Origin of the sequence: Methylosinus sp. Ce-a6, assembly GCF_009811655.1 — a bacterium.
Taxonomy (GTDB): domain Bacteria; phylum Pseudomonadota; class Alphaproteobacteria; order Rhizobiales; family Beijerinckiaceae; genus Methylosinus.
Genome location: NZ_BGJX01000008.1, coordinates 1 through 51699, shown reverse-complemented (window position 1 = coordinate 51699; position 51699 = coordinate 1). Strand labels below are relative to the sequence as shown.

Sequence of the window (51699 nt, the reverse complement as noted above, 5' to 3'; positions counted from 1 at the left end):
GAGACGACCTCCGTCGCGCGCGTGATGGCCCGCTGAAGGGCGTCGCTGTGGCGCTGCGCCGCGGCGTCGTATCGATCCTGTGCTTGGGTCATTGGAGCCTCGGCTTCCTCGAGCTTTCAGCGTTTTCGGATTTTCAAGCCTTCGGCGGCTTCGGCGCGCCGCCCCCGCCGGCATTCTTGGCGGCGTCGAGCGCAGCTTTCGCCGCAGCCTCTTTCAGCGCTTCGGCAGCCGCAGCTTCCTTGGCGCGGCGCTCGGCTTCGGCCTTGGCGCCATCCTCCGCCTCGGCGTCCGCCTTCTTGTCGCCCGTCACCTCGATGGCGGCGAGCGTCTGTTCATCGGTGAGATCGTCGGCGAGCGCGTCGGGGACGTTGCGCTTCACCTCGCCCTTGAGCCACTTTTCGACGTCATAGCCATTGGGGCTGACGGAGAAGTTTTTCAGCATCTTGATCGTCTTCGGCATGGGATAGCCTCGATTTCGGCGATTTGCGTAAAGCGGGATTTCTCCCGCTCAATTTTGCGTGATGCGATCAGACGACCGGAGCGATATTCGGATAGCCGAGCACGGCCCACAATCCGACGAGCGTTCCCGTGGCGTGGGTGCCGCCGAACACGATGGACGCGCGCACATATTGCTTCGAGCCGACATAATCGACGCGGAACGGATCGCTGTCGGCCGATGCGTGAGCGGCGTTGATGAGGCGCACGAGCCCGTTCGCGTCCGGCGCCTGGGCGAAGTTCGTGCCCGCAGGGTTCTCGGCGCCGAAGACGACAGCCGCCGCCGCGGTGACGTTCGCGTAGGTCGATCCATTGTCCGAGTCTTCGAGCTTCAGTGCGAGATAATTCGTGGCGTCGAACGTGATTCCGCCGGCGCCGACATGGAAGGCGAACTGCAGCGCCTCCCAAACGCGGCTGTTGGTCGAGGCGCGATTGATGACGACGGCAGAGGGAGTCGCGGTGAGGGTGGCCTCCGCGATCAAGCGCTTCGGCTTGATGATGGAGGAGAGGTTGCGCATCATGGCGATGAGCCTTTCGAAGAGCGTTGCGGGGCCGTCGGCCGGAGCCGACGGCGTTTCATGCGATAGCCGGTCGCGCGGCGAAGCGATTGGCTCCGCCTGCGCGAAGCGCATCGCCTCCGGCGACGCAGAGCGTATCAGGACGTCGCGAACTTCAGCAGCTTACCGGCCTCGAAATTGTCGACGCCGCCGCCCACGCGTTTCGTGGTGTAAAACATCACGAAGGGCTTGTTGGTAAACGGATCGCGCAGTGTGCGAATGCCGACGCGATCGACGATCCGATAGAACTGCTTGAAGTCCGCGAAGGCGATCGAATAGGACGATGCCGCGATGTCCGGCATGTCTTCGAACTCGACCAGCGGATAGCCGTAGAAGCTCGCCGGCTGGCCGTTCTGCAGGCCGGGCGCCCACAGATAGTTCGCGTAGAGGTCCTTCAGCTTGCGCATCTGCGCCACGGTGCGACGGTTTGCGGCGAAGCGGGCATTCTGCCGATACTGATATTTCAGCGCCGCCACCAGATCGGCGAACACGTCGGCGCCCTGCACGAGAGGCGGGCCGGCGGCGGGGCCGGTGAACGCGCCGGACGTGCCGCTCGGGACATAGCCGACGCTGCCCCAGGACCAGGATGCATCCGCGACTACCGGGTAGGCGAGAAAGCCCTGGGGCTTCTTCACGCCGTTGCCGGAGATGAACGACACGCCCTCGCCCTGCGCGAAGATGACGGCGACCTCGTTGGCGATCCAATTCTCGGCGTCGATATAGGTGTCGTCGAGAAAGGACTGTGTGGCGCCGGGCTGCGCCCACATTTCATGCACGGGGATTTCGGTCTCGGCGATCTGCGAATTGGCCGTCGCCGTGCGCGGGTCGGTCTCGCCGGCCCAACCGAAGCTCGTCCCGCGCTTGTTGATGGGGAACCGCACGCGATCGGTGCTGATCGTCGTGACGTTCGCGACCGAGCGGACCGGAGATACCAGAATGGCGATCTCGGTCATGGTCTGCTCGATCGTCGGCAAGACGGTAAAGCCTGCCGAAGCATCCTCGCCGACCGTCAGCGCCTTAGCTTCGAACGCCTTGGCGCACGCCGCCTTCATCTCGCGGGGGCGGTCGTCGCCGCCGAACTTGCCGCGGAGATAGTCGTCGAACGTCTTTCGATATTCGACGAGCTCGGGCGCTTCCGGCTTCTTCGCGTCCTTCTGGCCTTCGAAGATTGCCTTGCGCTTGATGTCGAGCAGTTCGTCCGTGAGCTTCTTCTCGACCTTGTCGATCGCGTCATTGATGCGGTCGACATGCTCCTTCAGAACGACGTCGCCGGCGTTGAACTTCTTCTGAAGGTCGGCGACGGCCTCGTCGTTCTTCTGGCGAAACGCCGCCACCGTGCTCATGAGCTCGTCGGCGAGCTTCTTGAACTCCGGGTTCGTCGGCGCCTCTTCCTTGCGCTCCAACGGGTTGTAGGGCCCGCTGAGTCGGAAATGCTCCGTCATGTCTTCGATCCTGTGAGATCAGCGGAAGGCGGCTTGCAGCTTCCGCATGGCGTCGACCACATCGGTCGACAAGGCCGCCGCCTCCGCCTCACGCGGATCGATCGCGACATTCTCGCCGGCTTCCCGCAGGCGCTCTCGGAAAAAAGCGACAGCCTTCACGGCGTCGCCGCGCGAGAGGCCGGCGTCACGCAGGCCCCTTTCCCACTCGCGCGGGTTGAACTCTTTGACGGTCGTGACGACCGCTTGATCGTTCATCGCAAATGTTACGAGGGATACCTCGAACAAGCCGACTTCCTTGAGTTGGCGCACGCCGCTCTGGGTGAAATCGGCCTCGAGCGTCTTGTAGCCGATCGACATGGAGTCGATGACGCCGGCCTTCATGAGGGCGTAGGCTTCGGCGCCGCGTTGGACGTCGCGGAGCAGCGCGCCTTTGACGAAAAGCCCCTTGCTGTCCTCGGCCGCCTCGCTCCACACGCCGATCGGCTGGGTCCGGTCATGCTGCCAGAGCATCTTGATGCGCGGCGCCGGACGCGCGACGAGGCTCTTGGCGAAGGCGCCCGGCATGACGACGTCGTAGCCGCTGTCGACGTTGCCGAACGTCGAGGCGTAGCCCTCGAACGTGCCGTCATCCTTCACGGCCTTGGCGTCGAACTCGATCGGCAGGTGTTTGAGGCTATGAGCCTGCTTCAGTTCGCTCATGGGCTATTCTTCCACGTCGGGGAGAGGAACGGCGTCGCTTCGCCCGTGCCAACTGTCCGGCAAGAAGCGGATCATTCCGTTCTCAACGAAGGAGTGACAACGCTTCGGGCCATCCGGCATGCAGAGCATGCTCGGCGAAAACGTCGGACGCTCGAAGTCCCCGTTGAAGGTCCAGTTCGGCCGCGTTTTCGATCCTACGGTGAACGGATGTTCGTAGCCGCAGGCCGGGCACATGACTGCGAAAATATGGTCACCGTATTGGTTCACCTTCATTTCGGAATCCTCGGAACCCAAAGCGTCACACAACGACAGTTTGCGCGCTGCTTTGCGCTCAGTGATGCGTCGCCGGGGAATTTGCAGCGCTCGCCGCCGACGACGAAATCGGCGTCCTTGTCGACGGTCTGTCCGTCCGCGTCGTGATGATCCGGCCTTGTGCGGGCGTCCTCGGTCGCGCCCCACTCCTTGTCGAGCGCGAGGCCTGTGGCGTTCGCTGCGGCCTCAGAGCCGACCTGCGAGGCGGTGTGCGTTTCCGTCCTCGCGATCACCAGCGCCCGCCTCTGTCCGATCTCGCCGCCGGTCTCGTCGCGCATCCGGCGCGCCAGCACGCGGGGCGGCTCGTTGGCCTCTTTGCCACGTTTCAGCGAGCCTCGGATCAGGCGTTTCAGCGATTGCGAGACACGCTGCACCATTTCGGCCGCGTGATGCGACAGCCAGTCGACGACAGCGCGCTCGGCAACGTCGAAGAGCGAGAGCAGCTTCTGTTCAAGCGCCGGCGCGCCGGTTTGCTCGAACACCACGCCGAACGCCTTCTCCCCCGTCAGCTCCTCGAGGACGAGTTGCGCGCTCGCCATTGCCGCAGTGCGCAGGCGGGCGCGAAGCGCTTTGGCGATGGCGGGCTCGAAGCCGGCCACAACCGCGACGGCGAGATGATCTTGTCCGGCCGCGACATGCGCCGCTGCGGCGCGACCCGCTCGAGCGAAAATCTTGCGAAGATCATGCGCAAGAGCGCGTTCATGGGATGCTGCAAGGCGCACATGGCGGGCAATGCGGCGTGCGCGGCGGGTGCGATTCATGGGAGTCGGTCACGCTCTGCGCAGGCGGCGATGGGGGCACAAACGATGTTAGGGCGTGGGGGCCGGCGGCCACCAATCGGCGGACTCTTCCTCAATCACCGGCGCGCCGATGTCCTGCATCACATAGGCGGACATCGTGACGCTCGGCGAGACGATCTGCGCGCCGGACCCGTGCGCTTCCTGGTGCGCCACGATCCATTTGCGGTCCACGCGCTGGCGCGGGATATCCCAGGTCTCGGTCCTGCCGCGAGGGTCGGTTTGGCCGTCTGGCGTCTTGCCGACGACGGCGCCACCCGCGTCGATCGCGTAGCGGCCGCGCGGAACAGCTCGCGCGCCCGCGCGTCGATCGCATCGACGGCCGCTTGCGCCTCGGCCTGCGTGGCGTAGACGAGGTATCTCACGCTGCGATCCTCCACCCGCCATCGGGCACGATCAGACGACGAGGCGGCGTGTAGATGCGCCTGGCGCGCTCGCGATTGGCGGCGAGGTCGATCACGCGCCAGCCTCGTTCGTCGGCCCACCTCTCCATCTCGTCGAGAGAGGCGCGCGGCGGTGCGTTTTTGTAGGGGTGGGCGGCAGGGAGTGACGACGCCGCGCCATACTGCCACGCCATATAGCTCTCGAGCTTTTGGCGTGTGACCGTGTCGAGCACGGCGTTGAGCACGACGATCATGCCGATATTTCCAGTATAGGTTTCTGCTCCGACGTTTCGTGTCCCGATTTCGGAAGTCGTGCTCGTAAATACGACTGAGGCGCTGCCAGAACCGGCCTCAGAACCATTGTGTGCAAAGCCGTAGGCGGCCCCGTCATAGGCTGCGATATCGACACTCACCGCACCGGCCACGCACGGGATTGTAGCGTGCCCTACTTCGACCGTAATACCTTTGACGATCGCAGCGAAGCCATCTGCTGCCCTGACTTGCACTTGATACCCGCCACTCGCCACACCCCCAATAATCGTCTGGTATGTCGCGATGTTGTTGACGACGTGCAACGCCGCGACCGTCCGAGGGACGCTTGAGCAATTCAGCGGGGTGTCCAGCCATCGAGAGCCGAACGTCAGACTTGGGCGGCTGTTTATTCCAGCAGCCGCGTAGATAGGCTGAACCGCTCCCGTCGCCTGCGTCGCCGATATCCCGCCGACTATCGACGCCCATGCGGGGACATTGGCCCCGGCGAGCGTGATGCTGCTCGACTCCAGCGCGCTCCACCACGCGGCGAGCGACGCGCCGAGCAGGAGCGGCGACCAGAGCGGGCGCTGAGACAGGGCGGCAGCCTTCATCATCGGCACGATCATCAGACAAACGCCGTGAGGCCGGAGGCCGTCGTGCCGGTCGCCAGGAACTTCTGCACGGCGAGGAAGACATATTCTCCGGCTGCGAGCGACGGAATCGTGAGCGTCGTTCCATCGGCGGTCTGAACGGCGACGTTGCCCGCCGTGCCGACGCGGAAAAAGTTCGCGTTCTGCGTCGCCGAGTCCGACAGCGTGACGTTGAACGCGTCGCGCGCGACATGCGCGCCGATCAGGACTCCACCGCCCATCTATTCCGCTCCGTCATTTGCTTCAGTGTTCGCGTCGTCGCTGACATCATCGGTCTCGTCATCCTCCGGCGCCGCGCCACCCTGTAGCGTCTCGCCCGCCGCCTCGAGCGGGATCAGCGCCGACGAGACGAGGATCACGTCGCCGCCCTTGACCGGCTTGCGGCCTTGAAGCTCGCGCTTCTCGTTGATCGTCAGCGAGGTCGATTTCTCGATACGATCCCACTGAGCGGCGCGCTCGTCGGCGAACACCTCGAGATCATCGGCGTCCGGCTCGATCCGAATATCTGCGCCGAACGCTGGCCCGAGCCACCACGACATCGCCCGGCACCATTGCGCGAGCAGCGGGAGAATCGTCTCGCGATACCAAGCCTTGTTCGCCTCTGCGTAATTCGCGAAGGTGTTGTCGCCGGGGATCCCGAGGATGAGCGGCGGCACGCCGAAGGCAAGGGCGATCAGGCGCGCGGCGCTGTTCAGGCCCTCGGCGAAATTCATGTCCTTGGGCGAGAAGCCCATCTCCTTCCAGTCGAGGCCGCCGTCGAGCAGGAGCGGCTTGCCGGCGTTCTGCGAGCCGGAGAACGATTCCTCGAGCTCGGCCTTCAGGCGCGCCAACTGCTCGTCCGTGAGCTTGTCGCCGCCATCCTTTGGCGCGTAGACGAGCGCGCCGGACGGTTGGGCCCCATTGCGCAAGAGCGCCACATTCCAGCGCAGCGCGCCGGTGTGCGCGTCGATCGAGAAGGCGGCCGGGTCGATCGAGGGCAGCCCGCGCCAATCATCGGTCGGGTTGTAATCGCGGACATGCAGGATCGGGACATTTCCCTTGGAGAGATCGACGTCGACCGTGCGTTCCTTGTCCCCGACCTTGAAGGTGTAGGCGGCGGCGAATCCGTCGGCTCCCGGCTTTACGGCCGTCTTCGCCGGCGACCAGCGGTAGAGTTCCTTCGGTTGCTTTCCGAGATCGACGCGCTCGGCGAAGAACTCCCCCGCGAGCATGAGATCGGCGAGCGTCGCCTGCACGAAGGCGGGCCCGTCCTGCGAGGGGTTCGGCCGGTTGAGGAGCGCGCGCAACTCCGGGATGTCTACCTCTTTGTCGCCCCGCATGATCGCGAGCGGCACCGCGGCGGCCGCGCGCGTCGTCTTCCAGACGCAGGCGTTGACGACGGGGTTTTGCTGATAGCCTTCCTTGGCGGACTGCTCGAACGAGCGACGCGGCCACTGCGGGAGATTGAGCACGCGCGCCGAGATCAGCGCGCCGACGGCGGAGGCTTTGTGCTCGATAATTTGTTTGCCCACTTTCGTGGCGGCGGAAATTATCGCCGGCCCGATTTTCTCCGTCAGCGGCGCATCCGCCCGACGGCGCGTGAACGGCCAGACCATCAGAGACGGCGAATCCGCGGTTCCGACCGATGCCCGGTCATGAGATCGGTCATGGCCCACACGAGCGCGTCGAGGCGGTCAGGGCTGTAGCCAGCTTTCTTCGCGTCGAAGTCCGGGGTCATGGCGCACATCTGATCCTCGAGCTTCGGGAACGAGCCGACATGATGCACGCGGCCCTGCGCGTAGATCATCGAAATCGGCTCGGCGCGGACGTATTTGCCGCGCGTGGCGTGCACGGCGCGGAATGGAATGTTCGGGTCGACCTGTCGCATGATCTCCTCGACCATCTCGCCGCCTTGGTTGACTTCGGCCACGATGCAGTCGGCGTTGAACATCTGATAGGCCGAGACCGCGCGCCGCGCCCATTCAGCCGGCCGATCGCCCTGGGAGGAATGGTCGGCAAGCACATAGCCCTGTCCGTCGGCGCAGCGGCCCGCGACGACGATTCCGCATTCGTCCGCCTTTTCGCCGGATGTCGCCGGCGGATCGATCGCGACCACGACGCGCGCGAGGTCCGGATAGGAGCGGACCCGCGTGTCGTCGATGAGCTTGCGGCTCCACAGCGCGCCGGGGATGTCCTCGAGCAGCTCGGCGTTCAGTTCCTGCCGGCCGAGGCGCGTGCCCTCATAGCGGCTGATGATCTGCCGGAAGAAGCCTTCCGCGAGATTGGCGCGGTTGTCGTAGGTCGAGCCCCGCGTGACAACGGTCGCGGGGTTGGCGAGCAGGTCCTTCAAGACCTGGATCGGCTTCGGCGTCGTGGTGACGACGCATTGCGGATTGCGGCCGAGGCGCAGGCCGAACTGCAGCATGTCCCATGTGTCCTGCGCGTATTGCCACGCGCAAAGCTCGTCCGCCCACCCCGCGCCGAACTGCGGGCCGCGCAGCGCCTCTGGGTCCTCGCCCGAGTAGAGCGTCGCGATTGCGCCGTTCTTCCAAGTCAGGCGGCGCTTCGAGGGCTCGTAGTGGGGCCGATCCCATGGCGGCGAGCACGCGAGGATCCCCGAGACGCCTTCGACCATGACGTCGCGCGCGTCGCCGGCGGTGGGCGCGACGAGCGCGAGGCGTCCGCAGGTTTCCTTCTTTTCCCGGACCCACTCGGCGCCGGTTTTGGTCTTGCCGAACCCGCGCCCCGCGAGGACCAGCCAAAACGACCAAACGCCGAGTGGGGCGAGTTGCTCGGGCCGCGCCCACGCGCGCCAGTCGAAGAGCAGCGCGCGCGCCTCACTCGGGCTGAGGCTCGCCAGAACCTTCGCGCGCTGCACCGGCGGCAGCGAGACGAGCGATGCGATCAGCGAGCTTGGATCGCGCGTCGTCGACTTCGATCGGACCGCCATCGGCCCCCGTATGTTCGTGCACCTCGCGCTCTTTCCAGCCCATGCGCGCCTTGGCCCAGAAGATGCCGGCGGATACGACAGGCGTCTGCTCGGCGCGGATCAGCTTGCCGCCGGCGTCGTATTGCGCGGGAGCGCCCACGGCCTGGCGGAACAGGGACTCGGCGACCTTCGCATTCGCGCGGACCATCCCGGTGTCGAGCTCGACGCGAAAATGCTTGTGCAGCGTCTTGAGGTCGATCGGCTTCCCCGTCCGCGGATTGAGGAGCAGCTTGCACATGTCCTCTTGCGGGATGCCGTAGGCGGCGAAGGCCTCGACCTGCTTTCGCTGCTCCTCTGTCGGCTCGAACGGCTTTCTTCCGGCCATGGCCCTTGACGCTCTCGGGATTTATTCTAGAATTACGAAGAAATCGGAAACGGAGGTGATTCCTTGGCGAAATCTACTGATTTGACCCTGGTCGAGCAGCAGATGTTGCTCGCGATTATGCGGTTACGTCCGAACGCCTACGGCGTGTCGATCCGTGACGAGATCAAGACGCGGACCGGGAAGGAATATTCGTTTGGTTCCGTTTACGCGGTGCTTGAGCGACTTGAGGATAGTGGACTGATCACGTCCCAAGAGGGCGAGGCGACCGCGGCGCGCGGCGGGCGGAAGAAGCTGTATTTCACGATTACCGGCAACGGCCAGAAGTCTTTGCAGGTGTCACTCTGTGCGATAGATGCGCTGCGCGAGGGATTCCCTTGGAAGGAGGCGTTGGCATGAACGTCTTCGTGGAGCGTCTAGGAATATTCCTTTTTGACAATCTGAAACGAGAGAAAGAGTTGATGGCTCGTGATCTCGCTAAACTCAAGCCAGATTTGGCCGTTGCGGGGACAGAAGATCTGGTCTTTTACAATAATAGAATTAGGCGGCTCGTAAAGGAGCGTCGTCTTCTCAGGAAGCAGTACGCTGATCTGAACGAGCAATTATCACTTTTCGAACAGGAACTTTGCTCGCCGCATAAGATGGACAGGCCAGCAGAAAACCTTGAACCTCCGCGAACAGCCGAGATGCTTGTTGGGGCTCTGACAAAAAAGCGATATCGAGACGCTTTGCTCATGGATCTAGATGAAGCCTTTCGACGTGACGTCACGTCGGGGATGTCGGTGGAGCGCGCCAGGAAGAGGTATTGGGCCGCGGCGCTCAACTCCGTCGGACCTCAGGTATGGGCGGCGGCGCGACGTATTGGCCTACTCGGGCTCCTCGCCGACTACGCTCGCCGCCTCTTTCACTGATTTGGAGCGTGCGGGTCCGCGCTGCCCGGCCGCTGCGCCGAATGGTGTTCGGCCATCGCCTGCTTCACACGCTTGGGATAGGGCTTCGCGAGCGGCACAACTGCCGACCGCATCTTGTCGTCCAACGGCATGAGGTATTTGTGCCGCACGAGGCCCCGTACCGCCTTCGCCGCAGGGTCGACGTTCTCGCGCAGCCATTCAATGTCGTGGCGCCCATACCGTGAGCCGACGCTGCGCCCGTGTCGCCGCTCGCCGCGTACCTCAATGGCGTAGGTCTCCTTCGCGCCCTCGTAAATCCAGCCGCCTGCCTGATACACGCCGCCATGGTGGCCCTGCTCGCCGGCGGCGTAGGAGATCACGAGCCGCATGCCTGGGCAGCGGTTGCGCAGCATGCGGAGCGCGATCGCGACGATCCTGCTTACCGGCGCTTCGTGCTCGCGAAGCGCGATGCGCGTCAACTCGCAGACCTCCAACTGCGTCAGCCCATAGGGCGAGCCGATCCTCGGCGTCGCGCCGCGGCTGAAGATCACGACGCCTTTGAACGCCTCGTTCTCCCATACACCGATGACGATGAGCCGGCCTGCGGGCACGGCGCGCGAATAGTGCCACTGTCGACAGGCGTAGGTGGCCGCGTCATGGCCGGCCCAGTCCAGCCGCAGCGTCATGACGGCTGGAAACGGTGTCCGCAGTTCGGACAGGCGACCGCCTTCTTTTCGTCGAGCGGCTTCACCGCGTCGAAGCTGATCGTCTCGAATTGCGGCGGCTCGCCGGGCAGTTCGACCGGATCGAAGCCGGCGAGCTTGAGATCGAACCCAACGGCGCCGAGCTCGCGCAGCTCGAAATCGAGCGCATCCGGATTCCACCGGCTTTCCTCGTTCGTGCGATTGTCGGCGAGGCGATAGGCGCGCGCCTGCTCGGGCGTCAGGTCCGCCGCGACATGGACGGGCACATGCGCGAGGCCCAGCCGTTTCGCCGCGAGCAGGCGCGCATGGCCGACGACGAGCACGTCCTCATTGTCGACCACGAGCGGCTGGCGCCAGCCGAATTCCTTGATTGCGGCCGCAACCTTCTTGATCGCGGTCTCGGGGATGATTCGCGGATTGCCCTCATACGGGCGCACGCGTTCGATCGGCCAAGCCTCCACGGCCAGCCCGGTAACGGTTTCTTGCATGACGATGAGCCAAGTTTCCCCGCCGTCGCGCACGGTGGCGGGGTGACCGGATGTCCGGCCGGCTTTCGGTCATGCGAGGTCACGACTCGCGGCTTGGGGCGTTGGCGCGCCCCGGCTCCCGCCCTTTTCAGGGCTGGAGAATTGGGATTTTCAGGGATTTCGGATGGAAGAAACGACAACGCCCGGCCGCTGGTGTCCAGCTCCGGGCGCGAATCTTCTCCGTAGCGATTTATGCCTTTCCGACTGTGCGCTGTCAATCGGCAATCGTTGGCCGATAGCCATCCGTCCCCCAATGGCCGAGCGCGCCTCGGTCCTTTCCCTTGGCGACGACGGCGAGGGCTTCGAGCGCCTCTCGGAATTCGGCGGCGATCTTCCGAGTTCCGCGGTCGCGGCCGAGGCCCTCGGACACGGCGATCTGCACGAAGGTCTGCCGATCCCCGAGCACGGCCCGCAGGATCAGGGCGCCGCGCTGGCCGCACTTCGAGCGCACATCGCGACATGCGGCGACGGCGGCGGCCGCGCGGTCGATAGCCCGCGCAATCACTGCTTCATGGTCGCCGGCGCCGGCGCTGGGCTCGATCGACACGGCTCCGCCGCCGATACGCGCCGCCTCGAGGATGCGCTCGAACGTCAGCCCGGCCTGATAGGCCTCCGTCGAGATTCGCCCGCGAGAATACTCCCGCTCGAGCGGATTGCCGGCGATGTTCACCGCAGCTTTCTGGCGCTTCAACCGCTCGCCCTCGATCGGGTTCGGGTCCGGCACCGCCGCGACGACGATCTCGATCTTGCCGCGCATCCGCCGCGGCGCGCGAGGCAGCGTAGGGCCGGGGTGCGTCGCCTCCTCGACCCGGTCATATCGCCCGTAGTTTTTTCGCCGCGCCGCCATCATGCCGCCCTCCGAACCATGTCGATGAACTCCGGACTGTCGATCCGAACCGTCGCCGAAGTTCGACCGCGCCTGACGATCGAGACCGGCCGCTCGAATTTTGGGCCGGCGACTATCCGGCCATCGGCGTCGATCTGCGCTCGCCGCATTCGCATTCGGACCAGCGCGACGCGCCAGAGCCGCGGCGGATATCCGTGATTTGCCCACGTCATGCCGCGTCATCCTCCGCCTCGGCATCGTCGCGCTTTGGCGGCCGACACGGCGCGTTTGGCTTTTCTGCCCGCGTGATCGTGATCCCGAGCTCCGCGGCGATCTCACGCAGCCGGCGCGACTGCGGCGGGATAGGGCCCCAAGCGTCGGCCCAAAACCCAGCTTCCTCCCAGCGCGCCAGATTGGCGCGGGCTGCGCGCTCCGGCCATTCGACGTCCAGCCAGCCGATGCGAAACATGCGCTCCGATGGTCCCGCGCTGTCCGCGGATGCAGTTCTCGACGGCCCCTCAGTCAGCGATTCTGCGACGATCCGCGCCCAGATTTTCCAAGTCCGAATCGGCTTTTCGCGGGGCCTCCGAGCCTCCGATGCGAGGCACAGCGAGACGCGCTCTTGCCCGGATTTCCTGACTATTTCGACCATCGGACCAATGACCTGGTCCTGCGGCGCAGCATCGCCAAGCGCAGCGCGACAGGCCCATTCGACCCGATCAAGCTCGGATTTCGTCAACCTCGCCCCGGGGTCGGGCGGCCGTTCGTCGGCAGGACGATCCGATTCCGCGGGCGCGCGGGGGACAGGACGCTGGGCTGGGGGATCATCAGTCTGTCCCTGTCCCTTACACTGTCCCTGTCCCTTAAGAGCGATTTCCGTAGGATTTCCCTTGCCTGTCTCTATGACAAAGCCGCCTTGTCCATCGGACATCCGTCGTTTGTTCCACGACACCTCCCTGCTTGTCGTCGTGACGTCAGAGTCTTGTCCCACGGACAACGCCGCATTGTCCCTCGGACATTCCGCCATTGTCCTGCTGGTGTCCCTCGGCTGTCCGGCGACGGTCTTCGCCATGTCCGCCGCGCGAGACGGGGACAGTGCCATCGGTTCCCCGGGCAGTTCGAGTGGCGGCAGACCCTTTTCCTTTCGCCTGGAATTCTCTTTCTTGACCCTCTCACACTCCTTCCGCCACCTGTGATGCGCCTTGTCGTTCCATGCGTTCGCCGCCTCTGCGCACACCGTCGGATGATAAAGGCGTCCGTCCGAGCATTTGATCCAGCCGCGAAGGGCGTCATCCCTCACGCTTGGCCAGCGTTCCGGAGAGCACATAGCTGCGTCGGCGAGAACGTCGTCATCGTCTTCCATCGACCCGGCTGGCAGCTCATGCCAGGACGCGGCCCACAAGTTCAGCGAATAGAAGCCGACCTCCGGGCGCCGCTTCGCGATGAGCCATTGTTTCGACCGCCGAAGCTGCTCGATGATGAGCGGCATGAACCGGAAGTCGCGCAGGTCGACGAATGGCGGGAGAAGAGGCTCGGGTAACGCGTTCACCATTTCCTCTCTCCATTGTCCAGGAACGATCGCGCGACGTCGCAGTAGAGATGGACAGTCTTCGTCGGCCCGAGACGGTTCTTCATGAGGATCACCTCGAGATCGTTCGCCCGAGCCGCCGCGCGCTCGCAGGCCTCGGAGTCGCCGTTGAGCACCTTCGGATCGCGCTGGTCGTAGTAGGAGGGTCGATGCAGGCCGATCACGACGTCGGCATCCTGCTCTATGGATCCCGAGTCCCGCAGATCGAACAGCTGCGGCCGCTTGTCGTCGCGCTTCTGATTTTCGCGGCTGAGCTGCGAGAGCAACACGACGGCGACCTCGAGGCGCTTTGCCATCGCCTTCGCGCCCTTCGTCACCTCGCCGATTTCGTCGACCTTGCGGCCGCGATAACGATCGCCGAAACCCATGATCTGTAGGTAGTCGATGAAGACCACGTCGAGCGTCTTCCCGACGCGCTCGAGGCGCTGCTTCGTGCGCTTGGCGCGGGATTCGATCTGCTCGATCGTGAGGCCCGGCGTCGCGTCGATCGTCACCGCGAATTCGTTGAACCGCTCCTCGACCTTGCGAAGCCGGTTGATCGCTTGCTCGTCGAGCGCGCCGGCGAGAATATCGCTGTAGGCGAGCGGCGCCGGGCCCGCGGCCATGGCGTTTGCCGCCATGCGGGCGGCGAGCTCGCGGCGATCGATTTCGAGGGAATAGACGTCGACGCCGAACTGGGGACGATCGTCCCGCACCCGTGCGACGCGGCGCGCGCTGGCGACGAGGAAGATCGTCTTGCCGGCGCCGGGATTGCCCGCGACGACATAGAGGCGGCCCGGGCGATAGCCGCCGCCGATGACCCGATCGAGGTCGACGAAGCCGGTCGAGGGAATGATCCGCGCGTTGCCGGCGGCCCGGTCCTCGGCCTCTCGAATGACGTCCGCGAGGCCCGCGCCGAGGGTCGTGCGTTCAGATTCCGCGCCGATCTGGCCGGAGTTGCGCAGGCCGATGATCTGCGCGTCCAGCTCGTCGAGCGTCGCCTGCAGGCGGCCGACGCCGGGCGCGCGCACCATATCCGCGGCCGCACCGGCGAGCGCGATAAGCTCGCGCCGCGCCCATGTGTCGACGATCATTTCGGCGTAGTCGCGAGCGTTGACGACTGTGGTCGCCTCGGCGGCGAGGCGCGCGAGATAGGCGCGGAGCGGCGGCGCGCCGTCCGGCATTTGCACATCGGTCAGCTGCGCGCCGACGGTGATGAGCGAGACCTTGCGGCTGGCGCCAGCCAGCTCGAGCATGCTCGAGTAGATGCGAGCATGCAGTTCTTCGCCGAAATGCCGGGCTTCGAGGAAGCCGACATTGGCGAGGGCGTGCTCGTTGAGGAGCAGGGCGCCGAGGAGGGCTTGCTCGGCTTCGATGACGACCGGGAGGGCGGCGTCTTGGCCGGGCGCGTGGGCGTTCATGCCGCACCCTCTAAGAGAGGGAGGTCGACCTTCCGACGCGCGCCGACAGGGGACGCGAGTTCGTCCGGCGCGTAATTGGCGGCGACCAGCGCTCTTGCCACAACGGGCGAAACGCTATTGCCGCACATGCGGATTTGTGCGGTCTTGGTGAGCGCGATCGGCCCATCCGCCGTCATGCCCATCTCGATGCGATAGCTATCCGGAAAGCCCTGCGCGCGAAACAGCTCGCGCGGCGTCAGCATGCGCATGCCGATGTCGTCGATCGCGTAAAGCTCGCCGCGCACCTCGACGAGGCCGAAGCGATCTTTCGTCGTCACCGTATGCAGCGGCTCGCCGAGACGAGGATCCTGATCGGAGCCGTAATATTTGACGAGGAAGGCGCGCACCTCGGCGGCGTGCGATCCGCCGGCGGTCACGGTCCGCGCCGGGTCCTGCAGGTCGCCGCCGCTCCCATCATTGGAGCCGTAGAGATTGGACAGGAACCCCGCGACGATGGCCTGCTGCGTCCCGCGATGGACGATCGTCGAGAGCGGCTCGGACGCATCGCGCCCGACATTGCCTGTATTGTGCTGGGCGAGAAAGGCCGCGACGACCGCCTGCTGCCGGCCGCTCGTCGTGAGCGTCGATAGCGGGGCTGCGGCTTCGCGCCCGATATGGCCATCGCCATTATGCTGTGCCAGATAGGCCGCGACGACCGCTGTCTTGCCGCCGCCGCCCGCGGTCACCGTGCCGACCGGCTCGTCGGCGGCGGAGCCGACCGAAGCGCCGAACTGCCGCGACAGATGCACGGCCGCGAGGCTCCCGCCATTCTGCGTCGGCACGACGGTGGCGATCGGCTCCTCGACCGAGCGCGTCCGCGGCTCCTGCCCGGGCCTCTCGCCATAGCGCGGAACGAGGAAAGGCGCGACCAGCGCATGCTCGCCGCGCTGTGCTGTCGTCACCGTGCGCAGCGGCTCGTCGATCCCGTGCACGCGCGCGTCGCCGGCATGGGTCACCGGGACGATGAACGGCTCGGCCACATCGAGCACATAGCGCTTCACGCCCTTGGCGATGCGCGCCATCGTGTTTGGCGCCAGCGGGCGATTGACGCCGATCGCGCGGCCTTCCTCGCGCGAGAGAAAGATCGACGGGCAGGGGATAGACCAATCGATGATCTCCGCCGCCGTGCGCCACGGTGCCCGCGCGCCGGCGAGGACCTCGGGCGACCCCGGCGCGCCATGCGTCGGCTCGGGCCAGACGATCGCGCGCCCGTCGCGCCTGGCGACCAGGAACAGCCGCTTGCGAATCGTTGGCGCGCCAAAGTCGCAGGCGCGCAGCTCGCGCCAGTCGACGCGGTAGCCAAGCCGACGCAGCTCGCCGACGAATGCGTCGAATGTCTGCCCCTTGCGCTCCTTGCACGGACGCCCTTCGAGATCGAGCGGACCCCAATCCCGGAACTCTTCGACGTTTTCGAGCAGGATGAGGCGCGGCCGCACCTGCCGCGCCCAGCGCACGACCACCCAGGCGAGATCGCGGATTTCACGCTTGACCGGCTTGCCGCCTTTCGCTTTCGAGTGGTGCTTGCAATCGGGGCTGGCCCAAAGCAGCCCGACGGGCCGCCCGCGCGTCACGCCGACTGGATCGACCTTCCAGACATTATGCGGCAAGTGCAGCGTCGCCGGATGATTGGCGGCGTGCATCGCAAGCGCCTCGGGGTCATGATTGATGGCGATGTCCGGCGAGCGGCCGAGCGCCATTTCGATCCCGAGCGACGCGCCCCCGCCGCCGGCGAATGAATCGACGATCAGTTCAGATGATGCGGACGAGCCCTTCATGCCGCGCGCCCCCGCTGCTGGCCCGGCACGTCGAACTTGCCGGCCTCGTTTCCAAACGTGTCCCAGCCGGCCCGCGACTCGCGCGAGAAGACTTCCGCATAGGGCCCGGCGCAATATTGCTCGATCCGCCGATAGGACTCGTCCGGCTTGCGGGAATGCTCGCGGCGCGGCGCGATGACGATCTCTCGCACGTCGCGACGAAGCCGCTTCGGCGCGCCGACTTTGAACAGGAGGCAATCCTCGCCGTTCTTACGAGTCGTGAAGCCCTGCCCGACGAAAAAGGAGTCGCGATGCACGAACATCGCCTCGCCGCCATTCGCCCCGACCTGGTGGGTCTTGATCCACAGAAAGGCGCGACCGGAATAGCGGACCCGCTGCTTCCGCCATGCCGGAGCGATGACGCGCCAGAACCGCTCGGCGATCGGAGACGTGATCCACACGAAGAAATGACAACCATCGGGGTGCGCCAGCTCGGCGAGCGGGAGGGCAGAGATCTCCGCGTCCGTCATACGGGGGTAGTGCTGCGGGCGGCCCTTCGTGCCGGCGGAAAACAGCCATGGCGGATCAACGACGGCCGCGCGATAATGATGCGGCGTGAGGTCGCCGAATGGCCAGTTCGTCACCGTGCGCCCCCGTCGTCTCTGAGCAGCGCCGCGACCTCGGCGCGCATCCCCTCCGGCAATTCCGGCAACCAACGCCGGAGCAGCGCGAGCGCCTCTTTCCCTTTCCGAACGCCGTTCTCGTTCTCCTTCAGCCACTCGAGCGTCCGCGCCGCCGCCTCGGCGTGCGGGGCCGCATAGGCGCGCTCTTTCGCGCTCGGCGACTTTAGGCCGGCGAGCACGTCATGACCGAGCCATGCGGCGGCGATCTGCTGTGTGATGCTCGGCTTCGCGGTCATGCGGCCCCTCGCTTCTGCGCGAGCGCCGACCGCTCGGGCGGCGGGTCGCCGCAGATCGCCGCCGTGACATCGCCGCGAGAACTGCGGGGACGGGAGCGCGGCGGCGCGGGAATAGCGTCGACGTCTCGGAGGATCGGCGCCGCCGCCGGCGCGCTCTTCCCCAGTGGGACGTCTTCGGGAAGCGCGCAGGGCGCCAGGGGCGTAACGGCTTCTGACGGGCCGGGTTCGACACCGGCTGGGTTCATCGGCGGTTGTCCGATCTCTCGGCTCAATGGCGTCGCCAATCCGCTTTCGCGTCCGAGGTCATTCCTCGGCCTGACCCGAGTTTGCCTTTCCGCGTGTCCTTCCACGCCGCCGTCAGAACTCTTTGCGGTCTCCTGCGAAGCCGCCGTCACTGCCAAGCGGATCGCCGCGATCTTCGCCTCGTCCCACCAAATCGGCCCTTTGCCGCGCCGATAGGATGCGAGCAGCGCGCGGGAGCCGACCATCGTGCTCTGCGTGAAGATCCCGACGCCTACGGCGATGGCGCGGTAGGCGTTCCCCGGGAAGGCGTCGACAAGCGCCGCGAACGCCAGCCACCGCGCGCGACATCCTGGAACGCCGCGCGCAACAGCCTCCGGATCCTCGCCCTCGAGGCGCGCCGCCGCGACGATGGCTGTGGCGATCTCGTCTGCGGTGCAGAATGCCGTCATGCCGCCCTCGCAGCTTTTCGATGTTTCTCGCGCCACTCGGCGGACGCGCGCTTTGCCTTCTCCGGCGTCGTGTAGCCGATCCGCGCGTGCTGGCCGCAGTAGGGCCGGCCCGCAGCGAGACTGGCTCCGCCCGCTCCGCAGAAATGGAAGTCGTCGGAACCTGGAGTCCCGATCGGCCAGCGGCATGCGCCATCCGTCAAATCGAACAGCTTGACGCGCTTCGATTCCTGGATCGCGACATCCGCGATCGGCGCGATGACAGGCGCCGGCGCCGCGAGCGCCTTCTCAGGCGGCACACGAGGCGCGATCGGGTTCGACATCGCGATCGTCGGCAGGTGCGTTGGCTCGAGGCGGGCCGGTTCTGACGACGCTGTCGGCTGAGGCGCCGGCTCCGTCGCTGCGAGGCTGACGGGCTTTTTGGCTCGGCGAATCTTCCGCGTATTCTGGACGCTGTGAAAATGCAGCCCCAGCCTCGTCGCCTTTCCAACGACGGCGTTTCGCGTGGCGTAGCCGCCAAACTCGCGGCTCAACGCCTCGGCCGCATATCCGGAGCTTTCTCCGTCTTTGACGAGCCGGCGTAACGCTTCGATCGCCGCTGGCGTCCAGTTGAAATCAGCCATTGGCCGTCTCCTCGAAAAACACGAGCTCGCGCGGCTGAACGCGGGCGAAGGTGGCGGCCGCGTAGTCGAAGAGGGCGCAGGCGTCGCTGCGATCGGTGTCTCGGCAATCGCGCGGCACATATCCAAGCGCCTTGGCGCGGTTGAGCACCGCGGCCTTCGTGTCTTTGCGCTCGCCCATGTTCGCGCGCCCCAAGAAATGCTTGCGGATCGTCGCCGGGTGCGGCTTCTCGATCCGCATTCCCCGCGCCATGCCCTCGGCGACTGCGACGCCGAAGCACATGAGCTGCAGGATCACCGCATCGGCGGACTTCTGCGCGGCGGGATTCAAGAAATGCTCGAGCGCGAGAAGGTCGAACCGCTCGAGTGTGAAGCGGTCGCGCAGGAAGGCGCGCATATTGAACGCTGCGACCTCCGGCGGCTCGCCGGGGCGCTTCAGGCGCACGCTCCCGGACTGCGGAATCGCTCCGGCCTCGCCGAAGGCAAAGCCGCATGTCGTCGCAATGTCGAGCGCAGCGATCCGCACGTGACGACCTCACTGATAGCGATAGCTGCCGGGAATTTCCTCAGTGACCGGCTCTGGTTCCTTCTTTGCGCGCCGCCGCGACGGCTTCTCGCTCGTCTCGTCGTCGAATTCCTTATCCTCTTCGGGCAGCGGCCCGATCCCCTCCATGATCGCTTTGCCGTTCGCTTCCGCCTGGGCCGCTTCGGCGTCGTGCTCATCTTGCTCGGCCTTGCGCGCCAGCTCATCGATGTCGCCGACGTGTTGCTCGCCAAACAGGCCGGCCTTCTCGAACTCTTCGTGATAGAGGATCAGGCACCGCCAGAATTCGCGCGCCTTGAGATCGTCCTTTTCGAACATACGCGCGAGTGCGCAGTTGAACTTGAACGCTTTGGCGTGCAGGTTTCCGTTCTCGACGGCTTTCGCGATGCGCTCGCCGATTTCGCCATTTATCGAGGCAACCTTGCTTTTCGATTGGTTGAAGGCCTTCGCCAGCGCGACCATTTGCTTCGTGTTCGCGACCTTCGTCGTGACCTCTTCCGTCATTTTTCAGCCCTTCGATAGAGAAGCGAGCTTCGCGCGCATCGCCATGAGCGCACGCAATTCATCGTCGACTTGTTTCAGCAGATCGCGCGCCTCGCTCGCCGAGACATCCCCGTCGCCCATCGCGACAAAGAGCTGCGTCGTCACGCGGCCGTGCTCATGCGCCTTGTCGGCCGCGATGTGAGGGAGATCGCCGTCGCCGATCTCGATCGGCATGAAGACGCCGCCGGCGAGCGCGGCGAGGTCTTCGGCGGCGGCCGTGGCTCCGCAGAACTCCGTGAGCTTGCGCACGAAATCATAGGACATGTGATCGGGGCTCGCCGGGTCACACAGCTCATAAAGGCGCGACACCGCGCGCTCGAGCAGGAAAGCCGAACGCTTCACGCCGCCGGCCTCGTCGACCAGGCGCGTCACGATGTCCTTCGTCGTTCCGTAGTCGCGCTGTTTCGTCATGCCCCGTATTTCCCGCGCTGCATTCTGGGTAGCCCTCCGCTCGAACGCGTGACCTTTATGCGGGCGGAACGCGGGCGATACACGCTTACGAAAAGGCCCCGACGCCGAAGCGCCGGGAAAGTCGAAGAAAAGAGAGAGTCCGCACATCAACCACGCTGCGGCACGCGCGCTTCCTGGGGAGGAAGATCAGGACCGATCGGCGAGCTCGCGGATCGGCTCGTATTCGGATGCGAACGCCGCGAGCAGCGCGTCGCCGAGGAATGAAAGGATCGTGGTCAGCATGGAGCATCCTTCGCGAATAGTTCCCGCTTCCCCTGTTGCTCGTACCTGCACGCCAGCGGTCGGCGCTGCGTCCCCCCGACAGGGGCATTCTTTGCGGTCGCGGCGGGAGCGCGGAACCGAGAGTCGGGACGCATGGGTAGAAGGGCGTCGAGAGGCCGGGAACCTCTCGACGCATAGTCCGCGGCGCGGCGATGTCGGGGCCGACGACGCGGAAATTGTTTCGGAGAGGCGCGCCGACATGTCACGCGGCCTCATGTGCGACGCCGAACCGGCGTTCGTGTTCGGCACGCAGCGCGCGCTCGAGGTCCTCGCCCGTGAAGCAGCGGATCGCCTCGGCCTCCGTCGCCACGTCGAGCTTCATGCAGATGCAGCCGATCGCCTCGAGCACTTCGTTGACCGTGAGCCCCTCGGCGCTCGCGATGTCGCCGTAGGTTGTGCCGCCGGCGCGCAGTTCGAGCACGCGCCGCTCTTTCGGAGTGAGGGCTCGGAAACGGCTCATGCCGCAGATCCTCTTGCTGCGCGCGCTTTCGCCAGGCGCTCGGCCGCCGCCGCCCGCTGTTCGTCGGACATCTCGCGCTCGGCGCGGAAGGGGTTCGCGCCCATCCGGAAAGGCCACAGAGCGCATTGCACGACCAGGCAGCGGCGCGTTTCGGATGGTGCGCCGCCGCTGCAATCCAAGCACTTCGCACGAATTGCGGAGAGAACTGGCGTCACCTCGTGCCCGCACGACGCAAGCTCTTCGCGCGTCATGTCGCGCGGGTCACGGCCGACGCGGACGTGCTCGGTCGGGTCGAGGATGAACGCGGGTGATTTTTCGATCGACAGCATCACGCTGCCTCCATCGGCTGAGGAGGTGGGTAGATGTCCGGGCGCAGCTGATGGCGCGGGACGCCAGTCTCGCGCTCGATCGGCAAAACATATTCGGCGGCGACGCCGACCTTCGTTTTCTTGAGCCAATTCGAGATAGTCTGCTGTGACACGCCGATGCTTTCCGCGAGAGCGGCCTGCGATCCCTTGATCGCGATGGCTTTGAGGAGTCCGCTTGTGTCCATGGCGCGGTTATAACAAGTATGATTGTTGATTGTCAACAAACAGAATTGTCGAGCAGCGTCACAAGCGCCCTTGTATCTTCGTGGGCCATGGACACGCTCGCGAACCGTTTGAAACAGCGCCGGAAACAGCTTCGCCTCAGTCAGGCCGCTGTCGCGCGCGCTGTCGCCAAGCTGCGCGGTCGCGCTTTTTCTCAGCAAGCCTATGCGGCTCTCGAATCCGGCGACTCGCAAAGCTCAGCGGAGATTGCGACCATTGCCGAAGTGTTGAAAGCGCCACTCGCATGGCTGCGCGACGGGAAAGGGTCGTCCCCGGAAGCGGTCGAACCTCCGTGTTTCGAGTCGGCGGTCGACGCTGATCTCGGCCGGGATAAGGACGAGGGGACGATTCTCGAAGCGGAGGTGCGTGCGGGCGCCGGCGGCGGTGGCGTGCCCGCAGGCGCCTATTATGTCAGCGACGGCGACGGGAACTCGTATCATGCGGAAGGGATCCGAGATCGGTGGGTCATCCCGCAAGCCGTCGTCCGCGAAATGCTTCACGCTTCGCCGACGCATGTCCGGATCTTCGAGGTCATCGGCGATTCGATGATCAACCCGGACAGCCGGGCCTTTTCGCTCTATCCCGGGGACAGGGTATTTGCAGATCTCCGCGACACGATACCGAGCCCCGAGGGAATTTTCGTCCTGTGGGATGGGCTGAGCGTCGTCGTGAAGCGCGTCGAGGTCGTTCGCGGAGCCGATCCGATTCGGCTCCGATTAATTTCGGCGAATCCCCAATATTCGCCCTACGAGGCGACGACTGACGAGGTTCGGATCATCGGCAGATATGTGGGGCGATTCACGGTGTTTTGATGCGTGGTTTTGTGTCGTTTTCTCGCCTGACGATCCGCGTCGGCATCGCTCTGGCGACATCGTTGTTCCTGCAGGCGCACGCAAACGCCTGTAGCGGCTGTGGCTGCCGTGGCGGCCCTGGCTACAGAGGCCCGAGCGGCCGCTGCGTTGGGTGGGCAGACATCGGGCGGGTCTGCGGGAGTCCGCCCACATCGAGATGCGCGGCGGAAGGCCCGAACGCGGGCGCGCAAGACGCCGCGGCGCGCGGCGCCCGAGCATCGAAGGCCAAGAGCAGATAGTCGCCACCAGGGGAGAGCGGGATGTTCGGATGGTGGAGCCGCCGGCGCGAATATCGCGCTCTTGTTCAACGGGACGCCGATGACCTGATGGCCCGTTTCGGCATTCAGGCCTACGCCGAGGCGAGCATGAGGTGGCGTATGGACACTGGCATTCTCGACGGCAATCGGCCAGATGGGCATTGGCAACTCGTGCAGGAGGAAATCGCAGAAAGAACCGGAAGAATCATCGGGTTGTCCGGCTACGAGCAGTATGGCAGGCAAAAATAACAATTATATTTGTTGACTTGTAACAAGCATAATTGTAGGCATGACTCACCAACCGAGGTGAGCCATGCGTGAGATTGAGTTTTCCTTCGAAGAGCTGCCGCTCGGCAGCGTCAGGACCGTCGACGGCCTTGTTTGCCAGTTCGAGGCCTGCGCCTGGGGGCGCGCCACCATTTCCTACGGCTCCGACGACTGGGCCGTCCTCCGCATCGACATCGACGCCTCTGCGAAGGTCGACGGTCGCTGGGTCACGCGCCCCGCGCTGCTCGAACGCCATCATCCGCTGTGGAAACTGATCGCCGACGCTCTGCGCGAGCGCGAGAACGATCGCATCAACGAGCGCATCGTCGACGACATGCGCGAGTGCGGCGGCGTGCCGTGGAATCCCGCTGTTGAGCATTCCACGCTCAATCATTGCCAGCAGGGGATCGCGCGATGACATTCCCCGTCAAAACCTCACCGGCTTTGCGCGCAGCCGACCGCGAGCTGTTCGAAAGCCTGATTCCAGGATTCAACGCCACGGTCGATGGGCTCGCGGGAAAGCTCGAGGAAGCTGGACACAATCTCCTTTCCGACGCGATCTCGTTTCGGCGCCAGATCGCCGGGAGCCCTTACGAGCGCCTCGTGCTCGCCGGCCGGCTGCTCGATATGTGCGACAGCGAAATTTCGGAGATGCTGAACCGCGAGATTGATGATCTGACATTCGACGATGTGCTCGCGTCGATCGAAGGACTCGCAACGAAGGTGCGCGCGCTAAAGGCGCGTGCCGAGATTCCGAAGGCGGCGGAGTGACGCACATGCCGACCTGCATCACCGCGCTCGTCGCCCCTCGCGCCGAACTACGAGTCTTCCGCGACACGGTCTCGACCGGCAACTGGCTGAACATTGGCGCTGCCGATGGACGCGTGCTGCTGCGCCTCAACATCACCGATGCGACGCCGGACGAGCTCGACGAGATCGCTGCAGCGTTCTGTTCGGTCAAAGGCGAGCGGCGTCGGATTGGTGACGAACAGAGAGCGGAGTGACGGCGATGCCGACGTGCGCCGATTGCAGGCACTGGGACAACAGCGAGACGGCGCGCGGAAATGATTTCGGCGCGACCGGACTGTGCCGGCGCGCGGCGCCTTTCGTCGACTTCCGCACGGGCCTCGGCGCGTGGCCGTTCGCCTTCGCCGATGATCGCTGCGGCGAGCATTCGCCGATCGTGCGTTGGCCGCGCGATCTGACGCGCAGGCGCGATCCCGACGACGATCTTCCCTTTTGAGGACTGACGATGATGCAAGAGCCGAAATTCACGCCAGGACCGTGGTGTCTCGACGGATTTTGTCTGACAACGGTTCTCAAGAAGGTCCGCGACAAGAGCGACCCGGAAGCGAAGCATCTTTGCGGCGACTTCGACGAGATCGGTAGGTTCAAGAAGATCGAGGATGCGCGGCTCGCCCACGCCGCACCAGAATTATATGAGGCGCTCGAAGCCGAAAGCGCTCTCATCGTGTCCGCGCAAGAGCTGATCGCGTCGTATTTGCCGCCCGATGGCATATCGAAAGACGCGCTCATCAACGGCCTGATAGAGCTGTTCGACGGCCCTCGCCAGCGTGCGGCGCAATCACAATCCAACGCCGCGTTCGCCAAAGCGCGCGGGGAGGGGTGACGATGTCGGGCCTCACCCCATCCCAACGCACCGCAATCGAGTCCGCCGAAGCGGAGATCGCGCGCATCATCGCCGCGCTCAGCGCCGAACATGAGCTGCTCGTCGAGAGCATCGAAACGAGGGCGGACACGGTCGAAATCGTGGCGTTCAATATGCAGGAGATCGGCGAATGACGATCGCGACGTTCCCGCAAACCTCCTTGGGCGCCGCGGCGGCCGCTGTAGTCGATCGGCTGGCGCCGGGCGGCGTTCAGCGTATCCAGTGCCCTGACGACGCAACGTGGCACGCGCTGCGCCGCCAAGACATCACAGCCAGCGTTGCGGCGGCGCTGCTCGGCGCGGCGGACCCGGAAGATCAGCACGCATATGCGACGCCCTACAAGCTTTACCTGCTCGCGACCGGCGCAATCGAGCCGGAGCCGATCGACGAAGAGGGGCCCGTGCTGCGCGGCTGGCTCATGGAAGAGCCGGCAGTGCGGCTGCTCCGCCGGCGCAATCCGAGCTGGATCGTTCGGCACAACGCCGGCGATGCGCGCGTCTATTACCGCGATCCTGCGGCGCGAATCGGCTGCACGCCCGACGCGATCGTGAACGACCCGCAGCGCGGGATCGGGATCGTCCAGATCAAAAGCGTCGAGGCGTCCATCTTCCGCAGGAAATGGAAGAACGACGACGGTGACTTCGAGCCGCCGCTGTGGATCGCGGTGCAGGCTATCGTCGAGGCGACACTCGTCGGCGCGTCATGGGCGGCTGTGGCGCCGATCGTCGTCGGGCACGGCGTCGAGATGCCGCTGATCGAGGTTCCGATCAAAGCGGGGATCATGGTGCGGCTGCGCGCTGCCGTCGCCGAATTCTGGCGGCGCGTCGCCGAGAAACGGCCTTATGATCCGGATTTCCGCCGCGACGGCGAGCTGATCGCGCAGCTTTACGATGACCCGGACCCCGGCGTGATCGTTGACCTATCCAGCCATCCGCGCATCGTTGAAATCGTCGCACAGCGCGAGGCTTTGAAAGAGCGCGAGGCCGACGGGAAAGCCGCCGAGAAGGAGCGCAAGACGCTCGACGCGCACATCATCTTCACGCTCGGGAATGCGGAGAGCGGCCGGCTCCCGGATGGGAGGATCATCACCACGAAGGCGACCCGGCGCGCCGGCTACGAGGTCGCGCCGACATCGTTCAGAACAGTCCGCATCAAGAGAGCCTGACCATGGAAGCCGAAGTCATTTCCCCGAACGACTACGTCACGATTCCACCAGCGGGCGCGCTCGCGCTCACCGTGCCCGAGGGACGGGCGCTCGCGTTCTTCACGACGGCGGGCGCGGTCGATCCGATCCTCGCAAAAATCCGGGAGGAAATCGATGCGTTCGCCGTGCCGGACGTGAAGACGAAAAAGGGCCGGGACGAGATCAAATCGTTCGCGCACAAGATCACGCGCTCGAAGACGTATCTCGAAGGCGTCGGCAAGGAGCTGGCGGCGGCACAGAAGGAAATCCCTAAGAAGATCGATGCGAGCCGACGCTTAATCAAGGATACGCTCGACAAATGGCATGACGAGGTGCGGGCGCCGCTGACGGCGTGGGAAGATGCGGAGGGCGCGCGGGTCGATCGGCATAAAGAGAAAATCCAATGGCTGGCGGAAATGTGCATCGGTATCCAGGCTGTTTCCGAAGCTGATGTCCTGCGCGCCTATTTGCGTGACGTGGACTCCCTCGAGATCGGCCCTGCCTGCGAAGAGTTCATCGCCGAATATGCATCCGCGAAGGACGCGGCCCGCGCGCGGCTGGCGGCCGCCATCACCGCTGCTGAAAAGCACGAAGCCGAACAGGCCGAACTCGACCGTCTGCGCAAGGAAGCCGCCGAGCGTGCGGCTAAAGAGCGCGAGGAGCGCATCGCCCGCGAGGCGGCCGAGCAGGCGCGGCAGGAAGAACAGCGCAAGGCCGCCGAGGAGATCGCGCGCAAAGAAGTGGCGGCGAGAGCAGAGCGCGACGCTATCGAGGCCAAGGCGCGCGCCGAACGCGAGGAGGCGGAACGCCGCGAGCGAGCGGCCGCGCTCAAAGCCGAAGAGGAGCGCCTGGCGGCCGAGCGCCGGGAGCTGGAATTGCGTCGGCAGGCGGAGGAGGCCGATCGCCGCGCGGCCGAGACGGAAGCTCGGCTCAAGCGCGAGGCCGAAGAGGCGAGGGCCCGCGAGAAACGCGAGGCTGCGGCTCGTGAAGCCGACCGTGAGTATCGGGCGAAGATCAACAGCGCGGCGGCGAAGGCTTTCGTCGAGGCCGGCTTTTCCGATCACGACGCGCGGGCCGTCGTGATCCTGATCGCGAGCCGGTCAATTCCGCATGTCACGATCAATTATTGAAGGGTGAGAAAAGATCATGAGCACGCAAGTCCAGACGCGAGACGCCGTAACCGCTTTCAAGTCCCAAATTGCGAACGGTGAAAATGAGTTCCGTGCAGCGCTTCCCGCTCACATTCCTGTCGAGCGTTTCATGCGCGTCGTCACCACGGCCGTGACGAGTAACCCAGACCTCTTGAAGGCCGATCGCCGCTCGCTGTTCGAAGCGGCGACAAAGGCGGCGCAAGACGGGCTTTTGCCGGATGGCCGCGATGGCGCGCTGGTGATCTTCAAGAACAAGGTCCAATGGATGCCGATGATCGGAGGCATCCTGAAGAAGGTTCGCAATAGTGGCGAGTTGTTGTCGATCAGCGCCTACGTCGCCTACTCGAATGACGAGTTCACTTACGAACTCGGCGACGAAGAGAAGATTTTCCACCGGCCAGCGCTCGACGAGCGCGGCAAGCCACGGCTCGTTTACGCCATCGCGAAGACGAAGGACGGCGGAATTTATCGAGAAGTGATGACGGTCGCCGAGGTCGAGAGGGTCCGTGCTGTTTCGCGCGCTGGGTCTTCCGGCCCTTGGAAAGACTGGTGGGACGAGATGGCTCGCAAGACGGTCCTGCGGCGGCTTTCGAAGCGCCTCCCGATGTCGAGCGATCTCGATGACCTCGTGCGCCGGGACGACGAGCTTTATGAGTTCGACGCGGCGAAGACGGGTGGCAAGAGCGACGACGTTGCACCTCGCACCCTTTCCAGCCGCCTCGACGCCCTCGCCGCCCCGCGCGAGCCCGAGCCTGCCCACGATCCCGAGACGGGCGAAATCACGCAAGACGATTCCGAGACCGGCGCCGAAGGTGACGCGGCGTCGCAGGCCGCGGGGGCGGAGGCTGGCGCACGGGACTCCGCCGGCGCTGCCTCTGCGGCCGACGCGGCCGCCGACGAGGACGAAAAGCTCCTCGACGCGGCACGCGCGAAATCGCTCGAAGGCCGCCGAGCATTCGATGCTTGGTTCAATCGCCTTCGCCCCGAGCAGATCGACGCCCTCAACCCGCATATGCGCGAGCTGATGGCGGCGGCGAAGCAGGCGGACGGGAGGGTGTGAGCCATGGCGACCAATCTGGACGACGACCCGCGTGTCACCGCGGCCGAAGAGGCCATTCAGAAGATCTTGCTCGACCTCGAGGATGAGATCGGCGCGAGCGTCGAGCTCGTCGATGTCGACACCCACAATTTCTGCCAGCTGCGCACGAGCATTTTCCTGACGAGCGAAAAGAGGATGTGATGGCGCTCTCGATTCCTCCCCGCCATGTGGCTGACCCGGGCGCTTTGACGCCAGCGGAGGCCGAATTCGTGCGCGCGCTTCAGAGCGGAGCGCGCGATCTCAATGATGCCGCGGAGCGTCTCGGGATCAGTCTGAGGTCGGCGCAGCGTCGCTCTGGCGTCATCTGCCAAAAGCTCGGCGTCGCGAATTGGCGTGAGGCGATCGCGATGTGGCGAGGACAGGCGGCATGACGAACTTTTCAGCGTCCGAAAAGCTCAAAGAAGTCGAGCGGGAGATCGCGCAGCGCCGGCGCGTCTACCCGCGCCTGATCGGCGCGGGGAAGATGTCTCGCGCTGCCGCTGATCGCCAGATCGCAATCCTCGAGGCCATCCGCGACGACTACCGCAGCAAGGCGGATGAAGAGAGGCTGCCACTTTGACCACGACCGCACTTACGCTCCTCGAGCAAGGGCATGCGCGCCAGTTGCCGCCGATTCTGCAGCGGCCCGACGATCGCGGCGCCATCGCGCATCTGACGCTCTCGATTTCCGAAGAGACGCCCGACGGGCGCGGCGGCCCGCGCTGGTCGCTGAAGGGCTCGCCGACCGCCGTAGTAATGGCGGACAAGCTATTCTCCGGCGCGCGCTGCTCGAAGGCCCGCGATGCAGTTTCGTGGCCCGCCGACTCGGCGTCCTTCGAAGATCTCTTGATGTTGATGCATCGCTTTCCGGTCTCCATCGGCCGCACCGCGGCGGAGCTTTGGGCGGAACAATATTCCGATTTGGTCGCCTCCTATGAGGAGCGGCTCGCGCTCGCGCCGATCGGCGCGCCAAAGGGCGGCGGCCGCTTCAAGGGAACGCTGCGCGACTTCCAGAAAGAAGGCCTCAGCTTCATGGTCGCGCATCGCAAGACGGTGCTCGGCGACGATATGGGTTTGGGCAAGACGATCCAAGCCCTCGCGCTGCTCGACCGCATCGACGATTGGCCCGCGCTCATCGTCTGCCAGCCGCACGTCATGAAACACTGGGAACGCAGCATCGAAAAGTTCCTCGATGCGCGCGACGCTTCAAGGCCGCTCACGGGCGCGGCCGGCGCGATCTCCTGGCTTTCGCTGCGCGGCTACAAGCAGGGCCGCGACACGCCCAAGGCCGATCTCTACCTCGCCCACTATCTCATCATGGGCGCATGGGAGAACTGGCTGCGTGCCCGTGGCGTCCGCACGATCATTTTCGACGAATGCCAGGAGCTTCGCCATCCCGGAACGAAAAAGCACGAGTCCTGCCGAACATTGGCGCGCAGCGCGAAGACTTCGATCGGTCTGTCGGGCACGCCGATCTATAACAAGGGGATCGAGGTCTACAACGTCTGGAACACGATCAACCGAGGATGTCTCGGGACAAAGGTCGATTTTCAGCGGACGTGGTGCTCGGAGTCGGACGTCTACCTCGTTGAAAATCCTCAGGCGCTCGGCCAATATCTGCGTGATCGCGGGCTGTTGCTGCGGCGGACGAAGGCCGAAGTGCTGTCCGAAATGCCGGAGAAGCAGCGTGTCATCGAGCCGATCGACGCGGACAACGCGAAGTTCGCCGAGCTGCTGAAAGAGGCGATCAAGCTCGCCAAGGACGCGGCGCTCGTGCGCGACCCGTTCGATCGCGGCAAGATGGAAGCCGAGGCGCTGGCGAAGACCAGGATGGCGACGGGCGTCGCCAAAGCGCCCGGCGTCATTGCATTCCTGCGCGCGCTCCTCGAAGCCGAACAGCCGACGCTCGTCTTTGCGCATCACCACGCCGTCCACGACCTGATCTCGGACGCGCTCGAGGACTTCGGCCCGGTCAGGATCACTGGGCAAGAGACCATGGGCCAGAAGGACACGGCAGTGAAGCGCTTCGCGGCCGGCGACACGAACCTATGCCAAATAGCGCTCCGTGCGGCGACCGGCATCGACGGGCTGCAGGCGCGAGCTCGCGTCGTCGTCTTCGCCGAGTTCGATTGGTCGCCGGCAATCCACTGGCAAGCCGAGGATCGCGCTCACCGCATGGGCCAGCGGGAGAGCGTGCTCGCCTATTACCTGACGACAGACCTCGGCACCGATCCTGGAATGCTCGAGGTGCTGTCGATCAAGGAGGCGCAGGCGCTCGGCGTCATGCACGACAAGATGTCGGACGAGTCCGACCACGCGCTCGCGCAGGCTGCGGCCGAGCGCCACAAGGCGGACATTCTCACGATGCTCAGGGGGCAGAAATGACGCGCACAACCCTTTCCCTTACGGCTGGCCTCCGCGAAATGATCGCGGGCGGCCGCCTGACTGAGGCGATGATCCCGGACGATTTTCAATGGCTCGAGGCGGCGCTTGAAGTAGCCGAGCGCGATCTCGCCGAGCTCGAAGACAGACGGCGGTCGACTTCATATTTCGGCGCCGAGACGGGCGATCTTCGTGACGCTATCGCCAAAATTATCCGTTCGTGCTCGTCGCCGACCGTTGAGCGCGGCGGATTCCATGCCCGCAACGGCAGTCAGGCCGGCTATATCGTCTATGAGCACGACGGGCTGCCGGGGGTGCAGAGCGGCATCCTCGATCTCTTCGGCCTTGTCGATCACCCGATCGCGACCGTCCCGCTGAACGAGCCCGTGCTCGTCTTCGACGCGGGAACCGGCGACGCCGCCATCATCGAACTCCGCCGGCCCGGCGAGTTCTGTCCTTTCGGAAGCCCGCGCAATCCGCGCCCGGCGACGCACTGGCGCCGGCTTCCGCCGAAGGGGAAGCGCCCGTGAAATCGATGCTTCCACGCTGCGCGCGCTGCGGCGCCTTCCCGATGGCAATCGACCTCGGCGCCGGCCATTGTTTCGATCGTCCGAGGGCGGAATTGTGCCTCTGGCGTCGGGCTCTGCGGAAGTGGCGGATGCCGCGCGCGCGGCAGGTGGTGGCGAGGATCGAGGAGCGGCCCAAGCGGAAAAGGATGCTGCGTCATGGTTGATCTGTCGATCCCCTATGGCCTCAAAGCACTGTCCGTTCGTCAACCCTGGGCGTGGGCCGTTTTCCACGGCAAGGATGTCGAGAACCGCACGCAAGCGAGCATCCGGCACATGAATTTCGCCGGCGTCGACCGCATCGCGATCCATGCAGCAAAAGGCATGACGCAAGACGAATATGACGCGGCGGCGCTCTTCATGTCGTCGATCCGCGTCGAGTGCCCGCCAGCGATCGAACTGGCGCGGGCCGGCATTATCGGATCAGCGCGCGTCGTCGGGATCGTAGGTCGCAATGGTTCTTCGGACCTCGCGCGATCGTTCTCGCTGACCCGGAGCCCTGCGATTTCATTCCCGTGGTCGGGCAGCTCGGGCTTTTCGACTGGACGCCTGCCGGGCCGGCGATCGTCCCGCAGCCGGCGCGATGGATGCTCGCCGGGCGGCCATCGAAGCCTGCCACGGAGCAGGCCGCGAAAGAGCCGGGGCTACCATTATGACGACAACCCCCACCACGAACGAGATGAAGGCGCAGATCGAACGCGGCGCCGAGATCGAACGGCGCGCCAGCACTGGTTGGTTCGCGTTGCTCTACAAGACCTGCGCCGAGGCCAGCAAGGCGAGAGGGTTCAGTCTCTACGACGCCTATGACGCACCTGATTGGAAAGCGACGATAGAGTCGACATTTCCGAATGGATGCGGGCAACTATTTCACAAGACCGCTGACGGCGGAATTACAGGGCTTCCTGGCTTCGTCGAGGCCTCCGCCGACGATATCCGGTTCATGGAATTCGCGCGTGCCTTCGTGCCGATCGCGATCCGGTTTATTGAGGCGCACCTGCCGGAGATCGAGCAGCTCGAAGCGCATGGCAAGCGCGCATTCGGCGCCGACTTGACCGATCCCGGTAATCGATTGTCGCTTTTCTCTTGGGACCAGGGAACGCGCGCATCGCTTCTGATCCACGCCTTTCGCACGGCGGAGATTCGCCGTTTGGAGAACAAGGCGCATTTGATGCGCGCCGGCTGCTTCGATGAGCGCGAGCGCGTTTCGGATGAGTCCTGGCGTCGGCGCAACGAAGAACTTTTCCGCGACGCTGAACAGGGCGCGGCGCTCGCGCAGGAAGCGCAGGAGGCATTGGATCATGGTTGATATTCGCCCTGTTCGCTTTCAGCTCTCGCGCCGCAAAGGCTTCGACCTGCAAGCGCTGTCGCGCGCGACGAATGGCCTGCCGGCGGTGAACTGCGCGCGGCCGGGCAAGTTCGGCAATCCCTTCACGATGGCCGGCTGCCGAGAAGCTGGATTCAAGGGCGATGACGCCGCTATCGCCGCACGTTGCGTCAAAGCGTTCGAGGCGTGGATCGACAGTCCATATTGGCGGACAAACTGGGACGGGCCAGAAGCCGAGCAGGCGCGCGCCGCAATTCTCTCCGGCCTCCCGCAGCTCGGCGGCAAGAACCTCGCGTGTTGGTGCGCGCTCCCGAAGCCGGGCGAGCCGGATATCTGCCATGCGGCGGTTTTGCTCGAGATCGCGAACCGCCAGACCTGCGAAGAGGTGACGCATGGTTGAGCGCTTCAGAACCGAGTGGGGTTCTGTCGTCGAAGTGAGCGGCGAGCATCGCGGCGCCTTCGAGATCACCTTCGACTGGCTCGAAGAAGGCGCCTGTGTCGAAGCGCGTGGCTCGGCGACTGTCGAACTGCTCGACGAGCCGAGGCTCTATTGGCGATGCGATTGCCATGGTGAGCGATCCGCGCGGCTCTTTCCGGTCTGCGAAGAGGTTACGCTGTGAAGCGCTCCGACCTCTTCGACACGCCCGTCATCAAGCGCGCGGTGATCTCGCCGTGCGGGCGCTATCGCTATTCGCTAGAGCGAATTTGGAATGCAACTCCGCCGCTCGTCTTCGTGATGCTCAATCCTTCTACGGCCGACGCCAGTGTCGACGATCGGACTATCGGGCGATGCATAGCGTTCGGCGAACGCGAAGGCTCCGGCGGGATATCCGTCGTCAATCTCTATGCTTTCCGAGCGACCGATCCGGAGCAGCTGTGGACCGTTGACGATCCGATCGGCCCGGAAAACGATGCTTGGCTCGATCGCATAGCGTCTATGCCGCGAACCGGACCGATCGTCTGCGGATGGGGCGTCAACGCCAAGAACTCGCGCTGGGTCGATGTGGTGGGGTTTCTCGATCGCGCCGGGGCGGGGCTCGCGTGCCTTGGCAAGACGCAGGACGGGAGCCCGCGCCACCCGCTCTATGTCCGCGCCGATCAGCCGTTGGAGGAGTTCCCGTGACTGACCACCGCGCCAAAGCGCTTGCTGACAAATATATCGGACGCACGGGTGGCGCGCCCGAACCGGCCGCGCGGATCAAGAGCCCGACCCGCGTTGGCGGCGAGTTTCTTGGGCCCGACAAAATCCGCTACGTCGCGACGCTGTTTGAATTCTCGGAAACGATCATCACCAAGGGGCAGCGGGGCTTCCCGCATCGCGGCGATATGGCCGCCGCCGCTTCGAAGGCGCAAAAGGCGCTCGCCCAGCTTCTCGGTGTCCCGGAGAGTGACCTTCGCAGCGCGGTCGCCCTCTATCTCAAGCAGGCGTGCTCATGACCGCCGATCGCCTCCAATGCGTCGTCCCGTTCTGCCGGCGGACGATGCGTGCCAACAGCAGTTTCTCAGAATGGATTTGCGCCGGCCATTGGCGGCTGATCGATCGGGATTTGCGGCGCCTCCACACGAAGGCGTCACGAGCTTTTCGCCATGCCGAAGCGGAGTGCGAGGCGATCGAACGCGAGGGGCGCGCGATGCGCGAGGTCCCGCCATCCCTGTTCGCGAAGCTCTCGAAAGCCGCCTTCCGGCGAGAGAAGAAGCTGCGACAGGCGCATCGGCTGTGGGAGCGCTGCAAGCGCCAGGCGATCGAGCGGGCGTTTGGGGGAGGGGAGGGGCTGTGAGCCGACGCGCCGCCCACTCGACGTCCACGGATGCGGAACGCATCCGCGCGACGGCCGCGGCCGCCATTCTCGGTTTGACCGTGCGCGGCGTCCAAGCGCTCGCGGCGCGAGGGGAGTTGCCCGGGGCCGCGAAAATCGGCAGCCTATGGACCTTCGATCCAGAGAAGCTCCGCCGGCATGTCGCGGCGAAGGAGGCCGAATGCGCGAGCCGAATCTCTATACCCGAGGCGGAGTCTTCTGGCTGCGAGCCACCATCCGGGGAGTCGAGCATCGAGAAAGCCTACGCACGCGCGATCTCGCGACTGCGCGGCGGCTCCGGGACAAGCGGATCGAAGAGATCTCAGCGGCGCGCTGGCGCGGCGAAAGGCGCCGGACGTGGCTCGAGGCCGTGACGGAATGGGCCGAGCACGAGTCTGGACAAATTGCTCCTTCGACCGCCAAGCGCTACGCCGTCTCGCTCTCGATGGTCAAACCCCACCTCTCCGCCTACGCGATTGAGAAAATTGACGGACAGGCGATAGCATCGATGATTTCGGCGCGCCGGCGGGAAGGGGCGACCTCCGCGACCGTGCGCCGTGACCTCACGGCCATCTCGCGGGTTCTGGACTATGCCGAGGCGATGGGCTGGCGCGAAGGCAATCCGACACTCTCCAAAAGGCGTCTGCTCAAAGAGAGGCGGAATCCCATCGCCCTGCCGATTGCTCGGGACATCGAGGCGGTTATTGCGGCTGCCTCGGCGCGTTTTGGCGCCCTGATCCACGCCGCGCGGCTCACCGGCTGCCGGCAGGACGAACTCGTCCAGGCGACATGGCGGGGCTTCAATCAGCGCGCGAAAACGCTCGAGGTCATCGGGAAGGGGAACAAGCGCCGGACGATTTCGCTGTCCGAGACAGCGGCGGCACACATCTCGGCACAGCCGGTCACGCTCGGCTGTGACCTGATTTTCTGCCGGGAAGGCGGCGAGGCCTTCTCACAGGCAGCGTCGGATTTCACCCATGTGCGCCGAGCCGTCATTGCCAAGGCGAAGAAGGAGAAGCGGGAATTTCAGCGATTCCGGTTCCACGATCTCCGCCATCTGTTCGCCGTCGAGGCGCTTCGCGGCGGCATGAGCATCTATGCGCTCTCGAAGCATCTAGGCCACACGAGCGTCAAGACGACCGAGATCTACCTCGATTTCCTGACACCGGAAGAGGCGGCCCGCGCCAAAGAGGGGGCGGCACAAATGCCGGCACAACCACGGCGGTCTGCCTGACGAAAGGCCGCGGTTTATCCAGCGATTTCAACGCGATTTTTGAATGGCACAGAAAAAAGCTTGTCGGTCTTGAAAACCGCCGTGGGGGAAACCTCACCGTGGGTTCGAATCCCACCCCTTCCGCCAGTCTCGCCAATTTCCCGCCGTGGCCCGATATCGCCGCCGAATGTTGCGCGAACATGCTGGAAGCGCAATTCCAAGAGCCGCTCGCCAGCGTCGCGGATTTGTAACATTGGTTTCCGACAATCCTTCCCGAGCCGCTCGCTGATCTGCCGATCGCGGGAGAGCTTCGGGAGAGTTCACAGATGCCGCATGTTTTTCGTCTCGGTCTCGCGCTCGCCGCTATTTTTCTTCTGGCGGAGCCTTGCGGCGCTCAATCGCTTTCCGACCGCCGGGCGTCCAAGGAGGCCGCGCAGTCGGTCGAGGTGGAAGTGGCCTGCGGCAAGCTCGACAAGGAGAATTGCGCGATCGTCGTGCCGGAGATCAATACGAAAACCTTATCGAACGGCGTGCGCCTCAAGCCGCTCGAGTCGAAAGGCAGCGTCGAATCGGTAAATGGGCTTTGCGATGGCGACGTGCAGGTCGCGGTCGTGCAGGCGGACGTGCTCGCGCAGCGCGCGAGCAAGCCCGACTGCGCCGGAAAAATCGTGGTTCTGGGCTCGCCGCTCTATCCATATCAAGGTTTCATGGTGGTGCGAGAGGAGACGCGCGAAGACAGGTTCGGCGAGATGGTCGGCCATCTGAAGCAAGGCGCGGTGCTTCGTGTGGCGGCGGGCGGCTCGGGTTCGGGGGGCGAAGCGACGCTGCGCACAATTCTCGTCCACGCCCCCGAATGGAAGCAAATCGCGGACATTGCGCCGGACGGCTCGGCGACGGCGCTGAACAAGCTGCGCGACCGCGAGCTCGACGCGTTCTTCGTCATGGACGGCCCCCATTCGCCGCTGCTTCAGGACGTGCGGGAGACAGTCGATCCCAAGTCGAAGAAGCGCGTGTTCAAATTCGTCGATATGCGCCCGAGTCAGAAACTGCTGGACTTGCAGTTCAACGGGCGCGCGCTCTATTCGACCGCCACTCTCGAATCCGGCTGGTTCAGCGCCATCAAATCGATCGCGACGCCAGCGGTGATCGCGATCCGCGACGACTATTACCGCGCGCAGCCGAACCTGTCCGCCAAGATCAGACAGGCTGCGGAAGATGCGCTTCCGTCGATCGCCGCCAAGGCCGGCGCCCTCCCGAACTGGCGTCAGGACTTCGAGCGGCGCTGACCGCGCCATCTCTTCGCAGTCCGATCCGTTATCACGAAGCGGGCCGCGCGGAATCATAGCCGCGGCGCGCCAATCGCCGGAACGCTTGCGGCGGTTGGCCGTAGATGCGCAAAAAGGCGCGGCGCATTCGATCCGGATCGCAAAAGCCGCTCGCTCGCGCGATTGTTTCGATCGAGCCGTCGCCGCTTTCGAGCGCGCTTTTCGCTTTGTCGAGCCGCAGGCGCTCGATCGCCTTCGCCGGCGTGACGCCGGTCGCGCGTGAGAAAGCGCGCGCGAAATTGCGCGGACTCATCCCGGCCTCCACGGCGAGATCCTCGACGGCGAGCCGGTCCTGCAGCCGCTCGCCCGCCCAGCGCAGCAGCGTCACGAATTTGTCCTGCCGGCTCTCCAATTCCAACAGCGCCGAGAATTGCGACTGCCCGCCCGGGCGCCGATGATAGACGACGAGCTGCCGCGCGACGGCGCGCGCGATTTCCTCGCCGAGATCGTCGTAGATCATCGCCAGCGCGAGATCTATGCCGGCCGTGATCCCGGCCGAGCTCCAGACGGCGCCGTCGCGCACGAAGATCAAATCCGGCTCGAGCAGAACCTTGGGAAAACGTCGCTGGAAATCGCGGCTGCGGCTCCAATGCGTCGTCGCTCTACGGCCGTCGAGAAGCCCCGCCGCCGCGAGCACATAGGCGCCCGAGCACACGCTCGCCATGCGCCGCGCGCGGACCGACTTTCGTTTGACGAAAGCGAGCGTCGCCGCATCCGTGGCGGCGGCGCGCGCGCCGAGTCCCCCGGCGACGAGCAGCGTGTCGCAGCGCCGCGCCGAGGCGAAGCCCGCGGCGGCGATGGCGACGCCCGAGGAGGAGCGCACGAGGCCCGGCGCGGCGGCGATCGTCCTCACCGCATAGGCGCCGGGGGCGATGCGCGCGGCGATCTCGAAGGCGGCGATCGGCCCGGCCGCGTCCAGAATCTGAAAGTCGTCGAAGATCAGCAGAGCGATGATGCGCGGGCTCATGCGTTTGTCCGAAAAAGCCGGAAACTTGTCATTTCAGACAGAGCCTAGCGGCGCCATTCTCTCCTCGTCAACAAGGGAGGCTCATGATGCCCGACCAGACATTCCGCATCGTCTTCGCGATTTTTCCGCGGCTCACGCAACTCGATTTCACCGGCCCCTTCGAAGTGCTGGCGCGCCTGCCCCGCGCGGAGGTCGTCGTCGCCTCGCGCGAGGGCGGCGCGGTGACATCCGATACAGGGCTCGAATTCGGCTCGACGCGCGCGCTCGCCTCGGTGGAGCGCTGCGATCTTCTCTGCGTTCCCGGCGGGCCCGGCGTCGAGGCGGCTTCGATCGATCGCGAATTTCTTGGGCAGATCGCGAGGCTCGCGCAAGGCGCGCGCTATGTGACCTCGGTCTGCAACGGCTCGCTGCTGCTCGGCGCCGCGGGCCTGTTGCGCGGCAAGCGCGCCGCCTGCCATTGGGCCTGGCGCGATCTTCTGCCTTTGTTCGGCGCCGAGCCCGACGCTGCGCGCGTCGCGCGCGACGGACGCGTCATCACCGGCGGCGGCGTGACCGCGGGAATCGATTTCGCATTGACGGTCGCCGCCGATATCGCCGGCGAGCAAGTCGCGCGCGCCATTCAATTGGCGATCGAATATGCGCCGGCGCCGCCTTTTGATTGCGGCCGTCCGGAGACGGCGGGCGAGGAGCTCATCGCATTCGTCGCGCCGCGCTTTGCCGAGCGAAAGGCGCGCTTTGCGGCGACGCATGGCTGACGCGCGGCGGCGCTTCCTCGCGGCGCGTTTCTGTGCTCTATCGCGGCGGCTCGCTCGCGCCTTCGATCGATCGCGATGATGCGCGGGCGAGGCTGTTCTCGCCGCAATGGATGCGCCCATGTCCGCCGCCTCGCCTGCGCTTGTCGTGATCGATGGCTTTCTCGGCGAGGCGCGGGCGCGCGAGCTCTTGGAATGGGCGCTCGCCAGGCAGGACGAATTTTGCGCGTCGCGTTTCTATACGAGCAAGCGCGACGCGCGCGTCGACACATCGGTGCGCGATTCTCTGCATCTCCTCGATCTCGGTCCGTTGCGCGCGGCGTTTTCCGCCTCCGTCGACGCGATCCTCGAGCGGCTGACGCGCGAATTGGCGACCGGGCCGCTCCCGCAGGCGAAAAAAGAGATCGAGATGGTCTGCTATGGCGACGGCGGCTTTTTCAAGCGTCACGCCGACGCGCCGCCGCGACCGGATGGGCATGACAGCGTGCGGGCGCTCACGCTCGTCTATTATTTTCATGCGCTGCCGAAGCGTTTCGAGGGCGGCGAGCTGCGGCTCCACGCGCCGCCGCAGGGGGCCGGATGTTCGGACATCGAGCCGCTCTGCGACCGCCTCGTCGCTTTTCCCTCCGCTCTATTTCACGAGGTCTTGCCGACGCGCTGCGCCAGCGCGCGCTTTGCCGATGGCCGGTTCTCGATCAATTGCTGGATCAGGCGGCCGCGCGTGGGGTGAGACGCGGTTCAGGCGGGGGTTCATTCGGCGTGCAGGCTGCGCTCTCTTTGTCGGAGCCCGATTCCGTGCTAGTTCTTCCACTATGCGGAAGCGTTCGAAGCCTTCCGCGACATCCCCGAGGACGAGGCTTTGAAGGCCGCGGCCGGGCTGAGCAAGCGCGACCACGATGTGGCGTCGCTGAAGGGCGAGCTACTCGCCATCAAATGGATGATGGAGTTCGTGCTGGCGTTTCAGGTGGCGATAGCGGTGAAGTTGTTTTTGAACTAGCAATGTGGTCAAGCTGAGATGTTGGTCAGTCGAGTATATGCGCCAAAGCCGGAAGAAGTATTTTACCACTACTGTTCTGTAGAGACATTTTATGCCATTTGCATGAATAAGAAAATCCGTTTCAGCGATATCAATATGATGAATGACTATCAAGAGGAACGGTGGGGCTACCGCGTATTTGAGCTTGCCGTCACCAATATCTTGAATGATGAATTGCTCCAGAAGAAATTTCCCTCGCTGAACGAGGCATTTTTTCAAAAGGTAGATGAAATTATTGCGCCACTACAGCTCTTGTTGTACCCTGTCATCTCGTGCTTTTCGAAGGATCCAGACGTACTAAGCCAGTGGAGAGCCTACGCTGACGACGGTAGAGGGTTTGCTCTGGGTTTCAACGGCGTCGCCCTGAACTCTATGCCTGTGACGTTGCTTGAGGTCGAATATGATCAAAAGATTCAAATTGAAGAGATGAAGACAGCGCTTCTTGCTGCACATATACGGAATTTAGAAAGCGGAAATGATTTCGGCTCCCAGTTCCGAACCGACTGCCAGTTGATAGGTGCATGGAAAGTCGGTTTCAAGAATTCTGCCTTTCGCGAGGAAAAGGAGGTCCGATCTCTTCATATGCTTGATGTATGTGTAGACGGTGATCGACCACGCCTCGTTGACGCAGGAGGCGAAGCCCTTGGAAAAGAAGTTAACGGGGAGCAAGTTGGATATCGCGTGCAAGATGGTGCAATAATCGCTTACGTTGATATTCCGATACCTCACCTAGACAATGCGCCTTTAATTCAAGAGGTGTGGGTAGGCCCAAAAAATATTAATGGAATAGGAAATATTGTTTATTTTATGAGCGAATGTGGCTTGAAAGACTATGCGATCCACCAGTCGAAGGCGTCTTATCGGTAGCCAACAGGGTATTTGGGCGCACTTCACTCCCCCTCGCGCTCGCCCTCCCGAATCGCTAAAATCCCCGTCATGGCCAAATCCGACGATCTCTTCGGCGGCGCCCCGCGCAAGGGCCCCGCCGCCGCTCCTCCCGTGCGGGCGCAAAAGGCGCCGGCCGAGTATGACGCCGCCTCCATCGAGGTGCTCGAGGGGCTGGAGCCGGTCCGGCGGCGGCCGGGCATGTATATCGGCGGCAAGGACGAGGCCGCCATGCACCACCTCTTCGCCGAGGTGCTGGACAACGCCATGGACGAGGCCGTCGCCGGCCACGCCAGCTTCATCGAGGTCACGCTCGAGCCCGACGGCTGGCTAACGGTCGTCGACAATGGCCGCGGCATTCCGGTCGGCCCGCATCCGAAATTCCCCAAGAAGTCGGCGCTGGAAGTGGTCATGACCATGCTGCACGCCGGCGGCAAATTCGATTCGGGCGCCTATCAGACCTCCGGCGGCCTGCATGGCGTCGGCGTGTCCGTGGTCAATGCGCTGGCCGAGCGGCTCGAGGTCGAGGTCGCGACCGGCCAGCAGCTCTACCGCATGGTCTTCTCGCGCGGGCTGCCGCAGGGAAAGCTCGAGCAATTGGGCCGTATCGCCAATCGGCGCGGCACCAAGGTGCGCTTCAAGCCGGACGGCGAGATATTCGGGCCGGCGACGCATTGGCGCCCCGCGCGGCTCTTCCGCATGGCGCGCTCCAAGGCCTATCTCTTCGGCGGCGTCGAAATCCGCTGGCGCTGCGCTCCAGCGCTCATCGAGCCGGGCTCCGACGTTCCGGCCGAGGCCGTGCTGCGCTTTCCCGGCGGATTGCGCGACTATCTCGCCCGCGAGACCGAGGGCAAGGAGCTCGTCGCCGATCAGCCCTTCGTCGGCAAGGTGCAGCGTGACGGCGGCCATGGCTCGCTCGAATGGGCGATCGCCTGGTTCGCCAATGAGGACGGCTTTTCGCACTCCTATTGCAACACCATTCCGACGCCGGACGGCGGCACGCATGAGGCGGGCTTCCGTCTCGCATTGCTGCGCGGCTTGAAGGATCACGCCGAGCGCATCGGCCAGGCCAAGCGCGCCGCGCAAGTGACCGCCGAGGATTTGATGGGCCAGTCGGCGGCGATGATCTCCGTCTTCATCCGCGAGCCGGAGTTCCAGGGCCAGAACAAGACGCGGCTGATGAATGTCGAGGCTTCGCGCCTCGTCGAGGGCGCGGTGCGCGACGCCTTCGACCATTGGCTCGCCGGCGCGCCCTCGCAGGCGGGCAAGCTGCTCGATTTCGCCGTGGAGCGCGCCGAGGAGCGGCTGCGCCGGCGCGCCGAGAAGGAGCAGGCGAGGAAATCGCCGACGCGCAAATTGCGCCTGCCAGGCAAGCTCGCCGATTGCACCAACACGTCGGCGCAAGGCTCGGAGCTGTTCATCGTCGAGGGCGATTCGGCCGGCGGCTCGGCCAAGGCCGCGCGCGACCGCGCCAGCCAGGCCGTCTTGCCGCTCCGCGGCAAGATTCTCAATGTCGCCTCGGCCGGCAGAGAAAAGCTCGCCGCCAATCAGCAGCTCGCCGATCTCGTGCAGGCGCTCGGCTGCGGCGTCGGCGCGCATTATCGCGACGAGGATTTGCGCTACGACAAGATCATCGTGATGACCGACGCCGACGTCGACGGCGCGCATATCGCGTCGCTGCTCATCACCTTCTTCTTCCGGCAGATGCCGAGGCTCATCGATGGCGGCCATCTCTATCTCGCCGTGCCGCCGCTCTACAAGCTGACGCAAGGCGCCAAGACGGTCTATGCGCGCGACGACGCGCATCGCGACGAGCTCGTGAAGAAAGCGCTGACCGGCAAGGGCAAGATCGAGACGAGCCGCTTCAAAGGCCTCGGCGAGATGATGCCGGCTCAGCTCAAGGAAACGACGATGGACGCCAAGAAGCGCACGCTGCTCAAGGTCGTGATCGCCGGCGAGGAGCGCGAGGAGACCGCCGATTGTGTCGAGCGGCTGATGGGCGCAAAGCCCGAGGCGCGTTTCGCCTTCATCCAGGAGCGCGCCGCCTTCGCCACGGAATTGGACGTGTGACGGGCGGAACCGCGACGCCGGTCGACGCGTTTTTTCTGCGCTCCCGCCATTGCATGGAGGGAAGCGACGAAGCGATCCAAGAGCCTTTCGGCTCGCGATTGCTCCACTTCGCGCGCGATGGCGGAAGGCCCTCGCCTGCCCATGAAGGTTCGGCTATGCTCTCCGCAACTCGAAGCGGGCCGAGGGCGTCGAGAGGTCGGTCTTGGCGGAAATCGACAGCAGCATGAGCGAGGCGTCCGCGCCGCAGCGGCCGATCGATCGCGACGAAACGCTCGCGCTCGAGCGAATGCGCATGGCGCTCGACGCCAGCCTCACCGGAATCTGGGATTGGGATCTCGTCACCGGCGAGGTGCATCTCGACGCGCGCGTGCGCGCGCTCTGGGCGCTGCCGGACGACGCGCCCGGCAGCTTCGAGATTTTCCGCAATGCGCTGCATCCGGACGGCAAGGCCCATACGTCCGAGGCGGTTCAGGCCGCGCTCGACCGCGGCCGGCTCGGCGATTACGAGGCGGAATATCGCGTCATCGGCCAGACCGACGGCGTGGAGCGCTGGATCGCGGTGCGCGGCCGCACCTTTTTCGAAGCGGGGCGCGCGGCGCGCATCATCGGCACGGCGCGCGACATCACCGAGCGCAAGCGGCGCGAGCAGCATGTCGATGTGTTGCTGCGCGAGCTCGTGCATCGCTCCAAGAATCTTCTCGCCGTCGTGCAGGCGATGGCGCGGCAGACGGCGGCGGACGCGCCATCGCTCGCCGATTTCCAGCGCAAATTCGCCGCGCGCCTGCAGGCGCTCTCCATGGCGCATGATCTCCTGGTGTCGCAGGACTGGCGCGGCGCTTCCATGGCGGAGCTCGTTCGCGCGCAAATGTCCTATTGTCTCGACGCCGGCTGCGTCGAGGAGCAGACGCGCGCCGGCGGCCCCGATCTGATGCTGAAGCCGGAGGCCGCGCAGAACATCGGCCTCGCTCTGCACGAATTGTCGGTGAATGCGCTGACGCATGGCTCTCTGGCGCATCCAGACGGGCGCATCGAATTGCATTGGCGCGTCGAGGACGGGCGTTTCGTGGTGGAATGGCGCGAGTTCGGCGGCCCGGCGGCGCCGAAGTCGCCCCGCGAAGGCTTCGGCCACAAGGTCATCAAGCGACTCGTCGCGCAGGCGCTCGGCGGGGAGGCGACGATCGGCTTTCCGCCCGACGGTTTCGAGTGGAGGCTCGCCGTGCCGGCGTCGCAGGCCTTGGCGGAGTAAAGGCGCGATCCTTCTCCCACTCGTGGCAGAAGGTGGCCTCGCGAAGCGAGGTCGGATGAGGGCCCTTCCCGCCACGGTATTATTCGCAATTAAAGCGCTGCGAACCGCGGCGGCCCTCATCCGACCCGACTTCGTCGGGCCACCTTCTCCCGCGCTGCGGGAGAAGGGAGCGCGAACCTTTTTTGCTTCGGGGAAGAAGAGGCCTCACCGCGCGAAATATGTCTCGATGATGCGCTTGTAGATCGCCGTCAGCCCGTCGACATGCTCGACGCGCGCGTGCTCGTCCACCGCATGGATCGACTCGTTGACGAGCCCGAACTCCAGCACTGGACAATCGCGCGTGATGAAACGCGCATCCGACGTGCCGCCGCTCGTCGAAAGGCCCGGACGGCGTCCCGTCACCGCCTCGATCGCGCCCGCGACCAGCGCGCTGAAATCGCCCGGCGCGGTGAGGAAGGGCAGCGAATTGCAGGGCAGAAACTCCACCTCCACTTTCGCGCCGGCGGCGGCCGTTTCGATGACGCGGCGGATTTCCGCCTGCAGCGTCTCCAGCGTCCATCGATTGTTGAAGCGAATGTTGAAGCGCGCGCGCGCTTCGCCCGGAATGACATTGGCCGCCTGATTGCCGATGTCGATCGAGGTCACTTCGAGATTGGAGCGGTCGAAATGCTCCGTCCCCTCGTCGAACACATGCGTCGACAGAGCGGTGACGATGCGCGCGACCGCCGGCGAGGGATTTTCGGCGCGATGCGGATGTGCCGAATGGCCCTGCTTGCCGCGCACGGCGAGCCGACCATTGAGCGAGCCGCGCCGTCCGATCTTGATCGTGTCGCCGAGCTCCTCGACATTGGTCGGCTCGCCGACGATGCAATGGTCGAAGGTTTCGCCATTGGCCTTGGCCCAGTCGAGCATTTTCACCGTGCCATTGACGGCGGGGCCTTCCTCATCGCCGGTGATGAGGAAGGAGATGGCGCCCTGCGGGACGCCATGCTCCGTCACATAATCGATCGCGGCGGCCGCGAAGGCGGCGATGCCGCCTTTCATATCGGAGGCGCCGCGGCCGAAAATCTTGCCGTCGGCGATCTCGCCGGAAAAGGGATCGAAGCGCCAGCGAGACGGATCGCCGCTCGGCACCACATCCGTATGTCCGGCGAAGACGAGATGCGGCCGGCCCGTTCCGATCTTGGCGAAGAGATTGTCGATGTCCGGCGTGCCTTCCTCGCGGAAGACGAGCCGATGCGTGGCGAAGCCGGCCTCCTTCAGGCGCTGCTCGAGCACGCCGAGCGCGCCGGCGTCGGCCGGTGTGACGGAGGGGCAGCGAAGGAGATCGCGGGTTATGGACAGGGCGGGGGAGAGGGTCATGGGGGGAAGGTAGGGAAAGGAGTGATTGGCTGCAACAGGTACGATGCTGAGGTCGACCTGTTGCTAATTTTTTGTTCGAAGATATGATTTAAACAAGAGTGCTTTCGTCAAACAGCGACAACCGCGGGGGTGATTCGCCGGTAAGAGCAAAGCTGATTAGTAGCTGAGAGGAAATTATGCCGTCCGAAAATCATGATGTAGATGTTGAGAAAGAGCTTAGCAGTATATACAATACGCTTCTTGCAATTAGGCGCTCTATTGAAGAGCGCGTCCGACGGTCGAGAGGGACAGACAAATATATTGAACGTCTAAAATCTGCGATTCTTAAAATAGAAGGGCATAGAATCGATATTACATTTGCGAGGCGGCGTCATGAAAGTGTGCCGATTGCTATTTTTGAATCTTTGAAAGAAGGTTTAATTCAAATTAAAAACGAATTCGAGCGCGACGGCTTTCTGGATGATAGGCTTTTCAATAGGGGGCCTCAGCTTCCGTTGCTTCCGGAGCTGCGTGATGGTCCGGTTCTGATCATAAATGGAATCGATTTTCTTATCGACCATTTGGAGAAAATTGTAACTTATCGTCATGATCAGGAAGAAGATAGTGAAATTCCGGGATATTCTACAACTATTACGGCGTTGCGTAACACGTTGCCTGAGCAGAAACTTGCACCTATCAGTTTTGATATTAAAGACAGTAAGCTTGTTGTTGCTCATCGTGCCGTTAATCCGAGTAGTGCTGATATCAATAACGTGAAAAATGCGCGCAATGCTCTATTGGAGCAGGGTATTGGTATTATCGAGGCTTTGGAAAGCTCAAACTGTGATCGCCGTATTATTGATGGTATAAAGAGACTGCAAAATGGATTATCGCGCTACGATAATATCATCGAGTTGGGGATAATTAACATCAGCGTCGACAAGGTTTGTAAGAGTGCCGCATCGGAGTTACCGGACGCATTGCTTGGCGCGATCGATGGGCATATAGCAGGAGTCGGGATGTACGTCGCTCAATTTGATGAGTGGCGTCGTTTCTCCCAGAATGCGTTGGATGTTGAACTAGATCCGAGCGACATCAAACATATTAGCGATGCAGCCAAAGCGATTATAGAACGAATAACACTGTACCCCGAAATAGCGGACGAAGAAATTCCGAAAACGCTGCTTATGCTTGGCAGCTTGATAGCGAACCCAGGTCAGTCTTCCCGGAAGGCTGCGTTTGCTACGCTTAGAACCGTAGAAAATCTTGTCGCTCGCGTTTACCAGCACGGATTGGATTTCCTTGAGCAGACGACGACCAAGACTGTAGACGGGCTGTCGTCAGCTGCTTCGAAGGTTGTCGTCGGAGCCTTGCTAGCCGTTGCTCTGGCTGCGACTGCCTCGTTGGGTGCAGTTCCGAGCAAGGTCGCCGAGGCCGCCTGGATGAAAACTGCTGCAGAGATCGTCCAGAAGCAAATTGAGGCGCTCTCGAAGTAAGGCGCTGCTCCTGGCCCGAAACCTGCTTCCTCGCGGTCACGGAGACCAATGTCCGAAAGGGAACAGGAAATGTCCGAGGCGACCGGGGGCTATTTCATCGATTGGGACGGCAAGATGCGGCCCATCGACAGGCCCGGCAAAGGGCTGCGCTGCGAGGTGGATTTGAAGGCCAAATATGTGATGGTCTTCAATAAATATGGCGGGCTCGACCATGAGTCGACCTGGTACGCCGATGAGGCGGCGGTCGCCAAGGCGGGCCTCAAGGTCGTTCACGCCGACACCGACGCGCCGATCAAGATTTCCTCGATCGACTGAGATTTGGGAGTTTTCCGCGGGGGCGGGAAGGGGGCGAGGGGCGCCCGCGGGCTGGCGGGCGCCCCGTTTTTCGTCGCCGCGCTCACGCGCCCTGCGGATGCGCCAGCGGCGGATGCTCGACATGGCGGGCGTGCAGGCGGAAGGCCAGAACGAGCTCCACTATGCCGAGCGCTATGGCGTAGATGCCGAGCCACCAGCTCAGCACCACCGCGCCGATGACCGGAGTCAGCAGCAGGAACAGGCCGAACGCCACCGCGAGCAGGCCGCCGAGGGCCAGCCACCAGCGGCCGTGATCCTCCTTGAGGTCCAGCGCCGAGCCGAAGGTGAGGCCGCCGCCGATGACCTCGCCGACGCCGAACACCATCACGAAGACGAGGGCGGTGATGCCCGGCCAGAAGGCGGCGAAGGCGCCCGCGGCGATCTTCACCAGCCCCGCGAGGAAGAGGAACAGCCAGGCTTCGCCCTGGCGCGCGGCGCGCAGGGCGGCGAGGATCGTCGCTATGCCGTCGACGGCCGCGAAGATCGCGAAGACCAGCGTCAGCGACAGGATCGCCACGCCGGGCATGAGCACGGCGATGAATCCGAAGATGATCGCGGCGAGGCCGCGCAGGGCGATGGCCCACCAATTATGGGCGAGGACGGCGTTCTTGGCGGCGAGCCTGTCTATGTCGAACGGGCCGCCGCCGCGACACGGATCGCCGGATACGCTGCTCGTGCTCATGCTTCGCTCCTCGGAATTTTTTCGGCGGTTGCTCGGCGGCGGCGCATCGACGAGGGCGCCCGCCGCCATTCATGACATTGGTCCGTTTCGTATCTCGTCCAGCTCTCCGCTCGTGCAGGCGCTCGTGCGAGCCTTTGCCTCGGGCGCTGCGTCGCGAGGCCGCGGCGCCGCCGGGCCGCGCTTTAACCAGTTCTCTACGGATTTTTCCGATGCTCTCCGCGCGGCCGTTTCTCGTTTTCCGTCGCTGATACGGCTTCCGGGTGATCGCTTCGCGCGGCGTCCGCCGCCTTCCTTCTCTTCGCTCGCGCGGAGGCGCCCGAAAGGTCGTTCGTCTTGACGCATAGGCTGCCGTATCTCTTTCGAAGACTTTATTCCTTGCTGAGCGTTCCGACGGACGACATGGAGCTCGTCCGCGCGCAGCTCCAGGCCTTCGCGCGGCAAATTCCGCTTCTCTATTGCATTCTGGCGATCAATGCTCTCGCGGTGATGTTCACTTTCGCGAAGTTCGGTCATCACTGGCTCTCGATCTATGCGCCGAGCGCGCTCTGCCTGCTCTGTCTGGCGCGCGGAATCGCCTGGTGGCGGATCGGGCGCGCGCCCGTGCCGGACAACGTCGCCATTCGGCACATGCAGCAGACCAACAGGCTCGCCTTCTTCATCGCCGTGGCCTTCACCGCCTGGGGGTTGACGCTCTATTCCTACGGGGACGGCGACGCCTATGCGAAGGCGCAGATCGTGTTCTTCCTCGCGCTGACGACGATCAGCTGCAATTTCTGCCTGATGCGTCTTCGCTCGGCGGCGCTCAACGTGACCCTCGGCGGCGTCGCGCCTTTCAGCCTGTTCTTCTTTTTCGCCGACGACGGGCATTTTCGCGCGGCGGCGGTCAATCTGGCGCTCGCCGCCATGGGCATGATCGCGATTCTGATGATCTATTATCGCGACTTCGCCCATCTCGTGGCCTCGCGCCGCTCGCTCCTCGAGAAGCAGGCGGAGACGCAGCGCTTGAGCGACGAGAATTCGCGGCTCGCCAATGTCGACAGCCTGAGCGGCCTTCCCAATCGCCGCGCCTTGATGACGCGGCTCGCCGCGTGCAGCCAGGACGCCGACGCGCTTCCCATCGCCGTGGTCTATATCGATCTCGACGGGTTCAAGGACGTCAACGACACTTACGGCCATGCGACGGGCGACCGGCTCATCGATATCGTCGCGAGGCAATTCGCGCGCGCCCTGCCGAAAGGCGCGATGCTCGCGCGTGTCGGCGGCGACGAATTCGCGGCGGTGATCTCGGCCAGCGAGGCGGAGCGCGACGCCAAGAGCTTCGCGGCGGGCGCGGTCGCGGCGCTGGCGCGGCCGATCCGCATCGGCGATCGCTTAGTGCAGGTCGGGGCGAGCGTCGGCGTCGCCTGCGCCGGGCCGGACGCGCGCGACGCGCAGGAGCTGTTTCGCCGCGCCGACATAGCCATGTATCACGTGAAGGCCAACGGCAAATCCGGGGTGAGGATCTATTCGCGCGATCTCGACATCGAGCGGCAGAGGCGGCAGGAGATCGAGGATCAGCTGCGCCGCGGGCTGCGCGAGGACGAGTTCGACCTCGTCTATCAGCCGATCGTCGATGCGGTCGAAAATCGCATCGTCGCCGCCGAGGCTCTGCTGCGTTGGCCACGCCGGCCGGAGGGCGAGCTGCCGCCCGACCAATTCGTCCCCGTCGCGGAGACGAGCGGGCTCATCAGCCAGCTCGGCCTGTTCGCGCTGCGGCGCGCCTGCGAGGATTTTCTGAGCGTCGACCATGTGAAGGTCTCGGTCAACGTATCGCCGGCCCAGTTCCGCGATCCCAATTTCGAGCTCACCGTCTCGAAGATTTTGGCGGAGACGGGCTTTCCCGCCGCGCGCCTGGAGCTCGAGGTGACCGAGGGCTATCTGATCGATCACCCGCAGCGAGCCTCGGGCGTGATCTCCTTCCTGAAGACGCTCGGCGTCGCGGTCGCGCTGGACGATTTCGGAGCCGGCTACACCAGCATCGCCTATCTGCAGAAATATGGCTTCGACCGCATCAAGCTCGACAAGTCTCTCGTCGATCGGGTGACGACCGACAAGACGGCCGGCGTTCTCGTCGCCGGCGCGATCAATATCGCGAATGCGCTCGACATGGCGGTGACCGCCGAGGGCGTGGAGACCAAAGAGCAGGCCTATGTGCTCGGCCTCGCCGGCTGCCAGCGCCTGCAAGGCTTTCTGTTCGGCCGGCCGATGCCGCTCGCGGCCTTTCTCGCGTGCGACGCCGCGGCGCAGCCTGCGGTCTCGGCTGCGTGAGTCCATCGGACCGACGCGGCGCTCGCGCTGGATTACCGCCCGCGCTGATCCCAGGAGCCGCCCATCGTCTTGACGAGATGGATGTAGTCGAAAAGGTCGCTCAGCATGAAATGGCGGTTCTCGATGGTCTTCATATGGGCGACCGTGTGTGGGTCGCCTTCGAGATAGCGGGAGGCGGTCGTTCGGAACTGCTCGGGCAGGCTGAGATTGAAAGAAGAGGGCTGCGTGAGCATGCGGCAGATCTGATCGAAAAGCAGCCGGAACCGTTCGTCTTCGGGGTCCATATAGACGTCCCCGAAATCCTCCTTGTAGCGGCCGAAAAGAGCAAGGTAGTCGTCGCTGTCGGGCTTGCGCTGCATCGGGTTCGTCCATCCCCGTTCGGAACGCGAGCGGGCATGAAAAAACGGCGCCACCGCCGTCCGGGCGGCGTCTGCGTCTCTCGGAGCTCGCCTTCGCGCGAGATAACGGGCGCCATCGCGGCGCAAATCCGCTATAGAGGATAGGCCGCGCCGGCGCGGCCTATCCTCCCCGAGGCGACCATAACCGTGACCTTTGGCGCTCCCGCTTCCCTCACCTCCGCTTTCACGCCCTTCGACGCCGGCGCCGAGGTCGTCGCCGCCGCCTTTCTGGGCGATGCGCCGGTCCTCGCGCTCGCCGACGGGCGGCTCGCCTTTTTCGGCGAGGAGGGCGTGCTCCGCCATTCGGTCGCGCATCCGGAAGGCGCGATATTGGTCGCGGCGAGCGACGGACGGCGGCTCGTCACCGGCGGCGACGATGGGCTCGTCGTCGCCTCCGATCTTTCCGGACGCCAGATCGTCGCCGATGAGAAAGGCAAATGGATCGACGCCGTCGCCGCCCGCGCGGATGGAACGCTCGCCTGGTCGGCCGGGCGCGAGCTGCGCGCGCGTCCGCCGAAGGGCGAGGCCAAGACGCTGCCGCTGCCGTCGAGCTCGCGCGGAATCGCTTTTTTCCCGAAGGGCTATCGGCTCGCCATCGCCCATTACAACGGCGTCTCGTTGTGGTTTCCCAACGCCGGCGCGCCCGAGTTTCTGGAGTGGAAGGGCTCGCATCTCGACGCCACCGTCTCGCCGGACGGCAAATTCGTGCTCACCTCCATGCAGGAGAACATGCTGCACGGCTGGCGCGTGGCGGACGGCAAGAATATGCGCATGGCCGGCTATCCGGCGAAGACGCGCTCGCTCTCCTGGTCCCATGACGGCAAATGGCTCGCCACATCGGGCGCCGACGCCTGCGTGGTGTGGCCGTTTCAATCCAAGGACGGGCCGATGGGCGAGGCGCCGCGCGAATGCGGCGTGCGGGCGGAGGTGAAGGTGACGCGCGTCGCTTTTCATCCGAGCGCGCTCGCCGTCGCGATCGGCTATGAGGACGGCATGGTTCTGCTCTGCCGCCTGACCGACGCCGCCGAGCTTCTGGTGCGCCGCCCGGACGAAGGCGCCCCCGCGCGCATTTCCGCGCTTCTCTGGGACGCGAAGGGAACGCGGCTTCTCGTCGGCGCCGAGACCGGCGCGGCGGGCGTGCTGACGCTGCCGCAAAAATAGAGCGTTTCCAGCCGAAGTGGACGCCGGTTCGGCTAAAAACGCGTCGAAACAAAAGCCTAGTGGTCTCGAACCGAAGTCCCGAGGCCCCCTCCCTCACCCTCCCCCGCTGCGCGCACGGCTGTCCGGGGAAAATCAGGCATAGTGGAGTTCCAGCTGGTCTGGGGATTTCCATCGGCTCGGGACGAGGTATTTGGGCGGCGGCTCGTCGAGGAGCGCGATGGGTCGGCGGGCGAAGAGGAA

69 protein-coding genes (1 of these 69 only partly in view) are annotated in these 51699 nt (G+C 64.6%); 36 read left to right on the top strand and 33 right to left on the bottom strand.

What is annotated here, in order from left to right; translation table 11 throughout:
* The 7 genes from Mspo_RS07500 to Mspo_RS07470 all read right to left on the bottom strand — a co-directional run.
* Window positions 1–92, bottom strand: partial view of a hypothetical protein gene (locus Mspo_RS07500; protein ID WP_159728377.1) — the beginning only. It extends 199 nt beyond the left edge of the window; only the first 92 of its 291 coding nucleotides appear in the window; it begins with the start codon at window positions 90–92; its stop codon lies beyond the left edge, outside the window.
* A gap of 41 nt (window positions 93–133) precedes the next feature.
* Window positions 134–460 carry a hypothetical protein gene (locus Mspo_RS07495; RefSeq protein ID WP_159728376.1) on the bottom strand — a complete coding sequence of 109 codons (327 nt, stop codon included), beginning with the start codon at window positions 458–460 and terminating at the stop codon, window positions 134–136.
* Window positions 461–527: 67 nt separating this feature from the next.
* Window positions 528–1016 carry a hypothetical protein gene (locus Mspo_RS07490; protein WP_159728374.1) on the bottom strand — a complete coding sequence of 163 codons (489 nt, stop codon included), beginning with the start codon at window positions 1014–1016 and terminating at the stop codon, window positions 528–530.
* A 134-nt stretch (window positions 1017–1150) separates the two neighbouring features.
* On the bottom strand, window positions 1151–2494 hold the full coding sequence (locus Mspo_RS07485; RefSeq protein ID WP_159728372.1) for a phage major capsid protein: 1344 nt from the start codon (window positions 2492–2494) through the stop codon (window positions 1151–1153).
* 18 nt (window positions 2495–2512) lie between these two features.
* Window positions 2513–3193: an HK97 family phage prohead protease gene (locus Mspo_RS07480; protein WP_159728370.1), complete on the bottom strand. Its 681-nt coding sequence runs from the start codon at window positions 3191–3193 to the stop codon at window positions 2513–2515.
* Window positions 3194–3196: 3 nt separating this feature from the next.
* Window positions 3197–3466 carry a DUF6527 family protein gene (locus tag Mspo_RS07475; RefSeq protein ID WP_201281650.1) on the bottom strand — a complete coding sequence of 90 codons (270 nt, stop codon included), beginning with the start codon at window positions 3464–3466 and terminating at the stop codon, window positions 3197–3199.
* Window positions 3463–3882: a phage minor head protein gene (locus Mspo_RS07470; protein WP_159728368.1), complete on the bottom strand. Its 420-nt coding sequence runs from the start codon at window positions 3880–3882 to the stop codon at window positions 3463–3465. Before Mspo_RS07470 ends, Mspo_RS07475 begins: the two co-directional genes overlap by 4 nt.
* Between Mspo_RS07470 and Mspo_RS07465 the strand changes: the two genes are divergently transcribed.
* Window positions 3862–4653 (top strand): hypothetical protein, encoded by a 792-nt coding sequence (locus Mspo_RS07465; RefSeq protein ID WP_159728366.1) that lies wholly within the window; start codon window positions 3862–3864, stop codon window positions 4651–4653. The genes Mspo_RS07470 and Mspo_RS07465 overlap by 21 nt on opposite strands.
* A 10-nt stretch (window positions 4654–4663) precedes the next feature.
* Here the strand turns inward: Mspo_RS07465 and Mspo_RS07460 are convergent, their stop codons facing one another.
* Genes Mspo_RS07460 through Mspo_RS07440 form a run of 5 tightly spaced genes read right to left on the bottom strand, consistent with a single transcriptional unit; the run spans window position 4664 to window position 8880 of the window.
* A complete protein-coding gene (locus Mspo_RS07460; protein ID WP_159728365.1) occupies window positions 4664–5563 on the bottom strand; it encodes a hypothetical protein in 900 nt (299 codons plus the stop codon).
* Complete coding sequence (locus Mspo_RS07455) at window positions 5563–5808, bottom strand: hypothetical protein (RefSeq protein WP_159728363.1); 246 nt, start codon at window positions 5806–5808, stop codon at window positions 5563–5565. The genes Mspo_RS07460 and Mspo_RS07455 overlap by 1 nt, the downstream gene beginning before the upstream one ends.
* Window positions 5809–7182 (bottom strand): phage portal protein, encoded by a 1374-nt coding sequence (locus Mspo_RS07450; RefSeq protein WP_159728361.1) that lies wholly within the window; start codon window positions 7180–7182, stop codon window positions 5809–5811.
* Window positions 7182–8453 (bottom strand): DNA-packaging protein, encoded by a 1272-nt coding sequence (locus tag Mspo_RS07445; RefSeq protein WP_244613238.1) that lies wholly within the window; start codon window positions 8451–8453, stop codon window positions 7182–7184. Before Mspo_RS07445 ends, Mspo_RS07450 begins: the two co-directional genes overlap by 1 nt.
* A complete protein-coding gene (locus Mspo_RS07440) occupies window positions 8404–8880 on the bottom strand; it encodes a hypothetical protein (RefSeq protein ID WP_159728359.1) in 477 nt (158 codons plus the stop codon). Before Mspo_RS07440 ends, Mspo_RS07445 begins: the two co-directional genes overlap by 50 nt.
* A gap of 63 nt (window positions 8881–8943) precedes the next feature.
* On the opposite strand from Mspo_RS07440, the gene Mspo_RS07435 reads away from it, so the two are divergent.
* Complete coding sequence (locus Mspo_RS07435; protein WP_159728358.1) at window positions 8944–9276, top strand: PadR family transcriptional regulator; 333 nt, start codon at window positions 8944–8946, stop codon at window positions 9274–9276.
* Window positions 9273–9788, top strand: a complete 516-nt coding sequence (locus Mspo_RS07430) for a hypothetical protein (RefSeq protein WP_159728356.1) — start codon at window positions 9273–9275, stop codon at window positions 9786–9788. The genes Mspo_RS07435 and Mspo_RS07430 overlap by 4 nt, the downstream gene beginning before the upstream one ends.
* Here Mspo_RS07430 and Mspo_RS07425 read toward each other — a convergent pair.
* The 16 genes from Mspo_RS07425 to Mspo_RS07350 form a co-directional block, all read right to left on the bottom strand.
* Window positions 9782–10453 carry a protein Mom gene (locus Mspo_RS07425; RefSeq protein ID WP_159728354.1) on the bottom strand — a complete coding sequence of 224 codons (672 nt, stop codon included), beginning with the start codon at window positions 10451–10453 and terminating at the stop codon, window positions 9782–9784. The two genes, Mspo_RS07430 and Mspo_RS07425, sit on opposite strands and share 7 nt — an antisense overlap.
* Window positions 10450–10959 (bottom strand): ParB N-terminal domain-containing protein, encoded by a 510-nt coding sequence (locus Mspo_RS07420; RefSeq protein WP_244613227.1) that lies wholly within the window; start codon window positions 10957–10959, stop codon window positions 10450–10452. Before Mspo_RS07420 ends, Mspo_RS07425 begins: the two co-directional genes overlap by 4 nt.
* A 253-nt stretch (window positions 10960–11212) precedes the next feature.
* Window positions 11213–11755 (bottom strand): hypothetical protein, encoded by a 543-nt coding sequence (locus tag Mspo_RS07415; RefSeq protein ID WP_159728352.1) that lies wholly within the window; start codon window positions 11753–11755, stop codon window positions 11213–11215.
* 298 nt (window positions 11756–12053) lie between these two features.
* A complete protein-coding gene (locus tag Mspo_RS07410; protein ID WP_159728350.1) occupies window positions 12054–13376 on the bottom strand; it encodes a DUF1376 domain-containing protein in 1323 nt (440 codons plus the stop codon).
* Window positions 13370–14812, bottom strand: coding sequence for a DnaB-like helicase C-terminal domain-containing protein (locus Mspo_RS07405; RefSeq protein ID WP_159728348.1), 1443 nt, complete (start codon window positions 14810–14812; stop codon window positions 13370–13372). Before Mspo_RS07405 ends, Mspo_RS07410 begins: the two co-directional genes overlap by 7 nt.
* Window positions 14809–16626, bottom strand: a complete 1818-nt coding sequence (locus tag Mspo_RS07400; protein ID WP_159728346.1) for a DNA cytosine methyltransferase — start codon at window positions 16624–16626, stop codon at window positions 14809–14811. The genes Mspo_RS07405 and Mspo_RS07400 overlap by 4 nt, the downstream gene beginning before the upstream one ends.
* Window positions 16623–17249 carry an MT-A70 family methyltransferase gene (locus Mspo_RS07395; protein WP_159728344.1) on the bottom strand — a complete coding sequence of 209 codons (627 nt, stop codon included), beginning with the start codon at window positions 17247–17249 and terminating at the stop codon, window positions 16623–16625. Before Mspo_RS07395 ends, Mspo_RS07400 begins: the two co-directional genes overlap by 4 nt.
* Window positions 17246–17524 carry a hypothetical protein gene (locus Mspo_RS07390; protein WP_159728343.1) on the bottom strand — a complete coding sequence of 93 codons (279 nt, stop codon included), beginning with the start codon at window positions 17522–17524 and terminating at the stop codon, window positions 17246–17248. The genes Mspo_RS07395 and Mspo_RS07390 overlap by 4 nt, the downstream gene beginning before the upstream one ends.
* Window positions 17521–18216 (bottom strand): hypothetical protein, encoded by a 696-nt coding sequence (locus tag Mspo_RS07385; RefSeq protein ID WP_159728342.1) that lies wholly within the window; start codon window positions 18214–18216, stop codon window positions 17521–17523. Before Mspo_RS07385 ends, Mspo_RS07390 begins: the two co-directional genes overlap by 4 nt.
* A complete protein-coding gene (locus Mspo_RS07380; protein WP_159728341.1) occupies window positions 18213–18836 on the bottom strand; it encodes a GcrA family cell cycle regulator in 624 nt (207 codons plus the stop codon). The genes Mspo_RS07385 and Mspo_RS07380 overlap by 4 nt, the downstream gene beginning before the upstream one ends.
* Entirely contained in the window at window positions 18829–19359 is a 531-nt protein-coding gene (locus tag Mspo_RS07375) for a hypothetical protein (RefSeq protein ID WP_159728340.1), read from the bottom strand. Before Mspo_RS07375 ends, Mspo_RS07380 begins: the two co-directional genes overlap by 8 nt.
* A 9-nt stretch (window positions 19360–19368) precedes the next feature.
* Window positions 19369–19881, bottom strand: a complete 513-nt coding sequence (locus tag Mspo_RS07370) for a hypothetical protein (RefSeq protein ID WP_159728339.1) — start codon at window positions 19879–19881, stop codon at window positions 19369–19371.
* 3 nt (window positions 19882–19884) lie between these two features.
* Entirely contained in the window at window positions 19885–20331 is a 447-nt protein-coding gene (locus Mspo_RS07365) for a phage regulatory CII family protein (protein WP_159728338.1), read from the bottom strand.
* Between the two features lie 523 nt (window positions 20332–20854).
* Window positions 20855–21112, bottom strand: a complete 258-nt coding sequence (locus Mspo_RS07360; protein ID WP_159728337.1) for a LuxR C-terminal-related transcriptional regulator — start codon at window positions 21110–21112, stop codon at window positions 20855–20857.
* Window positions 21109–21441: a hypothetical protein gene (locus Mspo_RS07355; protein WP_159728336.1), complete on the bottom strand. Its 333-nt coding sequence runs from the start codon at window positions 21439–21441 to the stop codon at window positions 21109–21111. Before Mspo_RS07355 ends, Mspo_RS07360 begins: the two co-directional genes overlap by 4 nt.
* Window positions 21441–21701 carry a YdaS family helix-turn-helix protein gene (locus tag Mspo_RS07350; protein ID WP_244613225.1) on the bottom strand — a complete coding sequence of 87 codons (261 nt, stop codon included), beginning with the start codon at window positions 21699–21701 and terminating at the stop codon, window positions 21441–21443. Before Mspo_RS07350 ends, Mspo_RS07355 begins: the two co-directional genes overlap by 1 nt.
* A gap of 51 nt (window positions 21702–21752) precedes the next feature.
* Here Mspo_RS07350 and Mspo_RS07345 point away from each other — a divergent pair, with 51 nt between their 5' ends.
* The 22 genes from Mspo_RS07345 (at window position 21753) to Mspo_RS07240 (ending at window position 35460) form a co-directional block, all read left to right on the top strand.
* Window positions 21753–22514, top strand: coding sequence for a LexA family transcriptional regulator (locus tag Mspo_RS07345; protein ID WP_159728335.1), 762 nt, complete (start codon window positions 21753–21755; stop codon window positions 22512–22514).
* A 299-nt stretch (window positions 22515–22813) separates the two neighbouring features.
* On the top strand, window positions 22814–23059 hold the full coding sequence (locus tag Mspo_RS07340) for a hypothetical protein (protein WP_159728334.1): 246 nt from the start codon (window positions 22814–22816) through the stop codon (window positions 23057–23059).
* Between the two features lie 64 nt (window positions 23060–23123).
* The gene (locus Mspo_RS07335; protein ID WP_159728333.1) at window positions 23124–23495 is read left to right on the top strand and encodes a hypothetical protein; all 372 of its coding nucleotides are present in this window, start codon (window positions 23124–23126) and stop codon (window positions 23493–23495) included.
* Window positions 23492–23848: a hypothetical protein gene (locus Mspo_RS07330; RefSeq protein ID WP_159728332.1), complete on the top strand. Its 357-nt coding sequence runs from the start codon at window positions 23492–23494 to the stop codon at window positions 23846–23848. Before Mspo_RS07335 ends, Mspo_RS07330 begins: the two co-directional genes overlap by 4 nt.
* 5 nt (window positions 23849–23853) lie before the next feature.
* Window positions 23854–24081 carry a hypothetical protein gene (locus tag Mspo_RS07325; RefSeq protein WP_159728331.1) on the top strand — a complete coding sequence of 76 codons (228 nt, stop codon included), beginning with the start codon at window positions 23854–23856 and terminating at the stop codon, window positions 24079–24081.
* A gap of 5 nt (window positions 24082–24086) precedes the next feature.
* A complete protein-coding gene (locus tag Mspo_RS07320; RefSeq protein WP_159728330.1) occupies window positions 24087–24320 on the top strand; it encodes a hypothetical protein in 234 nt (77 codons plus the stop codon).
* Between the two features lie 9 nt (window positions 24321–24329).
* Window positions 24330–24707 (top strand): hypothetical protein, encoded by a 378-nt coding sequence (locus tag Mspo_RS07315; protein ID WP_159728329.1) that lies wholly within the window; start codon window positions 24330–24332, stop codon window positions 24705–24707.
* A 2-nt stretch (window positions 24708–24709) separates the two neighbouring features.
* Entirely contained in the window at window positions 24710–24880 is a 171-nt protein-coding gene (locus Mspo_RS07310) for a hypothetical protein (RefSeq protein WP_159728328.1), read from the top strand.
* The gene (locus Mspo_RS07305) at window positions 24877–25911 is read left to right on the top strand and encodes a YqaJ viral recombinase family protein (protein WP_159728327.1); all 1035 of its coding nucleotides are present in this window, start codon (window positions 24877–24879) and stop codon (window positions 25909–25911) included. The genes Mspo_RS07310 and Mspo_RS07305 overlap by 4 nt, the downstream gene beginning before the upstream one ends.
* Window positions 25912–25913: 2 nt before the next feature.
* Window positions 25914–27059 (top strand): hypothetical protein, encoded by a 1146-nt coding sequence (locus tag Mspo_RS07300; protein ID WP_201281649.1) that lies wholly within the window; start codon window positions 25914–25916, stop codon window positions 27057–27059.
* A 16-nt stretch (window positions 27060–27075) separates the two neighbouring features.
* A complete protein-coding gene (locus tag Mspo_RS19870; RefSeq protein WP_244613223.1) occupies window positions 27076–28140 on the top strand; it encodes a recombinase RecT in 1065 nt (354 codons plus the stop codon).
* A 3-nt stretch (window positions 28141–28143) separates the two neighbouring features.
* A complete protein-coding gene (locus Mspo_RS07290) occupies window positions 28144–28320 on the top strand; it encodes a hypothetical protein (protein ID WP_159728326.1) in 177 nt (58 codons plus the stop codon).
* 226 nt (window positions 28321–28546) lie between these two features.
* Complete coding sequence (locus tag Mspo_RS07285; protein WP_159728325.1) at window positions 28547–28738, top strand: hypothetical protein; 192 nt, start codon at window positions 28547–28549, stop codon at window positions 28736–28738.
* Window positions 28735–30543, top strand: coding sequence for a DEAD/DEAH box helicase (locus Mspo_RS07280; protein WP_244613221.1), 1809 nt, complete (start codon window positions 28735–28737; stop codon window positions 30541–30543). Before Mspo_RS07285 ends, Mspo_RS07280 begins: the two co-directional genes overlap by 4 nt.
* Window positions 30544–30611: 68 nt before the next feature.
* The gene (locus Mspo_RS07275; protein ID WP_159728324.1) at window positions 30612–31070 is read left to right on the top strand and encodes a hypothetical protein; all 459 of its coding nucleotides are present in this window, start codon (window positions 30612–30614) and stop codon (window positions 31068–31070) included.
* 688 nt (window positions 31071–31758) lie between these two features.
* The gene (locus Mspo_RS07270) at window positions 31759–32412 is read left to right on the top strand and encodes a hypothetical protein (protein ID WP_159728323.1); all 654 of its coding nucleotides are present in this window, start codon (window positions 31759–31761) and stop codon (window positions 32410–32412) included.
* Entirely contained in the window at window positions 32405–32830 is a 426-nt protein-coding gene (locus Mspo_RS07265) for a DUF4326 domain-containing protein (protein WP_159728321.1), read from the top strand. The genes Mspo_RS07270 and Mspo_RS07265 overlap by 8 nt, the downstream gene beginning before the upstream one ends.
* A complete protein-coding gene (locus Mspo_RS07260; RefSeq protein WP_159728319.1) occupies window positions 32823–33050 on the top strand; it encodes a hypothetical protein in 228 nt (75 codons plus the stop codon). Before Mspo_RS07265 ends, Mspo_RS07260 begins: the two co-directional genes overlap by 8 nt.
* Window positions 33047–33553, top strand: coding sequence for a DUF1643 domain-containing protein (locus tag Mspo_RS07255; RefSeq protein WP_201281648.1), 507 nt, complete (start codon window positions 33047–33049; stop codon window positions 33551–33553). Before Mspo_RS07260 ends, Mspo_RS07255 begins: the two co-directional genes overlap by 4 nt.
* Window positions 33550–33867, top strand: coding sequence for a hypothetical protein (locus Mspo_RS07250; protein WP_159728317.1), 318 nt, complete (start codon window positions 33550–33552; stop codon window positions 33865–33867). The genes Mspo_RS07255 and Mspo_RS07250 overlap by 4 nt, the downstream gene beginning before the upstream one ends.
* Window positions 33868–34061: 194 nt before the next feature.
* Complete coding sequence (locus Mspo_RS07245) at window positions 34062–34208, top strand: hypothetical protein (RefSeq protein ID WP_159728315.1); 147 nt, start codon at window positions 34062–34064, stop codon at window positions 34206–34208.
* A gap of 199 nt (window positions 34209–34407) precedes the next feature.
* Window positions 34408–35460 (top strand): site-specific integrase, encoded by a 1053-nt coding sequence (locus Mspo_RS07240; protein ID WP_159728314.1) that lies wholly within the window; start codon window positions 34408–34410, stop codon window positions 35458–35460.
* Between the two features lie 14 nt (window positions 35461–35474).
* Here Mspo_RS07240 and Mspo_RS07235 read toward each other — a convergent pair whose 3' ends face one another.
* Window positions 35475–35693: a hypothetical protein gene (locus tag Mspo_RS07235; RefSeq protein WP_159728312.1), complete on the bottom strand. Its 219-nt coding sequence runs from the start codon at window positions 35691–35693 to the stop codon at window positions 35475–35477.
* Window positions 35694–35765: 72 nt separating this feature from the next.
* On the opposite strand from Mspo_RS07235, the gene Mspo_RS07230 reads away from it, so the two are divergent.
* Window positions 35766–36725, top strand: a complete 960-nt coding sequence (locus Mspo_RS07230) for a TAXI family TRAP transporter solute-binding subunit (RefSeq protein ID WP_159728310.1) — start codon at window positions 35766–35768, stop codon at window positions 36723–36725.
* 31 nt (window positions 36726–36756) lie between these two features.
* Here the strand turns inward: Mspo_RS07230 and Mspo_RS07225 are convergent, their stop codons facing one another.
* Window positions 36757–37719: a GlxA family transcriptional regulator gene (locus tag Mspo_RS07225; RefSeq protein ID WP_201281653.1), complete on the bottom strand. Its 963-nt coding sequence runs from the start codon at window positions 37717–37719 to the stop codon at window positions 36757–36759.
* A gap of 98 nt (window positions 37720–37817) precedes the next feature.
* On the opposite strand from Mspo_RS07225, the gene Mspo_RS07220 reads away from it, so the two are divergent.
* The 6 genes from Mspo_RS07220 (at window position 37818) to Mspo_RS07195 (ending at window position 43720) form a co-directional block, all read left to right on the top strand.
* Window positions 37818–38486, top strand: coding sequence for a DJ-1/PfpI family protein (locus tag Mspo_RS07220; RefSeq protein ID WP_159728306.1), 669 nt, complete (start codon window positions 37818–37820; stop codon window positions 38484–38486).
* 118 nt (window positions 38487–38604) lie between these two features.
* Window positions 38605–39213, top strand: coding sequence for a 2OG-Fe(II) oxygenase (locus tag Mspo_RS07215; RefSeq protein WP_159728304.1), 609 nt, complete (start codon window positions 38605–38607; stop codon window positions 39211–39213).
* Window positions 39214–39342: 129 nt separating this feature from the next.
* Window positions 39343–39480 (top strand): hypothetical protein, encoded by a 138-nt coding sequence (locus Mspo_RS07210; RefSeq protein WP_159728303.1) that lies wholly within the window; start codon window positions 39343–39345, stop codon window positions 39478–39480.
* A gap of 102 nt (window positions 39481–39582) precedes the next feature.
* A complete protein-coding gene (locus Mspo_RS07205; RefSeq protein WP_159728301.1) occupies window positions 39583–40386 on the top strand; it encodes a DUF2971 domain-containing protein in 804 nt (267 codons plus the stop codon).
* 69 nt (window positions 40387–40455) lie between these two features.
* A complete protein-coding gene (gene parE / locus Mspo_RS07200; protein ID WP_159728299.1) occupies window positions 40456–42474 on the top strand; it encodes a DNA topoisomerase IV subunit B in 2019 nt (672 codons plus the stop codon).
* 223 nt (window positions 42475–42697) lie between these two features.
* The gene (locus Mspo_RS07195; RefSeq protein WP_244613219.1) at window positions 42698–43720 is read left to right on the top strand and encodes a sensor histidine kinase; all 1023 of its coding nucleotides are present in this window, start codon (window positions 42698–42700) and stop codon (window positions 43718–43720) included.
* Window positions 43721–43924: 204 nt separating this feature from the next.
* Here the strand turns inward: Mspo_RS07195 and dapE are convergent, their stop codons facing one another.
* A complete protein-coding gene (gene dapE, locus Mspo_RS07190) occupies window positions 43925–45082 on the bottom strand; it encodes a succinyl-diaminopimelate desuccinylase (RefSeq protein WP_159728295.1) in 1158 nt (385 codons plus the stop codon).
* A 176-nt stretch (window positions 45083–45258) separates the two neighbouring features.
* Here dapE and Mspo_RS07185 point away from each other — a divergent pair, with 176 nt between their 5' ends.
* Window positions 45259–46557, top strand: coding sequence for a hypothetical protein (locus Mspo_RS07185; protein ID WP_159728293.1), 1299 nt, complete (start codon window positions 45259–45261; stop codon window positions 46555–46557).
* A gap of 69 nt (window positions 46558–46626) precedes the next feature.
* A complete protein-coding gene (locus tag Mspo_RS07180) occupies window positions 46627–46872 on the top strand; it encodes a hypothetical protein (RefSeq protein ID WP_159728291.1) in 246 nt (81 codons plus the stop codon).
* A gap of 82 nt (window positions 46873–46954) precedes the next feature.
* Here Mspo_RS07180 and Mspo_RS07175 read toward each other — a convergent pair whose 3' ends face one another.
* Entirely contained in the window at window positions 46955–47593 is a 639-nt protein-coding gene (locus Mspo_RS07175) for an HdeD family acid-resistance protein (RefSeq protein WP_159728289.1), read from the bottom strand.
* Between the two features lie 375 nt (window positions 47594–47968).
* Between Mspo_RS07175 and Mspo_RS07170 the strand changes: the two genes are divergently transcribed.
* Entirely contained in the window at window positions 47969–49900 is a 1932-nt protein-coding gene (locus tag Mspo_RS07170; RefSeq protein ID WP_159728287.1) for a bifunctional diguanylate cyclase/phosphodiesterase, read from the top strand.
* A 32-nt stretch (window positions 49901–49932) separates the two neighbouring features.
* Here the strand turns inward: Mspo_RS07170 and Mspo_RS07165 are convergent, their stop codons facing one another.
* Window positions 49933–50259, bottom strand: coding sequence for a hypothetical protein (locus tag Mspo_RS07165; RefSeq protein ID WP_159728285.1), 327 nt, complete (start codon window positions 50257–50259; stop codon window positions 49933–49935).
* Between the two features lie 186 nt (window positions 50260–50445).
* Here Mspo_RS07165 and Mspo_RS07160 point away from each other — a divergent pair, with 186 nt between their 5' ends.
* Window positions 50446–51459, top strand: coding sequence for a WD40 repeat domain-containing protein (locus Mspo_RS07160; protein WP_159728283.1), 1014 nt, complete (start codon window positions 50446–50448; stop codon window positions 51457–51459).
* Window positions 51460–51699 lie beyond the last annotated feature (240 nt).

What these genes read in the sequence shown, in the direction of transcription:
- Mspo_RS07495 (WP_159728376.1), bottom strand. Translation starts at nt 460, where the DNA reads ATGCCGAAGACGATCAAGATGCTGAAAAACTTCTCCGTCAGCCCCAAT.
- Mspo_RS07490 (WP_159728374.1), bottom strand. Translation starts at nt 1,016, where the DNA reads ATGATGCGCAACCTCTCCTCCATCATCAAGCCGAAGCGCTTGATCGCG.
- Mspo_RS07485 (WP_159728372.1), bottom strand. Translation starts at nt 2,494, where the DNA reads ATGACGGAGCATTTCCGACTCAGCGGGCCCTACAACCCGTTGGAGCGC.
- Mspo_RS07480 (WP_159728370.1), bottom strand. Translation starts at nt 3,193, where the DNA reads ATGAGCGAACTGAAGCAGGCTCATAGCCTCAAACACCTGCCGATCGAG.
- Mspo_RS07475 (WP_201281650.1), bottom strand. Translation starts at nt 3,466, where the DNA reads ATGAAGGTGAACCAATACGGTGACCATATTTTCGCAGTCATGTGCCCG.
- Mspo_RS07470 (WP_159728368.1), bottom strand. Translation starts at nt 3,882, where the DNA reads ATGGTGCAGCGTGTCTCGCAATCGCTGAAACGCCTGATCCGAGGCTCG.
- Mspo_RS07460 (WP_159728365.1), bottom strand. Translation starts at nt 5,563, where the DNA reads ATGATCGTGCCGATGATGAAGGCTGCCGCCCTGTCTCAGCGCCCGCTC.
- Mspo_RS07455 (WP_159728363.1), bottom strand. Translation starts at nt 5,808, where the DNA reads ATGGGCGGTGGAGTCCTGATCGGCGCGCATGTCGCGCGCGACGCGTTC.
- Mspo_RS07450 (WP_159728361.1), bottom strand. Translation starts at nt 7,182, where the DNA reads ATGGTCTGGCCGTTCACGCGCCGTCGGGCGGATGCGCCGCTGACGGAG.
- Mspo_RS07440 (WP_159728359.1), bottom strand. Translation starts at nt 8,880, where the DNA reads ATGGCCGGAAGAAAGCCGTTCGAGCCGACAGAGGAGCAGCGAAAGCAG.
- Mspo_RS07430 (WP_159728356.1), top strand. Translation starts at nt 9,273, where the DNA reads ATGAACGTCTTCGTGGAGCGTCTAGGAATATTCCTTTTTGACAATCTG.
- Mspo_RS07425 (WP_159728354.1), bottom strand. Translation starts at nt 10,453, where the DNA reads ATGACGCTGCGGCTGGACTGGGCCGGCCATGACGCGGCCACCTACGCC.
- Mspo_RS07420 (WP_244613227.1), bottom strand. Translation starts at nt 10,959, where the DNA reads ATGCAAGAAACCGTTACCGGGCTGGCCGTGGAGGCTTGGCCGATCGAA.
- Mspo_RS07415 (WP_159728352.1), bottom strand. Translation starts at nt 11,755, where the DNA reads ATGCGCGGCAAGATCGAGATCGTCGTCGCGGCGGTGCCGGACCCGAAC.
- Mspo_RS07410 (WP_159728350.1), bottom strand. Translation starts at nt 13,376, where the DNA reads ATGGTGAACGCGTTACCCGAGCCTCTTCTCCCGCCATTCGTCGACCTG.
- Mspo_RS07405 (WP_159728348.1), bottom strand. Translation starts at nt 14,812, where the DNA reads ATGAACGCCCACGCGCCCGGCCAAGACGCCGCCCTCCCGGTCGTCATC.
- Mspo_RS07400 (WP_159728346.1), bottom strand. Translation starts at nt 16,626, where the DNA reads ATGAAGGGCTCGTCCGCATCATCTGAACTGATCGTCGATTCATTCGCC.
- Mspo_RS07390 (WP_159728343.1), bottom strand. Translation starts at nt 17,524, where the DNA reads ATGACCGCGAAGCCGAGCATCACACAGCAGATCGCCGCCGCATGGCTC.
- Mspo_RS07385 (WP_159728342.1), bottom strand. Translation starts at nt 18,216, where the DNA reads ATGACGGCATTCTGCACCGCAGACGAGATCGCCACAGCCATCGTCGCG.
- Mspo_RS07380 (WP_159728341.1), bottom strand. Translation starts at nt 18,836, where the DNA reads ATGGCTGATTTCAACTGGACGCCAGCGGCGATCGAAGCGTTACGCCGG.
- Mspo_RS07370 (WP_159728339.1), bottom strand. Translation starts at nt 19,881, where the DNA reads ATGACGGAAGAGGTCACGACGAAGGTCGCGAACACGAAGCAAATGGTC.
- Mspo_RS07365 (WP_159728338.1), bottom strand. Translation starts at nt 20,331, where the DNA reads ATGACGAAACAGCGCGACTACGGAACGACGAAGGACATCGTGACGCGC.
- Mspo_RS07360 (WP_159728337.1), bottom strand. Translation starts at nt 21,112, where the DNA reads ATGAGCCGTTTCCGAGCCCTCACTCCGAAAGAGCGGCGCGTGCTCGAA.
- Mspo_RS07355 (WP_159728336.1), bottom strand. Translation starts at nt 21,441, where the DNA reads ATGCTGTCGATCGAAAAATCACCCGCGTTCATCCTCGACCCGACCGAG.
- Mspo_RS07345 (WP_159728335.1), top strand. Translation starts at nt 21,753, where the DNA reads ATGGACACGCTCGCGAACCGTTTGAAACAGCGCCGGAAACAGCTTCGC.
- Mspo_RS07340 (WP_159728334.1), top strand. Translation starts at nt 22,814, where the DNA reads ATGTTCGGATGGTGGAGCCGCCGGCGCGAATATCGCGCTCTTGTTCAA.
- Mspo_RS07335 (WP_159728333.1), top strand. Translation starts at nt 23,124, where the DNA reads ATGCGTGAGATTGAGTTTTCCTTCGAAGAGCTGCCGCTCGGCAGCGTC.
- Mspo_RS07330 (WP_159728332.1), top strand. Translation starts at nt 23,492, where the DNA reads ATGACATTCCCCGTCAAAACCTCACCGGCTTTGCGCGCAGCCGACCGC.
- Mspo_RS07325 (WP_159728331.1), top strand. Translation starts at nt 23,854, where the DNA reads ATGCCGACCTGCATCACCGCGCTCGTCGCCCCTCGCGCCGAACTACGA.
- Mspo_RS07320 (WP_159728330.1), top strand. Translation starts at nt 24,087, where the DNA reads ATGCCGACGTGCGCCGATTGCAGGCACTGGGACAACAGCGAGACGGCG.
- Mspo_RS07315 (WP_159728329.1), top strand. Translation starts at nt 24,330, where the DNA reads ATGATGCAAGAGCCGAAATTCACGCCAGGACCGTGGTGTCTCGACGGA.
- Mspo_RS07310 (WP_159728328.1), top strand. Translation starts at nt 24,710, where the DNA reads ATGTCGGGCCTCACCCCATCCCAACGCACCGCAATCGAGTCCGCCGAA.
- Mspo_RS07305 (WP_159728327.1), top strand. Translation starts at nt 24,877, where the DNA reads ATGACGATCGCGACGTTCCCGCAAACCTCCTTGGGCGCCGCGGCGGCC.
- Mspo_RS07300 (WP_201281649.1), top strand. Translation starts at nt 25,914, where the DNA reads ATGGAAGCCGAAGTCATTTCCCCGAACGACTACGTCACGATTCCACCA.
- Mspo_RS19870 (WP_244613223.1), top strand. Translation starts at nt 27,076, where the DNA reads ATGAGCACGCAAGTCCAGACGCGAGACGCCGTAACCGCTTTCAAGTCC.
- Mspo_RS07290 (WP_159728326.1), top strand. Translation starts at nt 28,144, where the DNA reads ATGGCGACCAATCTGGACGACGACCCGCGTGTCACCGCGGCCGAAGAG.
- Mspo_RS07285 (WP_159728325.1), top strand. Translation starts at nt 28,547, where the DNA reads ATGACGAACTTTTCAGCGTCCGAAAAGCTCAAAGAAGTCGAGCGGGAG.
- Mspo_RS07275 (WP_159728324.1), top strand. Translation starts at nt 30,612, where the DNA reads ATGATCCCGGACGATTTTCAATGGCTCGAGGCGGCGCTTGAAGTAGCC.
- Mspo_RS07270 (WP_159728323.1), top strand. Translation starts at nt 31,759, where the DNA reads ATGACGACAACCCCCACCACGAACGAGATGAAGGCGCAGATCGAACGC.
- Mspo_RS07265 (WP_159728321.1), top strand. Translation starts at nt 32,405, where the DNA reads ATGGTTGATATTCGCCCTGTTCGCTTTCAGCTCTCGCGCCGCAAAGGC.
- Mspo_RS07260 (WP_159728319.1), top strand. Translation starts at nt 32,823, where the DNA reads ATGGTTGAGCGCTTCAGAACCGAGTGGGGTTCTGTCGTCGAAGTGAGC.
- Mspo_RS07245 (WP_159728315.1), top strand. Translation starts at nt 34,062, where the DNA reads ATGCGCGAGGTCCCGCCATCCCTGTTCGCGAAGCTCTCGAAAGCCGCC.
- Mspo_RS07240 (WP_159728314.1), top strand. Translation starts at nt 34,408, where the DNA reads ATGCGCGAGCCGAATCTCTATACCCGAGGCGGAGTCTTCTGGCTGCGA.
- Mspo_RS07235 (WP_159728312.1), bottom strand. Translation starts at nt 35,693, where the DNA reads ATGTTACAAATCCGCGACGCTGGCGAGCGGCTCTTGGAATTGCGCTTC.
- Mspo_RS07230 (WP_159728310.1), top strand. Translation starts at nt 35,766, where the DNA reads ATGCCGCATGTTTTTCGTCTCGGTCTCGCGCTCGCCGCTATTTTTCTT.
- Mspo_RS07220 (WP_159728306.1), top strand. Translation starts at nt 37,818, where the DNA reads ATGCCCGACCAGACATTCCGCATCGTCTTCGCGATTTTTCCGCGGCTC.
- Mspo_RS07215 (WP_159728304.1), top strand. Translation starts at nt 38,605, where the DNA reads ATGTCCGCCGCCTCGCCTGCGCTTGTCGTGATCGATGGCTTTCTCGGC.
- Mspo_RS07205 (WP_159728301.1), top strand. Translation starts at nt 39,583, where the DNA reads ATGAATAAGAAAATCCGTTTCAGCGATATCAATATGATGAATGACTAT.
- parE (WP_159728299.1), top strand. Translation starts at nt 40,456, where the DNA reads ATGGCCAAATCCGACGATCTCTTCGGCGGCGCCCCGCGCAAGGGCCCC.
- Mspo_RS07195 (WP_244613219.1), top strand. Translation starts at nt 42,698, where the DNA reads ATGAGCGAGGCGTCCGCGCCGCAGCGGCCGATCGATCGCGACGAAACG.
- dapE (WP_159728295.1), bottom strand. Translation starts at nt 45,082, where the DNA reads ATGACCCTCTCCCCCGCCCTGTCCATAACCCGCGATCTCCTTCGCTGC.
- Mspo_RS07185 (WP_159728293.1), top strand. Translation starts at nt 45,259, where the DNA reads ATGCCGTCCGAAAATCATGATGTAGATGTTGAGAAAGAGCTTAGCAGT.
- Mspo_RS07180 (WP_159728291.1), top strand. Translation starts at nt 46,627, where the DNA reads ATGTCCGAGGCGACCGGGGGCTATTTCATCGATTGGGACGGCAAGATG.
- Mspo_RS07175 (WP_159728289.1), bottom strand. Translation starts at nt 47,593, where the DNA reads ATGAGCACGAGCAGCGTATCCGGCGATCCGTGTCGCGGCGGCGGCCCG.
- Mspo_RS07165 (WP_159728285.1), bottom strand. Translation starts at nt 50,259, where the DNA reads ATGCAGCGCAAGCCCGACAGCGACGACTACCTTGCTCTTTTCGGCCGC.